The following is a 56,093-nucleotide window of genomic DNA, read 5'->3' as shown; positions in this document are numbered from 1 at the left end:
GTATCATGAAAGTGGCCTGCGAGATGATTTGTTGGAATTTTTTTTAAGAGGACCTCTAAGAGTGCTTCTACTTCTTTGGGAACAGCCACTCCGATGGTTTCGCCCAATGAAATCTCATAAACACCAGCCTCTAGCAGGCGTTCTGCGATCTCTAAGGTTTGTTCTGGTTTAATTTTTCCTTCGTATGGACAGGCAATGACTGTCGAGATATACCCTCGCACTTTGATTCCATCCGCCTTCGCTGCAGTAAAGATGGGTTTAAAAAAATCCAAACTCTCTTGAATTGTCATATTGATATTTTTTTTGGTAAATGTCTCTGAGGTGGCGGTGAAGACAGCAACTTCAGAAAAACCGGACTCTTTGGCTCCTTCATAACCTTTGGTATTGGGAGTCAGACAAGAAAATTGAACTTGGTTTTGGAACTTAGGAAGGACAAGGCCAGCAAGTTCTATGGCATCACCCATTTGAGGAATTCGATCTTTACGTACAAAGGAAGTGAGTTCGATATTTTTGATTCCGGTTTCTACTAGACGAGATACGAATTCGAATTTATCCTGAGTCGAGAGAATGGTTTTTTCGTTTTGCAGTCCATCTCTTGGTCCCACTTCTGTGATTTTAATTTGTTCCAATGCCCAAATCTCCTTCTCTTTAGACTCACCTTTGGAAATGAGAAACGCAATGATTTTATGGTGGGAGTTTTATGTTTACTCTTAAAAATATTTCCGTTCGTGCGGCGGACCGTTCCTTATTACGAAATATCAACTTAATCGCTAAACCAAAGGAAATCACAGGACTTGTAGGAAAGTCAGGCTCAGGGAAATCAACTTTGTTTCGATTGGCTCTTGGGCTCCTTACAAAAACGGGCGGATATGAATGGGAAGGATCCATATCTTGGAATGGAGAATACCTTTCCTCAGGACAAAACCCGAAACTCCAACCTGTATTCCAAGACCCTCATGGCAGTTTTTCTCCCTTTGGCTCAATGCGAGAATTATTACTCGAACCGGCCCGAATCAAAAATCATTTTTTTTTAAAAACACATCAAAAATCTAAGGAATGGGATCGAATTGAATCCTACTGTAAAAGGTTTGATCTCCCTAAAGAATTGTTGAATAAAACAAAACAAGAGTTAAGTGGTGGGCAATTACAAAGATTTGCCATCCTTCGAGCTTTACTCACGGGCCCAGAATATCTGCTTTTGGATGAGCCTGTCACTGCCCTTGATGTGCTGGTTCAAAAAAAGATTGCCGAAGAACTAAAGGAAATCAATACAAAGGAAAATTTGGGAATGTTTCTTGTTTCCCATGATTTAGGATTTTTGTCTTATATGTGTGATGCTATTTTTGTTTTGGATGGAGGGGAAATTGTAGAATCGGGCCGAGCAAAGGAAATTCTCGCTAATCCAAAATCGAAACTTTTGCAGAGTTTACTTCAGGCAAAAAATCATTCATTTGCCGGAACTGCTTCCTCTTCTGAATCATCCAATTGAGTTCGTTTCGCCTCGGCAAATTTTTTGGCAATATCACGCCTTCTTGCAATCACTTTGGAAGATACGGTCGCAAAAAAAGGATCATTGGTAAAACTTAACATCTTTGTATATTCTTCTTCTGCCGTTTCATAATCGGTTACTTTCGATGCGGTTTCTGCAAAATAATAATGAAATTTTTTATCGTAAGGTTTTGGCTTTCCTTCCGCCGTTGTGAGAGTGGTGCGACTAAAAATTTTATACGCGATATGAAAATTTCCTTTTTCCATTTCCAAACGAGCAAATCCTAATTTTACATTGGGACTTTCTTCTTCAATGGTGAGGGCTTTGTTTAGATAGAGAAGGGCTCGGTTTTTCAGTCCTGTGGCTAGGTAATGATCGGCCAAACGAATGAGGGCTTCTGTATCATAAGGATTTTTTGCAACAGCCAGTTTGTAATTGAGGATGGCGTAATAAACTTGTCTTGTGATTTCAGATAGGATAGCGATATGAAGATAGGTTTTGAAATACTCTGGCATTTCTGCTTTGGCATATTCAAATTCCACTAATGCTTTTTCATAATTCATCTCCAATGAATACAGTCGTCCCAAATTGTATCGGAAAGGAAAAAATTGGGGATCAAAACGAACACCTGCCTCCAATCGTTTGATCACTTCTAAGCGTGTATTTGGTTTTCCATTGAACAAAAGTTCCATTGTATCATTATTCCACTTGCCGGAATTGGTAATGGTCTCCGTTCCATAGGTAAAACTTCCGTTGGATTTCGGTGGTTCGTCTCGGAAGAGTTTCCCTCGTGCGAGAATGAAGTCGTCTTTGTGGTAGATAAAGGATCCATTCGGCAAATCAGAGGTATCGAACTCTTGGTCCTTACCCCAAAGAAGCTCAGGGTATTCCTGGTTCCCTATGAGTTTTTGTCCCCAAATCAATGTAGGGAATAAAAACAGAAGTGCGAGACTAAAGCTACGGAAGAACATGGTGTAGAATGAACCAAACCCTTTTGGAAACAAAAGCGCTTACTATTACTGTCGGCGAAAAGGTCTTACTGAGAGAGATCAATCTCTCTTTTTTTAAGACAGGGATTGTGGCAGTCCTTGGCGAGAACGGGGCAGGAAAGTCCACTCTCTTAAAAGAGATCTACCACCACTCGCTTTCCTCTCCGAAATGGCAATGGAACCAAGGCAAAAAGAAAATCACATATCTAAGTCATGAACTCGGGTTTTATTCCTCTCTCAGTTTAGAAGAAAATTTAGATTATTTTTCCAAGTTAGATGGGAGTATATCCGATCTTTCGAAACGAAACCGACTTTTAGAGGCCTTTCGTTTGCAGAAACGAATTTGGGATCCCATACATACCTTTTCTCGTGGAATGAAACAGAAAGTAGCAATTCTTAGAGCCTTACTTTCTTCAGCAGAAGTGGTTTTGTTTGATGAGCCTTTTACGGGTTTGGATGCCGATTCCTCAAAAGTTTTGAGTGACCTTTTAAATGAAGAATCAAAATCAAGACTCATTCTAATAGTTCTCCATTCCATTCCCAAAGAATTAGAATGCAGCTCCCAATTACAAATTGAGAAGGGAGGTGTGTTTGTTACTCACCTTACTTAAAAAAGAATTTTATCTGATAGGTCGGTCGCTTGGGGGAGTGGTTTCTCTTTTTACCTTAAGTGTATCGGTTGTGTTTATTTTTTATACCTCGATTGAAGTGAATGAAATGTTGTCCGAACGTAGTATTCGCGGGATCAAATGGGCCATTATTTTTTTACTCAACTTTGTGATTGTGAGCCAAAGCCTTTGGGAAGAAAGAGAATCAATGGGTTGGGAGGCTAGCCTCTCCTTTGTGAGTCCTATTTCTTTGTATCTGGCTAAGTCCCTTGCGATATGGTTTTGCACCATTTTAGTCAATGGAGCCCTTGTCCTTGTACTTTCTGTTTTTTTTCAAAACATGAGTATCGAACGGTATTGGGGAGAGTGGTTATTTGCCAATTTGGGGAGTGGGTGTTTGGTGTTTCTTGGAGTTTCTCTTGGCCTCATTGCCTTTGAAAGTCGTTTGAAAGAAATCATCATTCCTCTTTTGCAACTTCCCTTTTCCATTCCCCTCTTTCTTTTTGGATTGGAAGCAGAACATCGGTATTGGTTGGAGCCAGGGTTTTACCTCCCTTCCGTGGGACTTCTTTTGTTTTTTATGTTATTTTATGCAACTCTTGGTTCGGTGATGATAGAGATTCTACGGAATGAGCATTAAGACCTTGTTTTATCCTAGAATTTCTTTCCATCTCTGAAAATCTGGAAAAAAATGGAACGTAAGATTCGGATATTTCACCCAGCTTTCGACATTGGTTTTTTTCTCGTTGTATGTACGTCACTGGTTTTTGCCGTTTTTACATCTTTAGTGTATCCAAACGTCATTTTAGAACAGGGATTAAGTCACCGAATTTTTTACTTTCACGTTCCGGTCGCCTGGGTTGCGTTATATGGCCCCATTCTTTCCTTTCTTTTTTCTTTGATTTATCTTTTTACAAGAAATATGCTTTGGGATAGACTCGCATTTACCGCAAACCAACTTTCTTTTTTGTTTGCGGTAGGGGTTTTGTTCTCTGGTCCCATTTGGGCCTATAGTGCTTGGGGTGTTCCTTGGGATAAAACAGATGCTAGGTTACAGTCGTTTTTTATTCTTTGTATTTCTCTGTTGAGTTATTTTATCTTTCGTTATTTAGTTCCTGCAAAAACGAAAAAAGCCATCCTTTCGGCTTACCTTTCAGTCCTTTGTGCGGTCAGTGCCATCTTAACTTGGGGGGCCATTCGTTGGATCGAAAATCCAGGAAACCATCCGAGCAGCGTCCTTGGCAAGGGGGGGATGGATTCTGATATGAAACAAAGTATGTGGCTCGGGGTAATTGCCTTCCACTTCCTATTTCTTTTCCTTTTTCTTGTTTCCAACCGAAGTGAAAAAATCCATGATATCAGATCCAAACTGAAATCGGAACTGGAATAAAACCATGGGAAAAGAAGAATCGGCTCATACCATCCTCATTGTAGATGATGTTCCAGAAAATGTGGAACTTTTGAAATACCTTTTGCAACAAGAGGGTTTCAAAACCTATACTGCCTTTTCTGCTGAGGAAGCACGCCTTGTTCTATTAAATACTGCTATCGATACACTTCTGTTAGATGTGAATATGCCTGTCCAGGACGGGTTTTCGTTTTGTCGGGAACTACGCACCATGGATCAGTTCAAACTCCTTCCGATTCTTTTTATCACATCCATTGAAAGAGAAGTGGGATTCCAGGAAGCGATGAAAAATGGTGGGGATGATTTTATCAACAAACCATTTAACAAAAGAGAGTTGGTTGCCAAAATCCACTCAGTGATTCGTTTGAAAGACTTACAAGACGAGTTGTACAGACAGAAAAGTAAATACGAAAAAGAATTGCAGGCCGCAAGACGGGTCCAGGACCAACTAATACCAGAAAAAAGTTTTATCTGGAATGGAATCAAAGCCCAAACATTATTTCATCCTTATTTACAAATTGGTGGGGATTTTGTAGATTCTTGGATCGAAGAAAAAAAACTCCATATCGTCATTGCCGATTGTTCTGGGCATGGACCAAGTGCGGCTCTCATTGGTGCCATGTTTAAGATGCAACTTTTTAACTTGGTGTCGAGTATGGGACTCAGTGAACGAGTGGCACACCTGCGAAAAAATATGGAGTTAGTCCTTCCAGAAGATTATGCCATTACGTTTTGTTATGCAATCCTTGACCAAGACCTAAAACTTTCTTATATCAATGGGGGGCATCCCGCACCCATCGTCTATATCGACGGGGAAACAAAATTCCTAAAAGGAATGAGTCCCATGATTATGGGAATCAACTTTAGCGCCACCGATGAAGTACAATCAGTCCAGTTAAAGACAGGATCATTGTTTTTTATGTATACGGATGGGGCAAGTGAAGCGATGAACCCAAAATCGGAATACATTTCAGAAGACGGAATGAAAGATATCTTTCATGAGTCAGTGAAGTCAGGAACAGATATTTTACAAACAGTTCAGACAAAAATTTTAGAATTCTGCGGGTCTTCCACTCCGAGTGATGATATGGCGATGGTGTGTATACAATTATGATTCCAACTCCCAGTTATAAGGGTAAAGTAAGAGATGTTTATGATTTAGGGGATTTTCTCCTTCTTGTGGCCACTGACCGAATCTCTGCCTTTGATGTTGTTTTTCAGGAACCTGTTTTGGACAAAGGAAAAATCCTGACACGGATCTCCACTGCTTGGTTTGGCCAGTTTCCGAGTATTGCCAACCATTTGGTAACCGATGATGTTTCCCAGTTTCCGCCTCCTTTCCAAAAAGAAGAGTCGCTTCAAGGTCGGTCGGTCCTAGTCAAAAAAGCAAAACGAATTGATTTCGAATGTGTGGTTCGCGGGTATTTGACTGGGTCTGCTTGGAAGGAATACAAAGCAGAAGGGACCATTGCCCATGTTCCTTATCCCAAGGGACTTCTTGAATCCCATCAATTTGAAACTCCTATTTTCACACCGGCACGGAAAAATGATTCCGGCCATGATGAGAATGTAAGTGAATCCACAATGGAAAAGGAAGTAGGGGAAAAACTTTTTAGCGAACTAAAAGAACTCTCTTTGTATTTATATAACACGGCTCATGTTTTAATGGCAAAACAAGGAATCCTTCTTTGTGATACCAAATTTGAATTTGGACTCATCGATGGAAAACCGATCCTGATTGATGAAATCCTGACACCGGATTCTTCCAGGTATTGGGACGCATCCACTTATGAACTCGGGAAAACTCCGGCCAGTTTTGATAAACAAATCCTAAGAAATTGGCTAGAATCCACCGATTGGGACAAAAATCCACCGGCCCCCCATTTGCCCGAATCCTTGATCCTGGAACTACGTAAAAAATACTTGGAATTGGAAGATAAAATCACGCTATGTTTGTCGCAAAAATAAATGTTACCCTCAAAGAATCGGTTCTTGACCCACAAGGACAAACGGTTCTCCGCACCCTGCACGACCAAGGGAAAAATTCAGTCGCTGACCTAAGAGTAGGAAAATACATCGAAATGAAAATCGATGCGGGCTCGCAGCGAGAAGCAGAAACACTTGCAAAAGAAATTTGTGAATCGGTGCTCGTCAACCAAGTGATTGAGACATACCGTTTGGTTGTGGAAAAGATATGAAGGTTCGAGTTGTCACCTTTCCGGGTTCCAATTGTGATAAGGATGTGGGGACAGTCCTCGCATCCGAATTTGGTGCTACGGTAGATTACACTTGGTATAAGGATTCTTTTACTGACCTTCCTGATCTTGTGGTCCTTCCCGGTGGATTTTCTTTTGGAGATTATTTGCGATGCGGGGCCATGGCCAAATTTTCCAATGCCATGGAATCAGTAGTCGCCTATTCCAAAAAAGGCGGAAAGGTTTTGGGAGTTTGTAATGGATTCCAAATTTTGACAGAATCGGGACTCCTTCCGGGAGCTCTCCTTCATAACCGAACTCTCAAATACATTTGTAAAGATGTAGATCTCATTCCTGTTCCAGAAAACAAATTCACCAAGGGACTACAGGAAAATCTAAGTATCCCCATTGCTCATGGAGAAGGGGCCTACTTTGCAGATTCGGATACTTTAGAACGATTAGAAAAAAACGGACAAGTTGTCTTTCGTTATAAAGAAAATCCGAATGGATCCCTACATGATATCGCAGGGATTTGTAATGAAGCGGGAAATGTTTTGGGAATGATGCCTCATCCAGAACGAGCTGTGAACCCCTATACCGGTAAGATGGACGGGAAACAAATCCTAGAAGCTCTATTAAAAAAATAAAAATCTTTTAACCTTTTCTTGCTTTTTCGTCTGATTAGATTACAAGGGAAGGTATGCGATTTCAGGAAGACTCTATTGATTGCGTGGACTTCATCCTAAAGAAGGATGAAGTTTTGACCATCATCTTAGGTGGAGGGAAAGGAACTCGTTTATTACCACTTACCGAAAAAAGATCCAAACCCGCTGTGAGTTTCGGAGGAAAATACCGACTCATTGACATTCCCATTTCTAACTCACTTAACAGTGGTTTCGAAAAGATATTCATCCTGACTCAGTTCAATTCTTATTCCTTAAACCGCCATATCAATAGAACCTATGCTACCAATAACATCCACCAAAAGAGTTTTGTCGAAATCATCGCTGCTGAACAAACTGTATCCAGTGCCAATTGGTTTGAAGGAACTGCCGATGCGGTAAGAAAAGTCCTTCCTTACATTAGAGAACAAAAACCCAAATACGTCCTTATTTTATCCGGTGATCAATTGTATAATATGGACCTTTCTGATTTTATGCAGAGCCATTTGATGGATCCAGAAACAGAAATTTCTGTTGCTACCAATGCCATTCCTGAAGACCAAATTTACGGTCTTGGAATTGTGAAATCAGGTGTGGGTGGGTTTATCCAAGAGTTTATAGAAAAACCACAAGACGTTACCCAAGTCGAATCTTGCCGCACCAAAAATGGATCCTTCCTTGCCAATATGGGAATTTATATATTCAATACATCTACCCTCATTGATGTATTGGAAGATCGGAATATGGCTGATTTTGGAAAGGAAATTCTTCCGAGAGCCATCCGAGAAAGAAAGGTAAAGGCATATACTTACGACGGTTACTGGGAAGATATAGGAACCATCAAAGCTTTTTATGAAGCCAACTTGATGTTAACCGACCACATCCCTAAGTTCAATCTTTACTTGGAAAAAACACCGATCTACACTAGGGCCCGGGCTCTTCCTCCTTCTAAGATCATCCAAGCGGTTGTGAACCAAGCCCTAATTTCCGAAGGGACGATCCTAAACCAGTGTGAGGTGCACCGTTCCATTATTGGTGTGCGTCAGCTCATCGCTTCGGGAACCAAAATCTACGACTCCATCATTATGGGTCTGGACCACTATGGATACTTTGATCGTAAGTCAGGAAAAATCCCGATTGGGATTGGACCTAACTGCGAAATACGACGGACAATTGTCGATAAAGACTGCGCCATCGGAGCCAACGTTCGGCTGTTAAACGAACAAAATCTCCAAGAATATGAAGACGAATATGTGCGGATTCGGGAGGGAATCATCGTGGTTCCCCGCCATACCGCAGTCCCCGATGGTTATTCCATCTGAGTCAAATTGACATATTTTAGGCATTTCTGAGTCAAAATTCCTTGGGATTGTCTCAGATCTAGGGATTTTGACTTGTCAGTTTTGAACTTAGTTCTAACCTGGACGAAAGGGAACCATGTTCACAACGGAATCAACGGAAGGAAACCAGTTTTGGAACGAGACATATTTTGTCCCTCATTTCCAACCCATCGTCAATGCGATCAATCGCTCCATTTCCGCTTACGAGGTGCTCGGGCGGCAGTTCAATCCTGAGAAAAACTCCTACCATTCTTTAGGTGAGCTTTTCCACAATCGGGACCAGGATCCGGTTCCGGTCTATAATATCGATCGGATTCTTAGAGAAAAGGCAGTTCAGACCTTAAAAGAAAGTTCCCTACGCACCAAACTCTTTTTCAATATGATGCCGAACTTCCTGTCTCGGGTCCATCATACGGATTTATTTGCAGAAAACTTCCATATCATCCAACTCATCGAAAAATACGGAATTGATCGCAACCAAGTGGTCATCGAAATCACAGAGGACGAATTTGATGGTTCGATTGACCGCCTCATCCAAATTGTGCAGATTTTTCGGGACTATGGACTCAAAATTGCCATCGATGATTTGGGAACTGGATTTTCCAATTTGGAGAGGATTGGTTATTTACACCCCGATATCATGAAGGTCGACATTCGCATTATGAGAGAAAGTTTGAATAAAAATTCTTTCAAACAAGTCCTTGGTGCGATTTCGGAAATGTCTCAGAAACTCGGAAGCCAACTTCTTTTTGAAGGAATTGAAACCGAAGAAGAGGTGAACCTGGCCCTATCTATGGGAGCCAATCTTTTGCAAGGGTACTATTTTTCTACCCCGAACCCACATTTTCTGAACCGCAATACTTTCTCCGATAAAATGAAAACAGTTTTAGAAAACTTTTCTAGCGTTCGTTCTAGGGAACTTCGGGAAAAGGGAATGCGGGAACAAAGGATCATTGACCAACTCCAAGACCTTTTCTACGAACTTTCGGATACCAAAGAAGATGATTTTTCTTACCGGTTTGGACAAATCCTTGGTTCTTTACCAAGAGAAATCCTCAAGGTCTTTGTTTGTGATCAGGAAGGTTACCAAATCACTCCCACTTACGATTTGGATCGTATGAATGGTGGGTATTTGGAACGTTCCCGCCAAATTGGAAACAACTATGCTTGGAAACCTTACTTTCTCAAACATAAAGAGGAATCGGATCGGTTCCGGAAAAAATGGGGTGTGACCTATCCACTCTATGATATTACGAACCAAAACCAGTATGTGATTTTTACCTTCTCTCTTAGGGATGGAAAGATCCTGATTGCCCAGGTAGGTTGGTCGGAATAGAATCTTGTTTTTTTTGAGTGGTGCTTTTTCCTGGTAGAAGGGATTCGTCTAAAATATAGAATCATTCTAAATATATACAAAACAGGATACCACCTTGTCCGCTATTCTCGAAATCAAATCTCTACACGCCAATGTAGGGGACAAAACGATCCTCCGAGGGGTTAATCTCACCATCGGCCCCGGCGAAGTCCATGCCATTATGGGACCCAATGGATCTGGAAAGAGTACTCTTTCCAACGTCATTCTCGGCCATCCAAAATACACGATTACTTCGGGAGATATCCTCTTTCGGGGAGAATCCATTTTAAACAAATCGACGGATGAAAGGGCAAGGCTCGGAATTTTTTTATCCTTCCAATACCCAACGGCTCTTCCGGGAGTTACCATTGGAAATTTTTTAAGGTCCATTCTGAAAGCCCATAGGGGAAAGGACGTTCCTGTCAAAGAATTCAAACAAGAACTAAAACAATCCATGGACCTTCTTGAAGTGCCTCAGTCGTTTATCGGTCGTTATGTGAACGATGGGTTTTCCGGTGGGGAAAAAAAACGGGCAGAAATTTTACAAATGAGTTTACTCAAACCGGTTCTCTCCATTTTGGATGAGACCGATTCTGGACTCGACATTGATGCTTTACGAATTGTTTCGGAAGGAATTAATTCCAACAGAAATCCGGAACGTTCTATTTTACTCATCACTCATTACCAACGTATGTTGAATTATATTGTTCCTGATTTTGTACACGTGTTTGCTGATGGTAGAATTTTAGAGACTGGTGGCAAAGACCTCTCCTTAAAATTAGAAGAAGTGGGTTACGACTGGATTTTGGAGAGAGAAGGAGTCAAATGAATTCCTCACTCACGAGAAATCGATTGGTTCTCTCGAAAGAACGAACAAAAGAATTTCGTAAATCCATCTTAGAAATTTGGAAAAAGTTAGAAATTCCTACAGACTCTCATGAGTCTTGGAGAAAATTTCCCTTGGCTTCCGTGGATTGGAAGGAATTACAATTTGATCCCAAAGAAATTTCTATAAATACTAACGACGAAGTTTCAGACGAACCTTCGTTACCTGAAGAGATAGTCGATGGGATTCTTTCTGATATTTTAAAATACATTCCTAAGGATTATTTTGCTTATTTAAGTTTGATGGCCGCAGAAAGTTATGAACTCATTCTTGTAGAGGAAGGGGAAAGTGATTTTCTATTTCAGGAAATGGGAGATGCTCCTAAATTTTCTGTTCGCATCTTCTATTTAAAGTCGGGTAAAACTGCAAAAATCCAAAATCGATTGGAACACATTCACGAAACAGATGCCCTTCATATGTCATCCTCTTTGGATTTTTATATTACAGAAGAGGCTTCTTTTTTAGAAGTTTTGGATAGAGAGTCCAGTGATTTCGATTTATATAGGTTTCGTAGTGTAGCCATTCTTTCTCGATCTGAGTCCCAAGTAAAATTTCACCATTTTCCTATAGGTGGATTTCGTTCGAAATTGTTTTTACATAGCCACTTACTTGGGAAAGGTGCAGAAGTGATTGTGGATGGGGTTTCTGCTCTCGGGGGAAGGAACCTAAAAGATCTAGAGATGGAGATGTACCACCATGCTGACCATACCACTAGTAAAATCAGTTATAAAGCGATTGTTACAGATAAATCCCACCATATTTTTACTGGGAATTTAATCATCCCACCAAACTTAAAAAAGGTGATTGCCCACCAAGAGTCTTTTAACCTTTCTTTAAATAAAAAAGCAAGAGCAGAAGCAAATCCCAAATTGGAAGTGCTTGCTGAAGATGTATCATGCACTCACGGAGCCACTGTGGGGGATATTGATGAAGAACAGTATTTTTATCTTCTTTCCCGCGGTCTAACACCTGCAGAGTCCAAGTCTTTACTTGTGACTGCTTTTTACGGAGAGACCATCCACTCGATTGGTTTTTCTGAAGAAGTGAAACTGTCTTTGGAATCTCAAATCAGAGAGATTCTAGTAGGAGGCAAATAGTGGCCTTTAAAAAGTTAATCTCTGTTTTAGAAGTGGGCGAAGGCAGTTTGGTTGTTGTCAAAACCCGCCATTTTAATGTTGTCGTGACACAAGTGGAAGGAAAGTATTACGCCTTTGAAGATTCTTGTACGCATGACGGGGAAGAAATCTCTTGTGGAAAATTGGAAGGTTGTGTCATCACTTGCCCGAGACATTTCGCAAAATTTGATGTTCGTAGTGGTGAGGTTTTGGCCCTTCCGGCAACAGAACCTCTTGTGATCTTTCCCGTTCGTGTGGTGGGTGATGATTTGGAAGTGGATTTGGAGGCGGTATGAGTTTAGATCCCTACCAAACTAGAAAAGACTTCCCAATCCTTTCTCGGATTTTACCCAACGGAAAACCATTGGTTTATTTGGATAATGGGGCATCCTCCCAAAAACCGAAATCGGTGATTGATGCCACGAACGACTATTATACTAACGATAATGCCAATATCCATAGAGGGGTGTATTACCTCTCCCAACATGCCACTGAACTTTTTGAACGAACCAGGATCAAAACTTCGCATTTTTTCCAGGCGCAATGTGCTAAGGCAATTATTTTCACCCGTGGTACAACAGATTCCATAAACCTTGTGGCGCAAGCCTGGGGGAGAACCAATATTGGGGAAGGGGATGAGATTGTTTTATCGGTTCAAGAACACCACTCCAATTTAGTGCCTTGGCAGATGTTGGCCTTAGAGAAAAAAGCCTTTTTAAAATTCATTCCGATTCAAGAAGACACCACTTACGACTTATCGAACTTAAATCAAATCATCACCAAACGAACAAAACTTGTGGCCTTAAGCCAGATGTCGAATGTGACGGGGACTATCCATGACCTAACAAAGATTATAGATCGTGTTCGCCAAGTCGGAGCCAAAATTTTGGTCGATGGAGCACAAGCTGCTTGTCATATGCCCATCCATTTGGTGGATATGGATGTAGATTTTTATGCATTTTCTGCGCATAAGATGCTTGGACCCACAGGGGTCGGAGTTCTTTTTGGAAAAGAAGAAATTTTAGAAGCAATGCCTCCTTGGCTTGGGGGTGGGGATATGATTGAATCTGTGGAACTAGAAAGTTCTACTTATGCCGCTCTCCCAGCGAAACTCGAAGCCGGCACTCCCAATATTGCAGGAGTCATAGGATTTAGTCATGCTTTGGATTATTTGCAAAAAGTAGGAATGAAAAATATCAAAGAACACGAACGGATGTTAACCGAATATGCATTGGAAAGGTTGAACCGGATTGGTGGACTTCAGATTTATGGAACTGAGGACTTAGACAAAAGGGGAGGTGTTGTATCCTTTACTATGGACGGAATCCATCCCCATGATGTTGGTTCCATCTTAGATGAAGAAGGTGTGGCGATTCGAGTGGGTCACCACTGTTGCCAACCACTGATGAAACAATTGTCCATTCCGGGAACTTGTCGTGCCTCCTTCTATCTTTATAATACCAAAGAAGATATCGATGCCTTGGTTCATTCGATTGATAAAGTAAAATCAATATTCGGTCGTGTCGCAAGAAAGTAATTTAGAAGATTTCCTGCGTTGGAAGTCCTTTGCCGTTTGGGAAAAACCAAAGGTAGACCATAGAGTGGTTAAGGGACTGAACCCACTTTGCGGGGATGAAATTTTTATCTACTACCAATTGGAAAAAGACCATTCCATTCAGATTTTAGGACTCGGTGGTGAGTCTTGTTCTATTTGTTCTGCAGCAGCAGGACTTCTCTTTAAAAATAAATCACTGCTACACTGGAAGGCTCTTCCGTCTTACTTGCAAGAGAGAAAAAATTTTTTAGATGGGGTGGATTCTCGCTTGTTTGAAGATCCAGAAGAGATATCCTTTTTTAAAACCCTAAGAACACATCCTGGTCGTTATCGTTGTGGGCTTTTGCCCTGGCAAACCCTAGTAAAATTGAGTGAGGAAATGATATGATACGTGATCCTGAAACAGAGAAAGAATGGGAAGTATTCCATAGTGTTCGTATGGTAGAAGATCCAGAGATTGGAATTTCTCTCATTGAGTTGGGTTTGATTTATGATATCAAAGTGGAAGGGGAGAAAGCGGAGGTCACCATGACCTATACTTCCCTTGCTTGTCCGGCAGGTCCACAAATGAAACAAGATATTGAAAACCATGCCCTTCGTGTGGATGGGATCAGTGAAGTTGTGGTTCATGTAGTTTGGAACCCGAAATGGGAACCTAGGGCCATGGCCAGTGAAGAAGCCAAAATGCAAATGGGGATCTTCGATTGAATTTGATCATCCGAACTAACTATTGGTTGGTTCTCCTTTTATTCTTTAACGGTTGTGAGTCGATCCCCTTCCTTCAAGACTCATTTCCATCTAAACCACAAGCAAACTTAACTGTACCTCAAATCGAAGGTGCTTCTGAGAAACGGGACAGGTATGAATTTACTGGAAAAGAAATCATCATATCCTCTGACCATCCACTGGCATCTCAAGCGGGGATGGAGGTTTGGAAACAAGGAGGAAATGTGGTGGATGTATTTGCCGCTGCCAGTTTTGCCATCTCTGTCCTTCGTCCCCATTCCACAGGTCTTTTTGGTGGTGGCTTTGCAGTTGTGTATTTGCCAGCGAAGGGTAAGTGGGCTTACGACTTTCGAGAACGTTCTCCCAAAAAAGGAGTAGCCTCTTTTTATCTAAAAGAAGACGGCTCTGTCATTTTGGAGAAAACTCTAAAAGGGCCTTACAGTGCTGGTGTTCCGGGAACAGTCCAAGGGATTTTACAAATCCAAAAACAACATGGAAAATTACCGCTCGGTGACATCCTTGCACCTGCGATTCGTTATGCGAGAAATGGTTTTTCTGTTTATGGGGATTTAGCGGCCGCGATTGTAAAAACTTGGCCACAGATGAATCCGGCTATGCAAAAAGTATTTGGGATCGATAACCGGGCCATTCGAGAAGGAGAGCTTCTCCTCCAAGAGGATCTTGCTAAAACCTTAGAGCGAATCATTGAGAATCCGGAAAAAGAATTTTCGGATGGGGAAACGATTCAGTTGGTGTCTAATTACTATTCCGAATTTCAGGAATTTATCACTCCAGATGATTTTAAAAATTACCAAGTGAAGGTAAGCGAACCTTTGGTGAGTTCTGTTTGGGGTCATACCATTCTTACCATGCCTCCCCCAAGTTCTGGGGTTCATCTTGTGACAATGATGCATTTGTATTCTGAAATGCAAAATCGTAATACATTTCCGAAAGGGGATGTGGGTGAAATGATTCGTATTACGGAAGCTATGCGAGTAGCTTACCGAGACCGAGCAGAGATTGGCGGCGATCCTCTATTTACAAACATTCCCGTTTCGAAACTTTTATCGCAAGGTTATGCAAAAGAAGAAACAAACGAAATTGAAAGGAAAGTGGTTTCTGGAAGTTGGCCAACACCCAAAGAAGAAGTCAAAAAACCAGAATCTTACAATACCACGCATATCTCCATTCTTGATCGAGAAGGAAACGCTGTTTCGACTACCCAGTCAGTGAATGGGATTTTTGGGGCAGGTCATATGGTTCCCGGAACGGGTCTTGTACTCAACAATACCATGGACGACTTTGCCGTTGCGCCAGGAGTGCCAAACCTATATGGTTTAGTGGGCTCGAAGGCCAATGCCATTGAACCTGGCAAAACTCCGCTTTCTAGTATGAGCCCAAGCATCCTTCTTGATGCTTCGGGAAAAACAAAGATGGTGATCGGTGCCCCCGGTGGTTCCCAGATTCCCACTTCCATCTTTAATACTCTCTACCGGTATTTGATCCAAAAGAGAGATCTTTATGAAAGTGTATCCTATCCACGAATCCACCACCAATTTATGCCTGATCGGATTTTTTTGGATCCAGAAATAAAAGACAGTTATCCTCAGTCAGAATTACCCTTTTATCAAGTCCAATATAGTAGACATCGTGCTAAAGTATTTGCCGTGACAAGAGAGGGAGACCGCCTAATTGGTGTGTCTGATCCCAAAGGGGAAGGAGTCCCTTTAGGTTTTTAATCCATGAAATCAAAGTTATTAACATCAACAAAAAAGAATTCCACAAATAGTTTATTATCAGAAGAATATAGGGCATGTTTACTCAGCGCCAAACATGGGTTAGAAAGAGAAAGTGTAAGAGTTGATGGAAAGTCGCAAATTTCTTCAAAACCTCACCCAAAAGCTTTGGGATCAAGTCTCACCCATCCATTGATTAAAACGGACTTTGCCGAAGCTCAAATTGAATATGCTACCAATATTCACAAATCCATCCCGGATGCCTTAAAAGAACTCACCGAGTTACATGCATTTACAGCACACAACTTAGATTCGGAATATTTATGGCCTTTTAGTATGCCACCGATTTTACCTTCTGAGAATAAAATTGAAGTGGGAAATTACGGAACCTCCACAGAGGGAAGAAAAAAGACCATCTATCGCAATGGCCTTGGGTATCGTTATGGAAAGAAGATGCAAACCATCTCAGGTGTTCATTACAATATCTCTTTTGATACATGTCTTTTGTCCATCGTCTCGGAAAAAAGATTCAAAAAACCATTAACTCACGAAACGAAATCACAAATCTATTTTGATACCATTCGAAATTTCTATAGAATTTCTCCTGCTCTTTTGTATTTATTCGGATCTTCTAGTTTAACAGACATTACTTTTACAGAGGAAACTAAACATATCAAAAAACTTGATTCCAAAACTCTGAAAGCACCTTATGCGACAACACTTCGTTTGTCGAGTATAGGTTATACGAGTAAAGTGCAAGGCAAATATCCAATTTCTGTCAATTCCTTGGAAGAATATGCTAATGGAATGTGTAATGTCGTATCTAAGTCTTATACAGCTTACAAACAGTTTAATGGGAAAGCCACAAACCAGTTGAATGATCATATCTTACAATTGGAGAACGAATACTACTCGCTTGTTCGCCCTAAACAAGTGCCGAAAGGCGAGGAAAGGGTGGTGGATGCTCTTGTGGAAAGAGGTGTGGAGTATTTAGAAATCCGACTTTTGGATTTGGATCCTTTTTCTCCCATTGGTGTGGAAGAAAACCGTCTTTATTTTTTGCATATGGTTCTACTCTATTGTATGTTGAACGAGTCACCTAAGTCTGATTTGGCGGAGATGGCCGATTGGAGAAAAAACCAAGAGGTCACTACTTGGTTTGGAAGAAAGGAAGATACAAAAATTCAATTTTTGGGGGAAGAGATGCCTCTTCGCGAGTTGGTCTACCAACTTTTTGTAGAAATCCAACCCATAGCGGATCTTTTAGATGCAAATGATGCCAGTGGTCCTTTTAGTAAAGCTTGGGAAGCCCAGTGGGAAAAATGGGATGATCCAAGCCATTTAGGATCTGAAATGTCTGAGTTGGATTTAGAAATTCATAAATCGAGTTATCGTGAGTTCGGTCTTACTCTTGCCAAAGCCCATAAGGAAGAATTACAGCAATATCCACTTCCTCCAAACAAAATCAAATACTTCGAAGACCTAAGTGTCCAATCGATATACGAACAACAAAAGATCGAAACCTTGGAAGGAAGTCATTTAAAGAAAAATCAAAAACCCATCCAAATCAAACCCTTAAAACTTTGTAGTGGGGTTTGAGTAAGTGGCGGATACAAAACCTTTACCTTTAGGTTACGAAGATTTAGAAATCTCTACGCAAATCATCATTCGGGATGCGCTTGCTCGGGGAATACAGATCGAAATGGTGGATAGAAAGGAAAACTTCCTTCGTCTAAAACAAGGCAATCATATCGAATTTGTCAAAGAGGCAAGTAAAACCCGTCTAGATAGTCTTATGACTTATTTGGTTATGGAGAATAAAATTGCCTCCAAATTGGTGTTAGACGAGAATGGAATTCGTGTTCCTATTGGTAGAAATTATTCTTCTTTAGAAGACGCTCTAGAAGATTATCAATTTTTTTTAGACAAAAAAAAGGTAATCAAACCAGTAACCACAAACTTTGGACTTGGAATTGGAATTTCTAATCCAGGAGACTCCCTTGAGAAGTTTACAAACTTTGTTCAAATTGCCTTGGGACTTTCTAGTTCCATCATCATTGAAGAATTTATCGAAGGGCCGGAGTATCGGTTTTTGGTATTAGGTGATGCGGTGGTTGCCGTTTGTAATCGGGTACCTGCCAATGTGTTGGGTGATGGCAAAAGTTCCATCAGGCAGTTGATTGCAAAAAAAAACGAAGACCCGAGGCGCGGAGAAGGTCATAAAACAGCTCTGGAAAAGATCCAAAAGTCTGAGGTAGAGCTAAACATTCTCAAAGACCAGGGTTTGGATTTTGATTCGATCCCAGAGTTTGGAAAACAAATTTTCCTTCGAAAGAACTCCAATATATCTACTGGTGGGGATTCACTCGATGTAACCGATTTAGTGCATCCAGAATTCAAATCCATTGCGATTGCTGCGGCGAAGGCTGCCGGTGCTGTGATTTGTGGGATTGATATCATCTCGTCAAAGATAGAATCCAAACCAGATCCAAAAACGTATGCCATTTTAGAAATCAATTTCAATCCAGTATTGTACATCCATGAATTTCCTTATTCCGGCAAACCAAGGTTTGTGGGGGATAAAATTTTGGATTTACTTGGATTTGATTGATGACTAAATTACGACTTATCGTCTTTAAGGCTGTATGTTCTTAAGATGGAACGATATGAAAGAGAATTTGAGTCTAGGGTCCGTTAGTCGGCAGAGTCCTGTAGTAGAATCTAGTTATAAATTTAACTATATTTGGATCTTAGATAAGCAATGATGTCGGCAGATTCATACATCTGCACAGTCCCATCCACAAGGAAGGGGACTTGGGATTGACCTCCAAGCCTCACCACTTCGGCTCGACCAGGAGTCCCGTAAGATGCCTCTACAAATTCAACGTCCTTACCCAAAACAAGGCCGAGGGATTCAAAGGTACGAATCACTCGTTGGCAGTAGGGGCAGGTGTCATACTGGTAGAGGCGAATCATAGAAATTAACCCGCTTTTTTGGTTAGTTCACCGGACTGGGCCATTTGGATCGTGATGTCATGGCCACCCACAAATTCACCTTTAATATAAAGTTGAGGAATGGTCGGCCAGTTGGTAAATTCTTTGATTCCTTCTCTGATTTTCATATCAGAGAGAACATTAAACGAACCGAAAGGAATTCCTAGTTGTTTGAGAGTGGTCACAACACCTGCAGAGAACCCGCACTGCGGCATCTCCGGCGTTCCTTTCATAAAAAGAAATACGTTCTCTGATTTGATTAAGGATTCAATTTTATCCTTTAACTCTTGTTCCATGGTTATTCGCTCCTAGTTTCCAATGCCAATGCATGGATTTCTTCTTTTAATTCATCTTTCAAAGTGGCATAGACCATACGATGTTGTTCGATAAGACCTTTACCTGAGAAACCGGGAAAGGTTACCACCGCTTTGATATGCACTCCGTCCCGGTACGGATCTAATATTTCCACTTTGCAGCCGGGAAGGCCATCTTCAATTTTCTTTTGGATTTCAGGGATTGTCATCCTATAGTATTCCTCCCATCCAGGAATGGTGGGCTTTGATAAATTCAAGATATTCTGTTGGCACTTCCGGTAAAACAGAATTCTTTACCGAGGGGAGTGAAAGTAGAGTTTCACTCCATTTTTGGATCTTTGGAAAATCTCCGAGCAAATAGAATTCTGGGTTATGGTCACTTAAAAATTGCATACGCATAAAGAAAGGGGCAAAGGCAGTATCCACCAAATGCATTTGGGAACCTGCAAAGAAGAGTGTCGATCCGGTAGGTGACGGAAGGCCTGCTTCTAAAATTTTAAATTTGGATAAGATCTCTTCTCTTTTTTTATCGGAGTCTGATTTTTCTTTGGACATCGTCCATCCGTATTGGTCCGCAAGGAGGGCACTGGCAAACTCTGTCCAGGAACGATGTTTGGCTTTTTGGATGGGGTCTTTCGGATGGAGAGTTGGTTCATTTGTTTCATCTAAGTATTCGTTGATGACCGCCGATTCAAAAATCACATCGTCTCCTATCTGTAAGACGGGAACTCTTCCAAAAGGAGAAATTTTCAAAAACCAATCCGGCTTTTTTGCGAGGTCAATGTATTTGATATCGTAATCTACTTTTTTTTCTAGAAGATTGATTACGGACCTTTGGACATAAGGACAAAGTTTAAAACTGACAAGTAAAGGTTTGGTCATAATGATTAGACGGTGTTAAGGGGCAGAAAGGTCCATTTCCAAAGCATGGAGGCCTTTTTTGAATTCCGGCGCAAGTTCTGCGTAGACTGCTCGGTGGTTTTCCACAGTTGTCTTACCTGCAAATTTTGAGGAAACCATTTGCAAACGGAAGTGGGTTTCTTTGGAACCTTTTGTCATTCCCGGATGGCCTGCGTGTTCCAGGGAGACATCGGTAAGCGTAAACATCTTTGGAGCAAACTGATTCCTTAGAATGGTTTCCATCCGAGTTTGTCTTGATTCTTTAGTTTCTGATTCCATAACCAATTTTCATTAACCTCACATTGATATAAAAGAGAAGAGCCGAAAGGAGTATGATAAATCCAAAAGAGAAATATAAATTCACATCGCTCACTCCAATAAAACCATAACGAAATAAGTTTACCATATAAAGAATGGGATTACAATAGGAGACCGTTTGCCAAAATCCGGGAAGGTTTTTTACGGAATAAAATACACCACCGAGGTAAGTTAAAGGAGTGAGGATAAAGGTGGGGATGATGGTGACATCATCAAATTTTTTGGCAAAAAGAGCATTAAAAAATCCACCGAGTGAAAAGAGAATCGATGTCATGATGACTGTAAAGACAATCACCAAGGGATTGTGGAACCTAAGATTGGTAAAAAATAGAGACGTAAGAGTGACAAGGATTCCCACAAAAAGTCCACGAACCACTCCACCAAACGTATAACCAATAACAATGGTATAAGGAGAGGTGGGAGATACGAGTAATTCTTCAATGTTTCTTTGGAACTTACTGGAGAAAAAGGAAGAGACCACATTGTTATAAGAATTGGTGATGACACTCATCATAATGAGGCCCGGAACAATGAACTCAATATAAGTAAATTCTCCCACTTTTCCAATTTGGCGTCCCACAAGTTCACCAAAGATTAAAAAATACAAAGCCATCGTGATGACTGGTGGGATCAGAGTTTGGACCCAAATGCGTATGATGCGAATCCATTCCCTTCTAACAATAGTTTGTAAGGCAGTAAAATTACGTTTCCACATATTTAGTTTTTTCCTGTAAGAGACAAAAAAAGTTCTTCTAATCGATTGGATTTGTTTCTAAGACTAAGTACTTCTAGATTTAGTTTGGTAAGTTCGGTAAAGAGTTGGTTCACAGAATCTTTTTTATCTAATTGCACCTCTAATGTATGGTCATCCAACCACTCCCAATGAAATTTTTTGGATACTGGTTTTGTTTTGAAAGATTTTTTTAAGTCGATGATTAAGGTTTCCTTATCCAAACGATGTAATAACTTTTTCATCGAGGTGTTTTCTACAATTTCCCCTTTGTCGATGATGGCTATATTTTTACAGAGAGATTCTGCTTCTTCTAAATAGTGAGTTGTAAGGATGATGGTTTTTCCAGCTTGGTTGAGTTCTTTTAGAAATTCCCACATAGACCTTCTGATTTCAATGTCTACGCCGGCTGTTGGTTCATCTAAGATCAAAAGTTTGGGATCATGCACTAAAGCTCTTGCAATCATAAGTCTCCGTTTCATTCCCCCGCTGAGTTGGCCCGCAGCAGACTTTCTTTTATCATAGAGTGATAGTTTTTCTAAGTAATATTCCACTTTGTCTTTAGCTTCTTTGTAGGGCATTCCATAGAAACCTGCTTGGTTGATGAGGATTTGTTCCACAGCTTCAAAGATTCCAAAGTTAAATTCTTGCGGAACAATACCTAAAAAGGTTTTGGCAAGATCGGGATGGGAATCAATATCCACTCCAAAGATTTTTGCTCTTCCGCCGGTTTTGTTGATGAGGGAACTTAAGATTCCAATGGTGGTTGATTTTCCGGCACCGTTGGGACCGAGGAGGGCAAAAAAATCCCCCGATTCTACTTTTAAATTGATGGAACGAAGGGCCTTCACTCCATTCGGATAGGTTTTTTCTAAACCCTCCAATTCGATTGCGTATTCTGACATTTATTTTCCTACTAGTTTTCTTGTTAGGTGGTGTGTGGGATATTTTTTATTTACCCTGTTTTCTTTTCTTAAGAGTTTTTGTTCCTCTTCTGGTAATAAGACTATTTTTTTACATTCTTCGGAGCAACAATTGAGGAGTTCTTTCGCACAATCCTCACATTGGATAAGGAGAACATGACAACCGAGATTGGCACAATTGGTATGGCGGTCACTGGGTTTTCCGCAAACATAACAAACGGTCAAAACATCTTCTGTGATTCTTTCCCCGAGCCTATCATCAAAAACAAAATTTTTCCCTTTGAATTTAGAAGGAATGCCTGCGTCTAGAATCGCTTTTGCGTAATTGATGATTCCCCCTTGGAGCTGGTGGACTTTGGAAAAACCTTTGTATTTCAAGTAGGCACTTGCTTTTTCACAACGAATGCCACCGGTGCAGTAGAGTAGGATTTTTTTATCTTTAGCATCATTTAAGATACCTTCGACAAGTGGCAATTCCTCTCGGAAGGTTCCTACATCAGGAAGGATGGCATTTTCAAAATGGCCTACTTCTGATTCGTAATTATTGCGAAGGTCCACAACAATCACTCCGGGTTCTGCGAGAGCTTCGTGAAATTCCATTGGAGTTAGGTGGGTTCCGACGTCTGAGGGATCAAACTTTGAATCATCCAAACCATCAGCCACAATTTTTTTGCGAACTTTGATGGCCAGTTTGATAAAACTTTCCTTTTTGTCTTCTACCGCATCATTAAAATATATTTTCTTAAGTTCTGGAATAGAGTCCACAACCGATCTAAGTTTCTCATAGTTTTCCACAGGAATCGAAAACTGGGCATTAATTCCTTCTTTTGCTAGATAAATTCTTCCAAGAATTCCCAGGTCTTCAAAAACATCATAGAGTTTGTCTCTGAACACAATTGGGTCTTCGATTTTTACATAACGATAAAAGGAGATAACTCTTCTTTCTCTTGGATCCGTGGATACTTTTTTTAGTAGGGTATCTTTGTCATAACGGTTGAATAAAAACTTTTTCATTTTTTTATCCTTTTTAGTTTTTCGTCTCTAACTTTTCGAAATGCATTCCTTGTAATCTCCGAAATGGCGGGATGGATATAGATCATTCCTAAATACTGATCTAATTTTGCTTTTAGATACATTCCGAGGACAATTTGGTGGAGAAGGTTTGCTGCTTCTTCCCCAATGATATGGGCACCTAACACTTCTTCTGTTTCTTCCGAAACAAGCACTTTTACAAATCCAGAGTTTGACATTCTTGCCATTCCCGTTGCACTTGAGGAATAAGGGTTAATTCCTTTGTAATACGGAATCTTTTTCTTTATCAAATCTTCTTCGGTAAAACCGACGCTTGCAATTTGAGGGTGAGTGAAGACTGCTTCCGGCATCGGTGGATATTGGATAGGGGTATCGGATTTAGCACCATACAGATGTTCGAAGAGATATTCCCCTTCGAAGTTGGCACTATGTCTAAAAAAGTACCTGCCAATCACATCTCCAAAGGCATAGATCCCAGGTTCCGTTGTTTCTAGGTGATCGTTTACAAGAATGTAGCCGGCTTCATTTGTTCTGATATTTGTTTTTTCCAAACCTAAGTCATCAGTATTGGGACGAATTCCTGTTGCCACAAGCAAACGTTCGGCGGTATGAATGGTTTTTTTTCCTTCTTTTGTTTGGCCTGTGACTCGAAACTCTCCGTTTTCAAATTCTACCTTTTCAATTTGGTAATGAGATTCAATCAGAAAGGGAAGATGAAGGTTTAGTTCTTTTTTGATATCTCCATCGGCGGCTCGTAAAATGTCTGTTCGAGTGAGGCCTGTGACTTTGCATCCGTAAGCCTGGTAAGCGGCACCAAGTTCTAGAGAGATAAAACCGGCTCCAATGATAAGAAGAGATTTTGGAAATTGGTTTGGTGAAAGGGCTTCTCTAGAAGTCCAAAATGGTGTATTTTTTAATCCAGGGATGTCTGGGATTTGGGGTCTTGTGCCTGTGACAACAAATATATGTTTGGCGGTGTAAGTATCTGTTCCATCGGATAAAACTCGTTCACTGACAAACCGGACTTGTTTTGGGTAAAAGTCAATATTGGGATTTTTTTCATAGGCAAGGGGAATGGAATCGGAATCTTGTTTTACGGTTTCGTTCACACGCCGAAAGATTTTGTCCACATCGGCCAATGGTCTATCTTTGAAATGCACCGGAAACTTCTCTGTATCTTCTGTCATACGAATGAGCTCGGATGGATAGATCACCATTTTGGAAGGAATGCAACCACGGTTGAGGCAGGTTCCACCAGGGCTTTCCTTTTCGAAGACAGCTACGCGTTTGCCAAGGTGCGAGGGAGGAGTGACGAGTTTGGTTCCGGCACCGGCGCCAATGACAATGATGTCATATTCTTTCATACCAATTCCAGCTTGAAAATTCGGCAGTTTTCTGTAAATGAAGCAAAATCTCTTTTGCCAAATTTAGAAAAAACTGCGTAACTCTTTTTCCACTTCAAATGGATTTGAAAACCCCTCCATCGGCTCGGACCGAGGCTCCATTGATCATGGAAGATTGGTCACTGGCGAGAAAGAGAATGACGTTTGCTATTTCTTCTGGTCTGGCGAACCTTTGGGCAAGGGAGGTGGGACGATTTTCTATAATGAAATCTTTTGCCATTGTTTCCTTTGTTTTTCCCTGTGCGATTGCTAAACTTTGGATGAAGTCCTCAACACCTTCCGAAAGAGTGGGGCCCGGTAAAACCGAATTGACTCTGACTTGGGATCCTTTTGTGATTTCGGCACTGCCTCGGGAGATCGAAAGTTGGGCCGTTTTACTCATCCCATAATGCACCATCTCGATAGGAATGTTTAGGGCCGATTCACTGGAGACAAATACAATCCGACCATAGTCTCTTTCCAACATTCCTTTTAAATAATGTTGTGTGAGCTCGGCACCACTGAGGACATTGGTGTCATATATTTTTTTCCAGTCCTCTCTTGTGATTTCAAAAAACGGTTTAGGTTCAAAATAACCTGCGTTATTGATAAGAACATCGACCCTGGGAACTTCTTTGACAAGCTTTTGAATACCTTCTTCTAAAGCCAAATCTGCCGACACTCCACCGAGCTTTGAATTTGGTTGGATGGCTTGGATTTCCGCAATTGCCTTTGCGACTGCAGCATCCGTTCTGCCATGGACAAAAACTTCGGCCCCTTCTCTTGCAAACTGGACAGCTGTTTGAAAACCGATGCCTTTGGTAGATCCTGTCACTAAAACTTTTTTCTCTTTAAGTCCTGTATTCATTTTGTAAATCCTCCGAGTATAATTTTACCGATTGTTTTTCACGCTCGAACATTGTGATCTCCTAGGAAAAGTAGCTTGGCATCTAATGTTTGTAAAACGGCTTTGTTTTGTTTGGAATCAAAGATGGCAAAAATGGTCTTCATATTTTCTCCCGATAGCTATATTTGTTTCGATTGCATTCATAGGAGCCGGTCTCTGATTCCCTGAGTATTTGTAAACTAAAAAGAGTCGATATGAAGTCTAGTTGACAGATTGTATCTTATTGGTATTCAATTATGGTATGGAATCTCTCATTCGGGACTTAGAAGATCTTAAAACCTTCGCATTCGTGGTGCAGGAGCGTAGTTTTACGCAAGTGGCAAGTAAAATGGGTGTGACTAAAGCCGCAGTCGCCAAAAGGATTTCGGGACTCGAAAAGATTTGGAAAACGCAACTTTTTTACCGCAATACAAGAAAGGTAGTTCCTACAAGAGAAGCGGAATTAATTTTCCAAAAGGTGAATTCCGTTTTAGAAAGTGTTAAGGAACTTGAGAATTCTTTAGCCAACAAAGATGAGTTAGAGGGAACCCTTCGGATCACATGTGTAAGTTCGATGGCAAATCATTTTGTATCGGAAATCATTGAAGGTTTTTTAGAACAAAACCCAAAAATTAAAATCCAACTGATCGTAACAGATAGTATTTTGGATCTTATGGAAGAGTCGATTGATATAGGAATTCGTGTGGCAATGGAAATTCCAGTAAACTTTGTGGGAACTTATCTCTTTCAGAATCGAATCTTAGCGGTTGTTAGTCCAGAATATTTGAAATCGAACAAACCCATCCTATCCCCAAATGAATTAGAAACACATAATCTTTTGTATTTGGATTTACATAAGGATTTAGGCTTTTCTGGAACGGAACTAAAGCTCGCAGAGGTAACTAGAAAAAGAAATTTTTTATCCAATGATGCTGCGAGTCTTGTGCAAATGGGTTTAAAGGGAAAAGCAGTTCTCATTCGTTCGTTCTGGGATATAGAAGCTCACATCCAATCGGGGAAACTCATTCCTATACTAACAGATTTCCCTCTGGAAAATTTTGGAAGTGTTTGGGTGGTTCATCCCAACAACCGTACACCATCTCTTCGGATGATGGAGTTTCGCAATTTTTTAGAGTCCGAATGTAAACGTCGGTTCAATTTATGAAAGGATTTTTAACGGACTGGATCCTTTCTATGATTCCATTTTTTCGGATTTCGAAAGTATCAGGTGGATCGAGTTTGTTCCAAGATTCATAGAGTTTCCTTCTTCCCTCGGGAATTGCGATCCCATACTTCCACTCCATATAGAGATAGGTGCGCGCAATGTCTCCGCGAATCTTTGGTTGTGGTTCTGCTGTTTGTTCTTTGAAATTCACTTCAAAATCGCAAAGTCCATAATTTCTTTCTTCGCCTTCAATCTCCCCATAGGAAAAAATCCCCCGATCTGCGTTGATTTCTCCTGGAACAGGAACTATATTATGTAAATCGGCTTCGATTTGATTGAATTCGGGATCGGTTGCTTGGCAACATTTTCGCCCTCGCACAAACTTTCCGTTCAGTTCGCAGTCTTTTTTGGTCCAACACTCTCGGTCTTTTCCAAAACTATGAGCAGGAACAATATGTTCCCACTCAATCCATGTTTGGCGGTGATTGTCTTTACGGCTGTTAAGCCCACAGGATTCAAAATCAATTTTAAGTCGGCCTGGAACTTCAGTGTCTTCGGTAAATTGACAACCACAATAAAAATCAACGCCTACTTTTTTATAAAAGCGTTTTAAGATTCGTTTGGCTTTTTGAAAGTCCATCACCCTTTGTTTTTTTTCATTTGGTTGATTTTTGTCTTCTGCTTGAGAATAAACAAAGAAACTCACCAAACATAAAGAGACAAAGAGAAGACTATAAAATCTAAAGTGTTTCAAGGGAGGAGAGGCAGGAGATACATCGCCATAGTGCAAAGAAAACCAAGAGTCCAGATGGTAGATCGAGCTTTCGGCAGATCAGCAATGTAAAGATAAATATACAAAAATCGTAAACCAACAAAACTTAAGGAAAGAATTTCTAACCAATAAAAATCAACTTCAAGAAGGAGATTGAATAAAACGGCGATGGAGAAAATGGAAAATGCTTCAAAACCATTTTGGTGGGCGGCATTGGCTCTTGCTCCCCAACCGGTGAGTTTGGCTTGTTGCATTCTTGGGTGGTGGTTGTCGTAACCCTTGCCTTCTTTTGCCATGGCAATGGCGACAATTCCTTTTGCTAAGTAAATTTGGCCTATAGCGACTAGTAAACAGATGGTAATGATGGTCATTGACTCAACTGTAAACCCTTTTTGGATATTGTAAATTCAAATTACCAATGATCTCGCATCTTTCGTAAAACTAAAAATACGGAACGATCATCCGTGTATGTTTCTTTTAACTCCATTAATCGGTCCTTGACTGACTTTGTTTTCCTTCTAAAAAATGGATTTAATTTTTTTTCTGCACCCATTTCGGAGACTTGAAAGGGGATTAACTTGGATTTGTATTCTTCTCTGAAATCATTCTCAGGATCTACATGTTCAGCAAACTTTAGATTGTTTTCCCAGTAGTCATGACCTGGATACAACAAACAACTGTCAGGTAGGGTTTCGAAACGAGCCTGGATGGTGTCATAGAGTACATTGGGATCCCCCCCGCGAAAGCAATTCCCGACTCCAACATTAAAAAGAGTATCCCCCGAAAAAATTCCAAGAATGGTCTTTGGGTTTTTATGAACAAAACTTAAGTGAGAAAATGTATGTCCTGGTGTGTTCCAAACAACCAGGGATTCTTCTTCCACAGAAAAGGTTATATCACCTTCTCTTAGAGTTTGATCGAGTCCAGGAATTTTGTCTTTGGCATTGGAATGACCATAGATGATTGCTCTCGTTTCCTCTTTTAGTTCCAAATTTCCTTGGGTATGGTCTCCATGTTCATGGGTGTTCAGAATCCCTTTTATTTTCACACCCAATTGTTTTGTTTGAGTGAGAATGGATTTTGCGTCGTATGGATCAATCACATAGGCATCGCCAGTTCGGTTGGAATATACAAGATAACTAAAGTTTCTAAGGGGTGAGCTTGTAAAGATGGGAAGGATTTCTATCATTTGGATATTTTCCTTCCCATTGATTTCTAATAGAGAATTCGAGTCCGAATGGAATGTTTATGGGCTTTGATTTTATCTTTCAATTCATCACCCAAGTTTTTGTCAATTTCCATACTCAGATAGCCAATGTTAGACGAAGTGCTTAAGTTTTGTGTGAGGATATTTCCCCCCATATCGGAGATAATGGAGTTGATATCTCTTAAGAACCCTGGTTGATTTTGGTGGATATTGAGAATTCTATGGTATCCTGATTTCAAACTTCCTAGTTCAATGTTTGGAAAATTCACAGAGAAGGTTGTAGATCCGTTATTTACATACTTCAAAAGTTTTTCTGCGACTTCAGATCCAATATTCCTTTGTGCTTCTTCCGTGGATCCACCGACATGCGGAGTGAGAATGACATTCGGTAGACCTTGGAGTGGACTCGTGAAAGGATCATCATTTGATTTTGGTTCTTCTGGGAACACATCCACGCCAGCACCAGCCAGTTTCCCAGATTTTAATCCTTCTACAAGAGCATCGATTTCCAATACTTTTCCACGCGATAGGTTTAAGAGATAAGCACCTTGTTTTACAATAGGCAAATGTTCTTTGCGGAATAGATTTTTTGTTTCTTCGGTTTCCGGTACATGGAAGGTAATAAAATCAGATTGATTGAGTAGTTCTTCATACGTATGGACGGAAGAAGCATTTCCAAGGGGAAGTTTGGAAATGATATCAAAAAAGACTACCTTCATTCCCATAGATTCCGCAAGTACAGAGACTTGGGATCCAATATGTCCGTAACCAATGATTCCTAAAGTTTTGCCACGGACTTCAAAACAACCTTTGGCGATTTTATTCCACTTACCTAGGTGGACATCGCGGGACTGGTCGGTTGCTTTTCTTGCCAACATAATGATCTCAGCGATCACAAGTTCTGCCACAGACCTGGTATTGCTGTAAGGAGCGTTAAAGACGGGGATGGCTCGTTTTTCGGCTTCCTCTAATTCTACTTGGTTGGTTCCAATACAAAAACAGCCAACGGTCATTAATTTTTTAGCATTCTGGAGGGCTTTCATTGTAACATTTGTTTTGCTACGAATGCCCAAAACATGTACATCAGAAATTCTTTCTATGAGTTCTGCTTCTTCCATCGCATCTTTGACGAGGGTGACGTCAAAACCGTCTCGGTGGAAAAGTTCGTAAGCATCCTTGTGGATGTTTTCCAGAAGTAGGACTTTTATTTTTCCTTTGGGATAAGATACCATAGGAACAGGATTTTTTCCTTTGCTAAACCTTGCACCTCGAAAAAGGTTGAGCTTACCATGGAAAGAATCTTCTCCTTCACCCGAATTTCCTTCATTTTCCTCACTTTTCTGGTTTTTGTTTCCTGCTCTGGGACCAAGGCCTTTGTTGTCACACCGGAACCAACCTTAGAGCAACAAACTGCCATTTCCAAAGAGATTTGTTTACGGAAATTTTTACTGGTTTTCGGAAAACGTCCTTGTGTTTACTTTAAAGCGGAACGGGATAACAGCACGGGCCTTGTGCAATACTACTTACTTTATGAAATTGGCACCTTTGACGTGGACCTTCCGATTGGAGTCTCCTTAAAGTTGGGTGATACTTGGCACAACCTGAAACGCACCAATACTGATTATTCTGATACCATCGTGATTAGCTCCGCCATTTCTGCAGAGCTCATTCCGAAAGTGGGTGAAAGCCAAAACATTGGAATCAGTTATACCAACCGAAAGGAAACGATCAATTACTACTTGAGTTCGGGCCAAACGGCTTCTTTTCAAACGAATCTATCCAAATTGATCCGTACTATCGAATCAGAGCCAAAACTCAATATAGGCAAAAAGTAATATTCTTCGTCTGCTAAAACAAAAAAGCCTCCAGGAACTAATCCAGGGAGGCTTTTTTTATGTTTGGGGCTGGTCTCTAAACTGATTTAGCGATCAGTCCTTTTATTGGTTTTGGGATCCGCTTCTAATTCTATTCTGGCCTCATTAGTGGAAACAGAATAGTGTCTCGAATGGAGTGAGAGTCTGTCAGTAACATCACAAGCCGGTCGATTCCAATTCCAAGACCACCTGTGGGTGGGAGTCCATATTCCAAAGCGCGGATATAGTCATCGTCCATCATAAAGGCTTCATCATCACCAGCTTCTCTTTGTTTCACTTGTTCTTCAAATCGTTCTCTTTGGTCGAACGGATCGTTTAACTCCGTGAAGGCGTTCCCAATCTCACGACCGGCCACATAGGGTTCAAATCGTTCTACATAATTTGGATCATCTTCACGTGACTTAGCAAGGGGAGAGAGTTCTTTGGGAAAATCGGTGATAAAGATAGGTTGGATGAGGTGAGGTTCCACGAGGGAACTAAATACATCATCACAAACTTTCCAAATGGAAACGGAATCAGAAGAGTCTACACCTTTGGCTTTTGCCTTAGCGATTGCATCTTTCAAATCTTTGATTTGACTAAAATCAATTCCGGAATAGTCTTTTATGATATCAATGTATTTTGCTCGTTTCCATGGAGGAGAAAGATCAATTTGGTCTTTCCCATAAGCAAATTTTAATCCTTTGCCAATAGACTGTGCTACAGAGACAATCATTCGTTCAGTGAGAGACAACATGGCTTCCATATCACCAAACGCCATATAGGCTTCCATCATTGTAAATTCGGGATTGTGTTTTGTGGAAACTCCTTCATTACGAAAGTTTCTGTTCAGTTCAAACACTCGGTCAAGGCCACCCACAATCAGTCGTTTTAAATAAAGTTCTGGAGCAATGCGAAGAAAAAGTTCCATGTCCAATGTATTGTGGTGAGTGACAAAAGGACGAGCCGCCGCACCACCAGCAATGGGTTGCATCATGGGAGTTTCTACTTCTAAAAATCCTTCATTGGTTAAAAAATTTCGAATTTCAGAAATGATGCGGGAACGCATTTTGAAAGTTTCTCTTACGTTTTCATTTACAACAAGATCCACATAACGCATGCGGTAACGTTGTTCCACATCCGAAAAAGCATCATAAACAACACCATCTTTTTCTTTGACAACAGGAAGTGGTCGGATACATTTTGCAAGCAGTTGAACGCTAGTTAAATGGAGGGTGGTTTCTCCTTTTTGAGTTTGAAAAAGCCATCCTTCGATACCAATCCAATCTCCTAAATCTAAAGATTTAAAAATAGAATAGGTTTCTTCTCCTAAATCATCCCGAGTGGCATACAATTGGATAAGACCTTCTGCATCCTTTAGGTGAGCAAAACTCGCCTTACCCATCACACGTTTTGCATGCAATCGGCCTCCCAATTTAAAGGATTTTTTTTCTGTTTGGTTCGGATCAAATCCTGAAAGCAGAGATTTGGAATCTGCATTGGGAAAAAAACGAAGTGGGTAGGGGTTGATTCCTTTTGATTTTAGATCGTTAATTTTTTGAATGCGTTGTTGGGTAAGTTCGTTGGAATCTTTAATTTCATCCATTTATAGGACACCTCTAATATAAGAATACAGATAACGTACAAATTCGCCGGTAATTTCTCTGACCCCATCTTCCGACAAAAACCAATTGGAACCAGAAACTTCAGATGGAAATCCATAAGCTGTCACCTGGATAGGCAAACTGGCTAAGGTTTTGCGATAGGTTCCTAAAACTCGTTTGGCTTCATACTCCCGACAAAGGAGTAAAATGTTCCTTAAGTTATCCGAAACAGCTATTTTTAATAGGTTTTTGGATGCCTCGTCTGTGTCACCCATTTTGGTTCCGGCGATTACTAAAGAGGATACAAGCCCGGGTCCAATTCCTAAGGAACTCAAATGTTCTTTGATTTTTGTCTCTTTTTCTTGTGGTGAATCGAGTAAATTTTGTGATTTGTCCTCTCGTATAACAAGGATCAGTTTTTTAAAATCGGAACGTTGTGATAATGCCGCCACCGCTTTTAGAATCTTTTTGGATGGCAAAGAGTTTGATACTTCTAAAACTGCCACATCTGATTTTTGGTAAGTTTCAGAGGATTTTAACCAATACGGAGCTGACAGGAGAAGACCAACTAGAACAAACAAAGGAGAAAGAAAACCTATAAGCAGGAGTTTGAGGCGAAAGGTAAGATCGGATACTTGCATACTTGACCCCTACAACCTACCCATTGGTGAGTGCAAGTGACAAGAGAAAATTCATCTCCTTGACGAAAGAACCCGTTTTCCTAACCTGACCTACATACACACCTGCTCGGATGGTGGAATTGGTAGACACGCTACTTTGAGGTGGTAGTGCCGCAAGGTGTGGGGGTTCGAGTCCCCCTTCGAGCAGAAGATATTCCCTTACCCCACAAATCCCATTTTTCCCCACCTGCCAAAAGATTCCTTAACGGCTCGCAAAATCTCATATTACCTAGTAAACTAATTTCATCCAAATACAATTGTGACCACTTAGGACTTACATAACCATAGCTTCTAAATGATTGTTTTAATAAATTATTCCTAGATTCTGCTCCATTACTTGAGACACCTTCCTTAGTTACCCACCTTTCCCTGGACAAATTGTACCTAGGATCATTACTTTTCTTAGAGTGATTAACCATTTTATGATTCACTCTATCCCATAGAAACGTATAACCCTCATCTGTGTATAAAGTGGCATTTTTTGGAATCTTATCATCTAAGTCCTTCTCTAGATACTCCTGGTTATTAAGTGGAATAGACTTATAAAATGTCATACCTCCATTAATGCCTACTGTATGTACTAACGTTCCACATTGACCACCACCTAGACTATTAGATAGATATATAGAAGCGGTTCCTGTTTTATACCTTCTACTTCTATGTTTATTGGCTCGTAATGATGCAGAAAATAATACTACACTATCAGCTACTGCAATAGGTTTTTTGTCTGTATTTACAGGGTTTTTAAGCTCCTCGTATAATTTATTTTTTAGAGTATCGTTTAACTGTGAGAATATGACCTGTAATCTTTTCTTTAGATAGAAGCTCGTTTTATAAGATAGATTTAGTTTTCTAGAAATTTCCTTTGAAGTCATTATCTTTGGATACTGGTTAATCATATCCCAAATTATAAAACTAATGTAAGATAAATTTGATCTATAATTTTCAAAGGGTGTTTTTGCAGTGATACTTACCATCTTATGACAGTTAGAACATCTAGCGATTGAATCTCTTTTTTTTACTTTTAGAAATAGTAGGTTAGGATTATTACAATCACAAGTCTTAGGATATATAGAACTTAAAATCTTTAAGGTTTTAATTTTGAAAAAGTGGTTAATTTCTGAATCTTTTAATAATGAATAGTCATTACATTTATAATTTTTACTTTTTAAGGTGAAGGTTTGGGAGTAGTTACTTTCGTTGTTAGGTGAAGGGGTGGAGGAATGGGAATTTGTTTTAGAAGTAGGAGGAGAGGAAGTAGCGTCTTTTGGTGGTGGGGAAAAATCGGAGTTTGTGGGGTGAAGTGATAGTTCCCCTTCGAGCAAAATCAAACTAATCACAACTCAAGCATTCAAATACATATAGATCGACTCGAACAGTTTTGTGAGCCGAATCGTTGCGCTATAGGAAGCAATGATTTGGAAAAGCCGACCCGGAAGGGAGACAGGCGAACAAAACCGTGCCTCGGAGCGTTGATCGGACAGGAAGTCCGAGCAGCGGAGAGGTCGAGTCCCCCTTCGAGCAAATCAAACTAATCACAAACCAAACATTCAAATACAACTAGATCGACTCGAACAGTTTTGTGAGCCGAATTGTTGCGACCCATTGGGAGCAATGATTTGGGTAAGCCGACCCGGAAGGGAGACAGGCGAACAAAGCCGTGTTATTTCAAATACTTTTGAAAAAATCCAACTGCCCTTGATTCCGCTTCCTTCGAATCAAAATTCCAAAGACGTTCATGTCGTTTGCATTCTGGTGACCAAAGAGATTTGGGCTCTCCCGCCTTGGCAAATAGGTCCAAAGCATGGTGGTAGTCTACGTAATCGTCCATTTTACAATGAAAGAGAGCAATGGGCCTCGGGCTAATGGAGGCAATTTTATCAATAGGCCTTACCGAATCAATGTCCATATCTCCCCGTAAGTTGAGTGCCAATTTGACTACGGGAATGAGAGGATAATACGGGATTCCAAAATCACGTTTAGCAGATTCAACAAGAACATCAATTGCGCTCCCATAACCGCTGCTAAAGAGACCGGCTTCGATTTCTGGATGGTCGGCCATGGCGATGATACTTGTCGCAGAACCCATAGAAAATCCAAAGATACCAATTTTGTTGTAACCTTTTTCTTTTAAATAGGAAATAGCAGCTGTTACATCCTTTTGTTCATGAAATCCCATGGATGCAAATCCACCATGGTTTCTTCGTAAACTTAAGAGGAGTAAGTTGTATCCTGCTTGGTGTAGGCTTTTAGCAAATCGAATCCCTTCGTTTCTTTGTCCTCCGTGGCCGTGTACTAATATAATTGAGGCTTTGGATTGTTTGGCGGGAATCCAGTAACTAACAAGGTTAAGTTTGTCTTCTGTCGTGATTTCCACTTCTTCAAACTGCAAACCCACTTCCGAAGGACCATTACAGAACACATGGTGCTCCAAGCTGCAATTGACTTTTGGATATAGTACCAAACTAGAAAAATAATAGGCAGCAATGATAAGTAAGATGATACTAAAAATCAATGCAGAAATGGAATATTTTTTGATTCGTTTCATGAGCCGATAAAAATAAGAAAATTTATAAAATCTGCAAGTAAAAAACAGCAAGTTTTCGAATTTAGGAGATATGGAAGCTGCTTTAGGTGTTTTCTTTATTTGTTGTATGAGTGTATTAAGTCCTCTTTCCGGGGTCAGTGATGGGGAACTCCGCGGTTGCCCACCGTCACCTAACTGCGTTTCTAGTCAAAGCATGCAATATAACATTGTTCATAAAGTGGATCCCATTGTTTATACTACCACTCGTCAAGTTGCCTTTGAACGAATGGCCAAATACTTTCATGAATCCGAAAACATTTGGATCATTGAAGAGAAAGAGGGAGAATACATCCGAGTGATTTTTTTCACAAAAGTATTTCGATTTCCCGATCGGGTGGAGATTTATTTTCCAGAAGATAAACAGGAAGCCCAAGTGCGTTCCCAATCGATACTTGGGTTATGGGATATTTTTGCCAACAGAAGGCGAGTGAATCAATTTCGAGAATTACTCGCAAAAGAATAAACTTACAATAGATCATTGTGAGAGAGAAAATAAACTCCTCCAATGATCCTTTCAATTTTGGCACCAAAAAGCCAATCTCCGAGAATTGTGATCCCAGTATCTCTGCAAAGTTGTTTCCACTTCTCAAAGGCTTCGGAGTCTAGGTTTAATGTTCCTTCTCTTCCTAAAAGGGGCATCTGCGCTTGCGCATATTTCCACCTATGGTTCCAAATTAAGTTAGGTTTCGGGGCATTCAATATTTCTTTTAAACTTTGTATGAGATAGTCTTTATATTTTGCAGTGGGATTTTTTTTCTCATCCATCCAATCTTCAAAGTGGCTTTCGGAAAATAAGGCACCAAATTGGACAAGAAGGGCAGAACCTGAATGAAATTCTTGGGGGTATTTGAGACTTTCCCAACTTTGGTATTCCCAATCTGTTCCAGGTTGTAGAGTTGTAGTGATTGGAATGTTAGCATCTGGATCCAAGGAAAGTTTCTTCCAATTAGGTTTCCATTTGTCCCAATAAAAGTAACTAACAATAGTTTTACGGTAATCATTGTATTGATTTAAAAAATCAATCCATTGTTTGAGTTGGGGATTTTCTTTTGAACGATGAAAAATTTCCAAAATTTGAGGAATGGGGAGGGTTAGGATGACAGAATGCGTACAAATCGTATCTTTTTGTTTAGTGGCAGAGTTATGAAATTCTAAATTCCATGTTTTTTCATCTAACGATTCTATCTTTTTTAAAGTATGGCTTTGGATTGGTTTTACACTCCCAAACATGGCAGAAACTAAATTGGCCATACCTAAAGCTGGATAAAAATGTGCTTCACTATAGATAGGTTTGATTGGCAAAGAAACCGACTGCGACTTCAAAATTTCTAAAATGGAATATTTAGTTTCTTGTCCAAGCCAACTCACTTCCATAAAATCTCGAAACATTGTGGCCCCAAAGTCGTAAGAAGAAGAATCATTTCCTGATTTACTTGATACCCTTCCTCCAGAGGATCTGCCTTTATCGTAGACTACCACACTTGGATCGAGCATAGCAATGGTCGCACCAGAAATTCCAGCGCCGATGACCACAGGGACTTGGTAACAAAAATTTGGTTCCATAATTTGAATCGCTTTTAGTCAAAGCGAATTCAAATTATAATTGTTTGATGAGAGCTTTCAAATCATTAATTAGGGAAAAGGGGACTGGTTTGATTTCTTCGGCAAGTTGGATTGTTTCTTGGATTGTGCGTGTGAGCACTTGTTTTTCGGCAGTGTAAGCTGCTTGTGGTAATTTGGACTTGTTTTTTTAAAAATGGTAACTTTGTTATCAATGATTTCGATCATTTGGTTCAAATACTGAATCTTTTGGTCCATAAACAAAAGGTGTAACATAACATAAAGAAATGAGAAACCAATTTTTCAATAAAGGAAAGAAATTGAGCGTAGGGGATCCAATGACAGATGCCTTATGGGATTCCTGCCTTTCCCAAAAATTCCAAATTCTTTCTGCATACCAATGGACGCCAATTTCCGTCATTGAAAGGACTTGGAAGTACCTGTCTCTGGATAGAGTGACATCACTTGTCGATTTAGGTTCTGGCGTCGGAAAGTTTTGCATCCATCTTTCCCTTCTTTCTAATCATTCGATCGATATCTTAGGGTTGGAAGATAGAGAAGAGTTGGTAGATGTTTCTGAATCTTTAAAAAAACACTGGGATGTTTCTAAGGTGCAGTTCCGAAAGGAAAACTTTTTAAAACAATTTCCCGAAGGCCATTCTCATTATTATTGCTTTAATCCTTTGTATGAAACCATGAAAGGAAGCCATTCTATCGATCTGCAAAAACAAAAATCGGCAAATCAATTTTTGAAAGATTTACAGACCTTAAAACAGAATTTATTGTTACTAAAACCAAAAACAAAACTCATCACATTTCACGGGTTTGGTGGAAATTCTTTGTCAGGTTTTCGGATTGTATTAAAAGAAGAAATCGCAGGTGGTGAGTATCTGATTTGGGAAAGAGAATAGCCTTTTCCCAAATCAATGATACTAAGTTTTTTGTAGTCTAAATTTCTTTCGCCTTAAGAAGACTTTCTTTGTAAATGTGGTTTCGCTAGTAAAAGATAGAGAATCCCAGATGAAATGACAATAAACGTAGTAAAGATCATACCATAATTGATATACCAGGGTTCTTCAGGAGTTCTCGGCCAAACCATATTGGCAACCGCTGTGACTCCATAAAAGAGAGCGATCGCATTGATCCAAACGCCCAGTTTTCCTAAAGTAAAGGAACCTTTTGGTTTCCAACCGTGGTAACGAGCATACAAGGCCGCAAGGACCACCATTTGAAACGCGATATAAATTCCCGCAGAAGCAAAACTGATAATGGTCGTGACTGCATCTTGCAACCAATGTCCAATACTTGCGATAAAAATAGGAATGAGACCGGTGATGATAAGAGCATTGACTGGAACCTTCCCAGATTTTGAGAGATGGTTTAGGTGTTTACTTCCAAAGATCATTCCATCACGAGCAAAGGAAAATAGAAGACGACTTGCTGCCGCTTGTAAGCTGAGTAAACAGGATAAAAAAGAAACCATAACCACCACAATGACCATACGGTATCCTACAATTCCCATTGCAGAAACAAGAGTTGTGGTGACCGGATCACTGTCTTCTCCTGAGATGGCTTTGTCCACATTTGGGAGCGCAAGTAAGAGCGCTAAACAAACAAAGGTTGCTGCTCCTCCTCCGATATAGACTGTCATACGCATTGACTTTGGAATCGCAGAACTAGCATTTGGTGTTTCTTCTGCGACATCTCCACAAGCTTCAAACCCATAATAACAAAACATCGCTGCCACAGATGAGGCTAAAAATGCAGGGAAATAACTAGTTCCTTCACCAAAGGAGAAGGTATTCCATAAGATCGATATAGAATTTACTTTGGCAAAAAGTAATAGATATCCTCCAACAACCACAGCTCCAATTAGTTCACATAAAAAACCAAAAAAGGCAACTTGAGCAAGCAGCCTTGTTCCACTCAAATTGAGAATGGTAGAGATAAGAATCATAATGATGGCAATCCAAATGAAACCTGTGTTTCCAAATTCCACCCCAAGGAGTTGGCTAAGAAAAGGAGCACCACCAACAGCAACAGCAGCAACCGTTGTAAAGAGTGCCCAAGCATAAACCCACGCAGAGATCCATGCCCAACGTTCTCCTACCAATCGGAGTGCCCAGGGATAAATTCCACCAGAGATGGGAGACTGCGAAACAATTTCCCCAAATACCAAACAGACAAGAAATTGTCCAAAACCCACGAGAAGGTAATTCCAAATCATGGGAGGACCACCGGCCTGGATGGCTAGGGCGAATACGGAATAAACCCCCACAACAGGCGAGAGGTAAGTGAAACCAAGGGAAAAGTTTTCCCAAAAACTCATACTGCGTTCAAATTCGGATTTGAGTCCGAGAGCTTCTAGTTGTGCCGAATCCCGATCCATAGATTTTTGATTCATGAAACTTCCTTGTGTATAACTTTTCTTTTTTGATTCCAGGATTGGTTTTAGAAGAGGCCTTGTTTTCTACAAACGATTTTGTTTTTCCATTGACGAATGAATTTCATGAAACTAACTTCTTTTCTGTTACGGAAATTAGATATGAAACAAACAATAATATTAACAATGCTGTTATCACTTACGCTTAGTTGCGCCAGTTCGGAGTCCAGAGATGGTGCTTCCGATGAACCCGGTCTTATGAATAAAATCATAGAAAAGGCCAATTCAGAGGAAGGCCAAAAGGCAATCCAAATGGGAAAGGAAAAACTCCAAGACCCAGCTACACAAGAAAAACTAAAAGGTTTGCTCTCTAAGGAAAAAAAGAAAAAAGAAGTCCCCGGCGTTCCAGCGCAATAGATTTTTTGCAATGATTTATTTCCCTATCTTTTCTATAGAGATAGATAGGGTTTTTATTTTTAATTGCTTGAAACCTTCAAAATCTTCCAAATTCTTCACTCGTTCCCGATTTTTTCCCAATTTCCTTTTGAATCCAATTTCGTACTTGGATAGAATCACTCGTTTCACAAAAGAAATGTAAAGGATAGGTTTCCGTGGAATGATCATTCACAAGATAAAGTGTATTTTGTTTTAGTAAAATTTCTTCCCAATTGGCAAACGGATAGGCTTTTCCATTCCAATACATTACATCCTCTGAGATTTGAATTTCTTTTTTTTTGGTTTTATTCCACCAAACATACGCTAAAGGTAGAAAGCCGAATCCAAAAGACAGAATGAAAAAAGTCATTTGGTAAGTATTGGGAGGGAATGTTTCCCAAGCTGTAACGGAAAGGTCAAAGGCAGAACCAATAGAAAAATGAATCATTAGTGTAAAAGCAAAACTGACACTAACCGCAACCACAGTATACAATTTAGGATTGTAGTTGGATTTGAGTAGGTTATCCTGACCGACCTTCTCAATAGAAAGTTGGGAGCTCGGACTGAAAGTAATCTCTGAGTCCCAAACTTCTTTTGGAATTTTTCTTTTATGGATGGGTAGGTCAAGTTCTGTATAAGGGATTAAGACACCAGATTCATCTTTGATGGAAAACTTTAAGAATTTTGCAATTTTTTCACCTATCAAACGTAATTCGGGAAAGTTTGTCGATTCTGCAAGTGCAATCGTATCCCCATCTGCGGCACCAAGCACAGTAAATACCGTAATTGTTTTTGATCCATTTTTTGTTTTCACAGTATATGTATATTCCGAGTAAGTTAGGAATTGGAGGGAATCCCAGGAAATGGTGCGGACCTGTTTGTTGGCTTCAATCAAACGAATGGATCTAGTGATTGAATCAATCTCGGTCCATTTAGGTTTTTGCAACAGTTTCAGAAGGATATGTGGCATTAGAAAAAAGGAAAAAACCATTCCACCGACCACCACAAGAGTTACGGGATCTTCATTGAAAATCCCTGAGCCGTAAAAAGTAGGGACAAGAATTCCTAGAACGACTATATCCATAGCGACGAGAATCCAATGGATCGTGGTATTATTCTTTGAACGGTGGTCTCTAAAACGCAAAGTCGATTCCATATTGGTTCCTTCTGGGAAATTTCTGTTGTCATTAGGGACTCTAAATGAACTCTTGTCTCAAAATCAAATTATATATATGAAAATAAAACCAATTCTCAACAAATCTCTATTTTTCGTTTTGGTTCTTTGCCTAGTGGGAGGCAATGCGTTCGCACAAGAACCTGGATCAAAGGCAAATCCCGAAGAAACTCTACCCGCAAATCCGAATGTCGACAATACAAGTCCAGAAGAGAATCCTGAAGATCCGAAATGGAAGAAAGCAGAAATTCGGGTGATCGGAGATAAAAAGGACTTAAAACGGATTCCCGGTTCTGCTACCATCATTACCAAGAAATTTTTAGAAGAAACTCGTCCGACGGACAATATGGAAGTTTTGCGTCGTGTTCCGGGAGCTAACATTCGTTATCAGGATCCGGCAGGTCTCACTATGAATTTGGGATTTCGGGGTGTGAGTGGCGAAGTTTCGAGAAAAGTTCTTATCCTCGAAGATGGTCTATTTACTTCTTTAAACCCTTATGGGGAACCCGAAATGTATTATACACCATCTATCGAAAGAATGGAACGCATTGAAGTGGTGAAGGGTTCAGGTTCCATTCTTTTTGGGCCATCCACGATTGGGGGAGTTGTCAATTTTATCACAAGACGTCCTCCGAAAGATCCCACGCTGAGTATCCAGACCGTTGGGGGAGAAAATGCTTACTTCAGCCAAATGGTAAACTACGGTGGGACTTTTGGAAACACTGGATTTGATGTTAATGTCCTCAGGAAACAAGGTGATGGTTTTCGGGCCAACCAAGGTTACTTTGTGAATGAAGCGAATGTGAAAACCATACACCAGTTAAATGATAAACATAATATTACTACTAAGGTAGGTTTCCACCAACAAGAATCCAGGGCCACTTATGTGGGTCTTACCACTGGGATGTTTCAAAATAATCCTAAGGACAACCCGGCACAGAATGACAAACGAAGTATAGAACGTTATAGTTTTTCGATAGGACATGAGTGGACCATCTCCGAAAAAACAAAACTCATCACACGGGTGTATTCGGCATATACTGAGCGTAATTGGGCACGCCAAAACTATTCACGAAATGCAAGAGGTAGCACAATTCCCACGGATGCCATTGCCACCTATGATGGGGAACCTTACACCTCTAGAAATAGTGATACCATTTGGATGCGAGGCACCAACGCTCATAGAGACAGAACCTATAAGTTTGCTGGTATCGAAACCAAATTACAAACCGAAATTGAAACAGGTCCCATCAAACATGAAATTGATTTGGGTACACGTTACCATATTGATATGGCAAAAGTTCAACTTCTGAATGGTCCCACAACACCAGACTTTGTTGTCTATCCCAATGGAGTTGGATCGACACCGGCTGTCCTTTTACAATCACAAACCAGTTTGGCTAATAGTGGGGAACTGAGAGATGACGAAAGACGTTCTGCAAAAGCAGTTTCTGTTTACTTACAAGATAGAATCCGCCTAACAGAAAAATTTTCGATCATTCCTGGGGTTCGTTATGAATCCTTTACCCAAACACGTTCTATCAATCGGGCCAGAAGAGATTTTGATTCCGCAACATTTGATTATTTTTCAGGAACCAATCCAACGGTTCAATTGGATAAAACAGCGACCACAAAAAACCAAATTGTTCTCCCTGGTTTTGGAACTACTTTGGACTTTGCAAAAAATATGACCTGGTTTACAGGAGTTCACCGGGGTTTTTCTCCACCAAGATATGAATCTGCAATTTCACCGACAGCCGAGGATTTAGTATTAAAACCTGAAAGGTCTTGGAACTATGAAACGGGTGTTAGGGGAGATTTGACCGAATACTTAAGTGGTCAATTAGTTGGTTATTTATTAAACTTTGAGGACCAAATCATCAACAGTTCTGCCGCTGGTGGGAACTTTGGTTCAAGACCTGTAAATGCGGGAAGGTCCATTCATAGAGGTGTGGAGTCCAATATGACTTTTGATTTTGGTCAATTTTGGAAACTGAACTATTCAATCCCTCTCGACATTATTTATACTAGAACGGAAGCAAAATCAAACCAATACACTTACAATCTTAATGCATGGACTAGAGGAGATTCCAATCCTCTTGCACATATTGACACCAATGGGAACCGACTCCCCTATGTATCAAGAGACATTCTCACACTTTCTATCGGGATTTCTAGTCGTAGTACGGGATTTTATGCTAGAGTGGAGTGGCAGTATTTTTCCAAACAATTTCATGATTTAGAAAACTCAAAAACTGTGAGTTGGTATGATACTGCTGGATCTACTGCAGCAAATAGAACCATTCTTAGTTATGCAGGAATTAAATCAGATGTTTCGGGACTTGATGGAGAAATTCCCGCTTATGAACTTCTAAATGCAAACATTGGTTACAAAAAAGACAACTGGTCCGTGTTTCTTTCGGGAAAAAACTTACAAGATAGAAAATACATTTCGTCCCGTTTGCCCGAAGGAATCCAACCCGGCCCTTTTCGTCAGATCAATTTTGGTGTCACCTTACAACTATAAATTGGCTTCGGCTGGGATGGCAGGGGAAGGTTTCATAAATAAATATCCTTGGGAATATTCGATGCCCAAGGTTTCAATCATGTCTTGAATGGCAGGTCGATCTACAAACTCTGCCACCACTTTGGCACCAATTCCCCGAGCCAGTTCCACAATCCCTTGCACAAGAAGGTAAGCGGTTTTATTCTCTGGCAGGTTCTTGATAAACTGACCATCAATTTTTAGATAGTCAGGATCAAATTCTAATAACCTTGCTAGGTTTGAATATTGGACTCCGAAATCATCAATTGCAATTTCACAACCAATACTTTTCAAATCACGGATGGTAGATAAACTATTTTTGTTTTCGGAAAAACTAATATCTTCTAAGATTTCAAATGTGACTCGACTGGGATCAATTTTGTAATGCGCTAATCTTGATTCTACCCACTTACTAAAACTTTTATATTCCAATTCGGATTCGGTAAGGTTGATGGAAAAGTCAAAGGGTTTGTCTGAGAAATAGTTCATGGATTCATCGATCATCTGTAAACCAATCATCCTGATACTTCCAGTTACTTTTGCTAGTTTTAGAAAGACATCGGGTGTAAGGATGGCATCTCTATCTTTGATTCTGGCTAAACATTCAAACTTTCGAATTTGTTTGGTTTGGTTGTCAACTATCCCTTGGAAGTAGGGAACAATTTGTTTGTTTGTGATGGCAGATTGGATTTTTTGACTGAGTTGAAAGTTTTGAAGATGATGGTCTGTAGAAAGATCATCTGTATAAGATACAAAATCGGAGGAACCTTGTGCTTCTGCACGAAATAACGCGAGTTTGGCTTTATAATAACAATCCTCTTGTCCCGAGGCAGAAGAATAACGACAATCCAAATGGAATCCCACTCCATCTAAGATCAGATCATCTGATTTTAGAATCATACGAAAACTTCTGATTTTTTCGACTAATGCCTGTTCGGATAGATTTGATAATACTGCAATTTCATCGGAATAGATATGAAACACTTTTTCTTCATTTTGTAAGTGAACAGAAAGCAGTTGTAGTAATTTTTTAAAGAGTTTTCTATACACCTCAATCCCATAGGTTTTGATGATGATGGGAAAACTCACAATTTTAATGAGTAAAATGGATTGGTTGGTATTTTGGTTTCCCTCTCCCTTTAGTTGTTTTACTAAGGATTCAAAATTAGGGTATTTGGAATCTCTGTGAAAATAGAGAGAGTCAGCCAGTTCCTTGTTTTTTTCTTCTAAGGATTTTTCTTGAAAATAAGCGTCAATGGCCTGTTTGATGGTCAGTTCTAAATCGTGTGCGTCCCAAGGTTTTGAAAGATACCGGTACAAACAACCATGGTTGAGTGCATTCCCTATGGCTTGCGCCGGAGCTTGTCCGGTAAGCATAATCTTTTTGGTGCGTGGATGGGTTTCCTGCATTTCAATCAGGAATTCGTCTCCTTTTTGACCAGGCATTACGCGATCACAGATCACAACAGCCAAGTCTCCGGAGGATCCCGCAATTTCTTTCATGATTTCTTTCGCTGTTTCTGCACTTTCCGCTGTTTCGATGGTAAAACTAGAACCAAAAACTTTTTTTAATTGTTCCTTTAGATTCCAAAGAATGAAGAATTCATCATCAATACATAAGATATAGGGTTTTTCGTTCAATGGGGTACCTGGAGAGCGATTCAAATAAATGGTCATCTTACAGAATATGCAAGAAATATTTGATGTTGACATTTTCTTTGCATTGTGTCTAATCGACCCCGTTCCCAGGACATTGGGACATGCATTGTGTTTTACGAGGATAGGAATGGTTTCTAACAAAATATATGTGGGAAATTTAAAATTTTCCCTTAAGGAAGAAAATATACGCCAGATTTTCTCCGTTTACGGAGTAATTCAAGATCTGAAAATGATTCATGACCGGGAAACTGGAAATTTTCGAGGGTTTGCTTTCATTACCTATGCAAATCCAGAGGAAGCGGAAGAGGCTGTGACCCAGATGAACGGACAACCTGTCGATGGTAGGAATCTCAAAGTTACCTTTGCCGAGGATAAAAGAAAAGAGAAACAGAACTAAAATTCACTTTTCTGGGATGGCCTATCCCATAAAGAAGGAGGATGACATCATCCTCCTCCTCCTCTTCTCCTGTCCACAAACTGGAAGACTACAGACCAAGCCCTTGGCTTACACCCTCATTAGCTTTACGATTTGACCTGGATTTGCACCTCACAGTTGTCAGAGCAGATTATGAAGTGGTTCTCCATTCAGAAAAAATAGAACCGCTATTTTTAAACGGAGAATCTTTAGAGTTTTTATCTCTTCGGATTGATGGTGCCATCGTGGATCCCGAGGACTACCAAGTATCTCCAACGGGAATTCTCATTCTAAATCCTCCTAAAGAATCCTTCCGCATTACTGTAGAAAATCGAATTTGTCCTGCTGAGAATACAACGCTTGAAGGTTTGTATAAATCGGGATCCATGTTGTGTACCCAAAACGAACCGGAAGGATTTCGTAAGATTGTTTATTCCATTGACAGACCAGACAATATGATGAGGTTTTGTGTGACCATTTCAGGAGAGGAGTCACTTTTTCCTGTTATGTTGTCCAACGGGAATTTGGTAGGCGAAAAACAATTAGAAGGTGGAAAACGGGAAGTGGTTTGGGAAGATCCGTATCCAAAACCATCCTATCTTTTTGCTCTTGTGGCCGGAGAACTTTTGGAGACCAGGGACACTTTTCGAACTAAGTCTGGTCGGGAGATCACTCTCAAAATCTTTGTGGAAAAAGGAAATGAGGAAAAGGTAAGTTTTGCCTTTGATTCCTTAAAAAAAGCAATGAAGTGGGATGAGGATACTTTTGGATTAGAATATGATTTAGATCTTTTTATGATTGTTGCCGTGGAAGACTTCAATATGGGTGCCATGGAAAATAAAGGGTTGAATTTATTTAACGCAAAACTGGTGCTTGCTGATAAAAAGTCGGCAACCGATGAAAGTTTTGAATCCATCCTTGCTGTGATTGCTCATGAATACTTTCACAACTGGACCGGGAACCGGGTAACACTTCGCAATTGGTTTAACTTAACATTAAAAGAAGGACTTACTGTTTTTCGCGACCAATGGTTTACAGAGGATATGACAGACCCTGCGGTCAAACGAATCAAGGATGTTTTGTTTTTAAAAGAATTTCAGTTTCCAGAAGACCAAGGCCCCATGTCTCATCCCATCCTTCCCAAATCCTACCGGGAGATGAATAATTTTTATACGGTCACTGTTTATGAAAAAGGTGCGGAAGTCATTCGTTTGGTTTCAGAGCTTATCGGACGTGAAACATTTAAAAAAGGGCTAAAACTTTATCTTACGAAATATGACGGTCAAGGAGTGACTTTTGAAGAATTTGTTTCTTCGATGGAAGAGGTAGCCGGCCATTCCATCCCTTACCTTAGGAATTGGTATCACAGGGGCGGAACTCCCTTACTGTCAGTTCAGGAAAATTATTCTAAGGAATCAAACGAATGGATTTTGGATTTAGTGGATATTGGTGCCAGTGAATATCCCTTAGTGTATTCGAATTCGATTGCTGTTTTTGATAGAGAAGGAAAACTCCTTACCGAAGAAAAACGAATCATGTCTGGGACCCATGACCAAATTCGTATTTCTGCTTTAGATCCCAACGGAACAAAACCCATAGTCTCTTTATTTCGTTCTCTTTCGAGTCCAGTGCGTTTGGATTACAACCAATCGGAAGAAGATATCAAAGTTTTGGCAAAAGTGGAAACCGATGGAGTCTCTCGTTTTTTTGCCTTCCAAAATTTGATTTTTGATTGGTTTCGTAAATCACTCGCATCAAACTGCGAAGAAAACTTTTCCGCCATTTTAGAAACGATTGCTGATTCTTTTGGAAGAGGATGGGATAAAACCTATCATAGTTTTTATCTTTCTTTTCCTGGGTTAACTCAAATCAGTGAAAACATCAGTTGTTATGAATTTACGAAAATTCAAAAATTACGTGTTTGGGCCATCCAAACTATCTCAACTACCTTTACTAAAAACTTTCAAATTCTTTTGGAAGAAAATAGAAAAACCATTCCCGTCCAAACAAAAGAAGAAATTGGAAAACGAAAACTAAAGAATATTGCACTCTATTATTTGTTATACGATCCATCTAAAAAGTTTGAACGATTGGCGGTTATGGAACAAAGGGAAGCCAAACATATGAGTGAAGAGGTTTCTGCGATGAAGTTTCTTTTGGAAGTGGATTCCAAAGAAAAAGAAAGTGCGGTGAATCTCTTTTTTGAAAAATGGAAAAAGGATAGTTTGGTTTTGGATGTTTGGTTTGCTGCACAAGTAAACACAGGCGAAGATCGATGTAAAATTGCCGAAAACTTAGAAAAACATCCTCAGTTTAATATCCGAAACCCAAATAAGGTTCGGTCATTGTACTTTAGTTTGGCAAGAAATCCATTAACCTTCCATAAAGAAGATGGAAGTGGTTATGTTTTTCTTGCAGAACGGATCAAACGTTTGAATGAAATCAATCCACAAATGGCAGCAGCCTTAACAAAGTTATATTCCCCTGTTTCCAAACAGAGGGGAGAACTTCCCAAAATTGCCAAAAGGGAATTGGAAGGTTTAGCGGCTCTCCCGAATCTTTCTAAGGAATTGGGAGAGGTTCTGGGTACGATCTTAAAGTCGCTTTAGTTGTACATCGATTTGATGAGGTCTTTGTATTTATCATGGATGACGTTTCGTTTCATTTTGAAAAGATTCGTCAGTTCATCGCCCACTTCCATGGCTTTTGGCAGAAATCGAAAGTCAGAAAGTTTTTCAAAAGATTTGAATCCGTTTTCTGAGGAGATTTGTTTTTTGATAATATTTTGGAAATAGAGCCTGACTTCTTTGTTTTGGTTTAGGTCTTCGCCTTCCTTTATAGTGAGACCTACTTCTTTCATCCGGTCTTTATCTGGCCAAACAAGAGCTGTGAGGGATTTTTGATCCTGGCCAACCACAATCACTTGGTTCATCAGAGCATTTTCCAAAAGCAAATTTTCAATAGGGACGGGTTCTACGTTTTCTCCACCTAATAATACAATGGTATCTTTGACACGCCCACGGACCGAAAGTGTATCATTAAAAGATATAAATCCTAAATCTCCTGTATTCATCCAACCGTCAACAATGGCTTTGGAAGTGGCTTCTTCATTTTTATAGTAACCCTTCATTACTTGTGGGCCTTTGATATGAATGATTCCCATTTTTCCTTTGGGAACCGATTCCCCTTGTTCATTGACAATTTTGACTGCCGTTCCCTCTGGCCATTTTCCTACAGAACCCTGGACCACATTCCCAACAGAGCGAACGGAAATAATAGGTGCACATTCCGTCATCCCGTATCCTTCATACACAGGAATTCCAATGACGTTAAAAAATTCATCTACGTGAGCCGGAAGGGCTCCGCCACCTGATATCGTTCCTGTTAGGTGGCCACCCAACACATCCCGAATTTTGGAAAATACCAATCCATCTAAAACTTTCGCAAGTAAATATAAATTTAAAACATAACCTAGGGACATTGCTGTATTTTTGGCCCTTTCGAAAGGGGACTCTTCTTTCGCGAGGAGTCTGTTGCCTGCTAAATAGTCTTGTCCATCTTTAAATTTTTTACAGATATCATAAGCAAAATCAAAAAGTTTCCGTTTGTTTTCTGGTGCTTTCTCTAACTTCTGTTTGATGCCAAGGTAAAGATTTTCCCAGAGTCTTGGAGCAGAAGCCATAAAACTTGGTTTGATTTTTTGGAAATCATCTCGCAAGTCCCGGATGTTGGTATAAGCGATGGAGGCTCCTTCGGCAATGATTGCATAGTCAATAGCCCGTTCAAAGATATGCCAAACCGGAAGGATGGAAAGTGTCTTATCTGAATTTTTTAATCCCACTCGCGGTGGAACTTTAAGCACATTGTATACCATATTTTGATGTGTGAGCATCACTCCCTTTGGCATTCCAGTAGTTCCAGATGTGTAAATGATGGTAAAAAGATCATCAGGTTTTACTTGTTTGGATCTGAGCTCCAAAGAAGGCAGATTTTTACGATGTGTTTCCCCATCCTGAATCAAAGTTTCCATGGGAACGGCGAGTGTATCTTTGGAACGAAATCCTGGATCTAAGATAATGACTTTTTCCACTTTCGTATTGGAAAGGATGGGTTTTAACAAATCATATAACTTCTCGTGTTCTACAAAGCAGTATTTACTTTCGGAGTGGCTCAGTATATATTCAATTTCTTGTGGGGTAGAATCCGAACCCCGAGGGACATTAATAGCACCATTTAACAGGGTGGCAATGTCCGCAATCGCCCATTCAGTTCTATTGTCTGCCATAAGACCAATTCGATCTCCCGGTTGGATTCCCATTTGCAATAGGGAGAGGGCAAGATTTTCTGCCTTATGAAAGATATCTGAAAACGTACGACCTATAAAGTTTTTTCCCGCATCCTTTCCAAAGAACATTTCTTTGGAGCCATAGGCTCGATTGGCATAATAAAAAACATCATTCAGCGTCGTAAAATTTTTCATTGATCTTGTTAGTCTCCGTAGGAGCTGACTATCATTGTTTTTTTTGTTTATTCAAGTAATATTTTCTTTTGTGTGATTTCCCATTAGAAGATTCAAAGAAAGTTTCAAAGAGAGGGTCTGAATCCATTTGATCCATCAAATCGAAATCATAAAGTAGTGCTTGGTGAGTCCAAAGATTTCCTTCCTGATCTCTCTTTGTTGCAAAAGAGGCTCTTGCTAACTTGTAATACACTACGGGAAGAAATTCGCGTTCCCCTCCTAAAATTTGTGCGCGTTTTAAGTTGGTGTAGGCATCATCCCAGCGACCAAGGCTCAGTTCACAGGAACCACGATAGTAAAATAGGAAAAAACGTGGATAGGCTGTGAGTCTACGGCTATTGAGTTTGTCTAAACTTGCCAAACAGGAAATGGGATCTTTGACCATAAAATGTGCATAGGCCAAGTTGAGTAAAATTTCGGGACTGAGTTCTCCATGAGTTTTCCGATAGATTTCGGCCGTTTTTTGATAACTATCCCTAGCTGTTTTATAATCACCAAGGACATATAAATAATAGTAGGATTTATAAATGAGTACATCCAAAGAATCGGATTCACAAGCGCGGTAGGAAAAAAATTCATCTAATGTTTTTGTAAAAGATACAAAGTCTCTTTCATTGTATTCAATGTTTGCTATTTTTTTTAAAAGGGTACAAGTTCTGGAAGTCCCATTGGAAACTTCTTTTTTGTATTCTTTCAAAGACTTTCGATACGCCTTGAGTGCCTCTTGGAATTTTTGATTGTTTTCTAATTGAACAGCTTCTCTCTCTTCTTTTTCACCAACTCCTTCACAATAAGATTCTTTCCCATTTTCATAATGACAAATCCGTTCCCGAAATCCGTTTTCATTTGCATCGTGTTCGATCCGAACAAGCTGACAGTTTTTAAAATACCACCATTCATCCATGGCACCAAAGTCATTCTTGTCTTTTGTGATTTCTTTGGGACAACCCGAGTGTGAATAATATGTGAAACTATCTTTTTTTCCATTTTTAGTTTCATCTTCTTCGGTTAAAAAAAGTTGGCCTTTGTTGTCATAATAATCCCATCGATACGGAAAAAATTCTTCTTCATTCAAAAAGAAGGATAGTTTTAAAAGGGAGGAGTTCCCTTCCTTCCAGGCAGAAAAACAAGAAAATGACAGTTTCCCACTCAGGAAATTTTGTGCAGGGTCACCATAAAGTTCTGTTAGGTGAGATCTTATCTCCTCTTTAAATCGGGGATAAGGATAGTTTGTATGGTATTTGTCTACGTACTTTTGGCAAAACCAAAAAACTTCATGATTCAGAGATTCTTTAAAAAGAACCGTCGGAATTTCACCACCCAACCGAAAGCTGAAACGTTTGGGGCTATGATCTGCTATTTCAAATTTTTCTTTTGTTTTTTGGACAGCATTCCAATAGTCCTCCAAAAGATTTGCCCTTAGAGGAAGGGACAGCAAAAATAGGGAGGTCAGGAATATAAATAGAAATCTCAAGATTTACTTTTTAAATACAAATCATAAAGAATCGGATTTTCGTATGGGTTTCCCACTTTCCGAATGGAGAACAATTGGAGTAATGGGGGACCATTTTCCAAATAAAAGGCACCATGTTCATTGTTGTAACGTATGACACCTGTATGTTGGGTGAGATTTCCACCTTTAGCCACTGTATGTTCAATGATATCTTCTTCAAATAAGTCTTTGTCGTATTTGTCTTTGAGTCCGGTAAAACTATTAACAATATAATTGTCTTCGTTTGGGATGGGTTGACCAAACTTTAAGAGTTTCCCATCGAGGGTTAAACTAAAGCCTTTCTGAGTGAATTCTTTTTCTTGTTTGTCCCAAACTCGGAACCGGATTGTGAATGCCATAACTGGAACCAAATTAAGCTTTGCTTAGTCCTTTCCAAGGAAAATTCAAAAAAAAATCAGTGGTCAACGAAAGAATTGGAAGGATTCTATGCCCCATGAAGGTCATCTCCGTTTCCAATATTAAGGGAGGAAGTGGGAAATCCACTACTGCTGCCCACTTGGCTTGTGCCCTTGCCAGACGAGGAAAAACATTGGTTGTTGATATGGACATGCAAGGCGATTTAACAGACTATTGTTTGCCTGATTTGGATTTGGCGCAGCTGGATGAATCCAATGTAATGAGTGTCCTTCTCGGGATGAAACGAATGACAGACTGCATTCGAGAAACCAAACAATTTGATGTTTTACCATCGACACTTAGTTTGGCTAAACTTACCAAATACAATCCCGATTCGACTAGCCTTTGTTTACAATTCAAACGAGCCTTGGATGAAGTGCGAAATAAATATAAATTTGTGATTATCGATACACCAGGTTCTGCCAAACATGAACTCACAACAGCTATCTATAATTCCGAACTAATTTTAATCCCTGTAACGCCGAGTAAATGGACGATTCGGGCGGTTAATTTACTTCTAGATGAAATCACACAAACCGAAACCATCTTTAGCCAAAAGAAAAAAATTGCCTTTGTGCCTTCTTGGTTTGGGCCTTCTAAAAAACATAGAGAGCTATTAGAAAAATTAAAACAAATCGAAGAGATTCCCTGTTTGGCGGAAATTCCTAAATCGGAATCCATTAAAACCAAAACTGAAAAACAAGAACCTCTAAAAAAGGACAGCAATGCATGGCATGCGTTTGATTTGTTAGCTGATGAAGCCATTACCCTTGTCGATCCAGAGAATTCAATTCTTTCAATGAAGCCTTAGTTTCGAAAAAAAACGAATACTAAGTTCAGACTGAAATCTTAAATCATTCTGTTTTTGTGGTTTTTGATGTTTGATTTTTTTTCCGTTCTTCAGGGATGACTTGTATATGTTTGGCAAACCCTGGATGGTGTTTTAAAATTTCTGCAAACCTGTCCTTTCCTAAAGTATATACATCACAATAAGAACCTGCTTTGATGGTTGCAGTTCTTAAGGAGTCATCAATCAAACTCATTTCCCCAAAAAAAGACCCAGAATTTAATGTGGCAAGTAACTCACCTGTTTTTTCTTTGATCACTTCGACATGACCTTTGGATAAAAAATACATATTGTGGGGAACATCACCTTCTTTAAAAATGATGTCACCCTTCATATAAAAGGCAGGTTTTAATTCTAAGACTACTTCTCTTTTTAATTCCTCGGGTGCATTTTTGAAAAAGGGAACCACGGAAATCAAATGGCTATGCAAAAACATGGACACATCAATTTTGATTCCCGATGGGAGTTGGTCCCATATTTCCGATTCGTCTATCCCGTGTTTGTTTTCCCAAAGATTCACATAGTAAGACCGAATCCGATTGGCAAGTTGTGGAGGTAATTTTTTGTATTTAATAAAACTATCAATTGTGTTTAGTTTTTCTTGAAAATGGACTCGAGAAATATCTAAGTTAGATAGTAGAGTTGCAATGTTACCAATGACGTAACCATAAATACCTACACCTAAGATCATCACTCCCATGGTATAAATGGTTTGCCTATTTGTTACAGGAGTGATGTCCCCATACCCAATGGTAGTTAGGGTTGTGACTGACCAATAAAGAGCCCGGATGTAGCGTGTATTTATATCTTTATCTGCTAAAAATTCAGGTCCAAGATGAATCCATCCGCAAGCCACCCAATGTGCAAAGAGGCTAGTCCAATACACAAAAAAAATCAAACGAAAGGTCATGGGGTTGATCACTTCTACAAGTTTAAACCTTTCATCCGAATCGGCACCAAGGGCAAGAAGTCGGAGTGATTTAAAAAGTTCAAAAACTCGCACAGACCTTAATAGTCGTAATATCTTTAAGCTATCCGTAACCCCAAAGTATTGGAAGAAAAATCCTCCAAAAAGATCAAAAGGAAAAGCGGATAAAAAATCGATCAGAAACCAGGAACGCAAATAAGTTTTGGTCACTATTTTTCTATTACGAATGAGAAGACGATCTTTTAGAATCGCAGTGTTGAAATTCAGGATCACATCCAGACCAAAAACGATTTGGATGGCCCGTTCCAACCAAGAAACTCCCACAGAAAGTTTATACTGAAAGACTAATCGGAAGGGTACTTCTAGGGCAAAATATGTGATACAAATAAAAACGAAAAGATCCCAGATTCGTTTGTACGGAGAATTTGGATGGATCATAGTTATAGTATCGACAAAGCAACGTTTTATATTTGCCTTCTTTTCAAGAAAAATAATCCTGAAAGGAAAAGAGGTGCTTATGTTCGGTGGAGCAGGCGGAAACAAGTTTGATATGCTCAAACAAATGAAAAAGATGAGATCCCAGGTGAAAACCATGGAAAAGGAACTTGCCGGTCTTAATTTTGTAGGTATTTCCAAAAACAAACTACTCTCTGTGACTTTGGATGGAAAATTCCAAATGAAATCCATTCAGATCGAGGATGAACTGATTGACAAAAAAGATAAAAACCTTCTAGAAAAGTCAATCCAAGAAGCGTATACAAAAGCTTTGCAGGATGCGCAGGCAGGCGCCGCAAAACAGATGCAAGCCATGGGTGGATTCCCAGGCCTAGGAATGTAATCGAGAATTCCTGGATCTGGAAATAGAAAAGCCTACAAAAATGTAGGCTTACTTGAAAAAACGAAAGGGACCAATTGGTCCCTTTTTTTATGTCGTTTGACTCTTAGCTTGCCGGAACGATTTCTACTTCGACTCGCCTGTTCGATCCGTCTTTTGGATCAACATTTTTGATAGGAGTTGAGGAACCTAATCCTTGGACTGTTCCAATTCGTTTTCCTTCCACACCATTTTCAATGATCGCATTTTTTGCAGTCACGGCGCGGTCTTGAGATAGGCGAAGGTTCAGATCTTCGGCACCTGTTTTGTTTGCGTGTCCTGAGATATTGATTTTGGTTTCTGGGTAAGCCGCAAGTGCTTCAGCCAATTTGTCGATATTCTCCTTTCCTTTTCCTTTTAGGTCCGCTTTTCCATCTTCAAAAGCAATTCCCCCGTCCATAGAAGCAGTGAGGCTAACAGTTTCTCCACCTTCCATGTTTTTCTCAAGTTTGATTCCTTGTTTTTTCATTTCTTCTTCCATGTTGTCATACATGGTGTTGAGATAAAAACCAGTTCCAAGTCCTGCCAAACAACCTGCACCAAGGCCAACAATCTTACCTTTGTTCTGCGGTTTCTTTTTTTCCATTGCCAAAGAGGATTTAATTTGTCTTTGGAAATCGTTCTTTTTGTTTTTTGTATCTTTCTTTCGTTGTGCTTCGTCATAAACGGCACCGAGTGCAAGACCAACTCCACATCCAATGGATGTACTAAGAATGAGTCTTTTGGTGTTGTCCGATAGACCACAAGAGATTGTGGATAGTAATGATAGGGAAAGAATTCCTGAGATGATTTGTTTCAACGGTAATGTCCTCGCTTATACTCTGTATAAGTATAAGGACAAAGTTTAAAGAAATCCTCCCTGTTTGCAAGGAGGATTTCCGTTTCTTTTTCGATCGGATTAGTATCTGTCCGTGAGGAGTTTTACTACGGATTCCGGTCGGAGGTTCGCTTGTGCAAGCATCGCCACACCTGATTTGGTTAGGATTTGGTTTTTGGAATATTCTACCATTTCCGTTGCCATATCAGCATCCCTTACTTGCGATTCAGCTGAAACAATGTTCACATAGTTGTTACTTAGTGATTTCAAAGTTAAATCTAATCGGTTGTAATAGGCACCTAGGTCAGACCGCAGGCGGTTGACTTTGGTAATGGCGTCGTCTAAAACTTGGAGTGAATCGGAAGCCTTGTTCGGAGTTGATAGTGTCAACTTGTTTCCGGCTTGTTTCAGTTTGAGGGAAGAACTTGTCATCGTATTGATGTAGAGTTCTATTTTCTCTGTACCGTTTGCACCCACTTGCAAAGTCATTGGATTTTTGGAAGAACGAGAAAACCTTCCATCCAATGGTTTGACTTTATTAAACTCTGCAGAAGTTCCGATCCTTTCCACTTCTTCCACTAATTGAGATACTTCTAACTGGACAAGTTTTCTGTCTTC

Annotated in this window: 58 protein-coding genes, 1 tRNA gene and 1 pseudogene (2 of these 60 cut by a window edge); 30 read left to right on the top strand and 30 right to left on the bottom strand. The window is 40.0% G+C overall.

What is annotated here, in order from left to right; translation table 11 throughout:
- Positions 1–629, bottom strand: partial view of a hydroxymethylglutaryl-CoA lyase gene (locus tag LEP1GSC199_RS11470; protein WP_002982455.1) — the 5' portion only. The gene continues 271 nt to the left of window position 1, outside the view; the window shows 629 of its 900 coding nt (coding positions 1–629); it begins with the start codon at positions 627–629; its stop codon lies off the left edge, out of view.
- Positions 630–700: 71 nt separating this feature from the next.
- Here LEP1GSC199_RS11470 and LEP1GSC199_RS11465 point away from each other — a divergent pair, with 71 nt between their 5' ends.
- On the top strand, positions 701–1,489 hold the full coding sequence (locus LEP1GSC199_RS11465) for an ABC transporter ATP-binding protein (RefSeq protein ID WP_002982576.1): 789 nt from the start codon (positions 701–703) through the stop codon (positions 1,487–1,489).
- Here the strand turns inward: LEP1GSC199_RS11465 and LEP1GSC199_RS11460 are convergent.
- A complete protein-coding gene (locus LEP1GSC199_RS11460) occupies positions 1,444–2,460 on the bottom strand; it encodes a tetratricopeptide repeat protein (protein ID WP_002982532.1) in 1,017 nt (338 codons plus the stop codon). The two genes, LEP1GSC199_RS11465 and LEP1GSC199_RS11460, sit on opposite strands and share 46 nt — an antisense overlap.
- 8 nt (positions 2,461–2,468) lie before the next feature.
- Here LEP1GSC199_RS11460 and LEP1GSC199_RS11455 point away from each other — a divergent pair, with 8 nt between their 5' ends.
- From LEP1GSC199_RS11455 to gshAB, 18 genes are all read left to right on the top strand, one after another.
- Positions 2,469–3,089 carry an ABC transporter ATP-binding protein gene (locus tag LEP1GSC199_RS11455; RefSeq protein ID WP_002982539.1) on the top strand — a complete coding sequence of 207 codons (621 nt, stop codon included), beginning with the start codon at positions 2,469–2,471 and terminating at the stop codon, positions 3,087–3,089.
- Positions 3,070–3,726 (top strand): heme exporter protein CcmB, encoded by a 657-nt coding sequence (locus LEP1GSC199_RS11450; RefSeq protein WP_002982324.1) that lies wholly within the window; start codon positions 3,070–3,072, stop codon positions 3,724–3,726. Before LEP1GSC199_RS11455 ends, LEP1GSC199_RS11450 begins: the two co-directional genes overlap by 20 nt.
- Positions 3,727–3,777: 51 nt before the next feature.
- Complete coding sequence (gene ccsA / locus LEP1GSC199_RS11445; RefSeq protein ID WP_002983111.1) at positions 3,778–4,476, top strand: cytochrome c biogenesis protein CcsA; 699 nt, start codon at positions 3,778–3,780, stop codon at positions 4,474–4,476.
- A gap of 4 nt (positions 4,477–4,480) precedes the next feature.
- Positions 4,481–5,608 (top strand): PP2C family protein-serine/threonine phosphatase, encoded by a 1,128-nt coding sequence (locus tag LEP1GSC199_RS11440; RefSeq protein ID WP_002982879.1) that lies wholly within the window; start codon positions 4,481–4,483, stop codon positions 5,606–5,608.
- Positions 5,605–6,462 (top strand): phosphoribosylaminoimidazolesuccinocarboxamide synthase, encoded by an 858-nt coding sequence (locus LEP1GSC199_RS11435; protein ID WP_002982423.1) that lies wholly within the window; start codon positions 5,605–5,607, stop codon positions 6,460–6,462. The genes LEP1GSC199_RS11440 and LEP1GSC199_RS11435 overlap by 4 nt, the downstream gene beginning before the upstream one ends.
- The gene (purS, locus tag LEP1GSC199_RS11430; protein ID WP_002982940.1) at positions 6,444–6,692 is read left to right on the top strand and encodes a phosphoribosylformylglycinamidine synthase subunit PurS; all 249 of its coding nucleotides are present in this window, start codon (positions 6,444–6,446) and stop codon (positions 6,690–6,692) included. Before LEP1GSC199_RS11435 ends, purS begins: the two co-directional genes overlap by 19 nt.
- On the top strand, positions 6,689–7,336 hold the full coding sequence (gene purQ / locus LEP1GSC199_RS11425; protein WP_002983082.1) for a phosphoribosylformylglycinamidine synthase subunit PurQ: 648 nt from the start codon (positions 6,689–6,691) through the stop codon (positions 7,334–7,336). Before purS ends, purQ begins: the two co-directional genes overlap by 4 nt.
- A 53-nt stretch (positions 7,337–7,389) precedes the next feature.
- Complete coding sequence (locus LEP1GSC199_RS11420) at positions 7,390–8,673, top strand: sugar phosphate nucleotidyltransferase (RefSeq protein ID WP_002982282.1); 1,284 nt, start codon at positions 7,390–7,392, stop codon at positions 8,671–8,673.
- 115 nt (positions 8,674–8,788) lie between these two features.
- Positions 8,789–10,027, top strand: a complete 1,239-nt coding sequence (locus LEP1GSC199_RS11415; RefSeq protein ID WP_002982471.1) for an EAL domain-containing protein — start codon at positions 8,789–8,791, stop codon at positions 10,025–10,027.
- A 94-nt stretch (positions 10,028–10,121) separates the two neighbouring features.
- The gene (gene sufC / locus LEP1GSC199_RS11410; RefSeq protein WP_002983200.1) at positions 10,122–10,874 is read left to right on the top strand and encodes a Fe-S cluster assembly ATPase SufC; all 753 of its coding nucleotides are present in this window, start codon (positions 10,122–10,124) and stop codon (positions 10,872–10,874) included.
- A complete protein-coding gene (locus LEP1GSC199_RS11405) occupies positions 10,871–12,028 on the top strand; it encodes a SufD family Fe-S cluster assembly protein (protein WP_002983096.1) in 1,158 nt (385 codons plus the stop codon). Before sufC ends, LEP1GSC199_RS11405 begins: the two co-directional genes overlap by 4 nt.
- Positions 12,028–12,342 (top strand): Rieske (2Fe-2S) protein, encoded by a 315-nt coding sequence (locus LEP1GSC199_RS11400; RefSeq protein WP_002982853.1) that lies wholly within the window; start codon positions 12,028–12,030, stop codon positions 12,340–12,342. The genes LEP1GSC199_RS11405 and LEP1GSC199_RS11400 overlap by 1 nt, the downstream gene beginning before the upstream one ends.
- Positions 12,339–13,583 carry a cysteine desulfurase gene (locus LEP1GSC199_RS11395; protein ID WP_002982406.1) on the top strand — a complete coding sequence of 415 codons (1,245 nt, stop codon included), beginning with the start codon at positions 12,339–12,341 and terminating at the stop codon, positions 13,581–13,583. Before LEP1GSC199_RS11400 ends, LEP1GSC199_RS11395 begins: the two co-directional genes overlap by 4 nt.
- On the top strand, positions 13,567–13,989 hold the full coding sequence (locus LEP1GSC199_RS11390; RefSeq protein ID WP_002982717.1) for an iron-sulfur cluster assembly scaffold protein: 423 nt from the start codon (positions 13,567–13,569) through the stop codon (positions 13,987–13,989). Before LEP1GSC199_RS11395 ends, LEP1GSC199_RS11390 begins: the two co-directional genes overlap by 17 nt.
- Positions 13,986–14,309: a metal-sulfur cluster assembly factor gene (locus LEP1GSC199_RS11385; protein ID WP_002983052.1), complete on the top strand. Its 324-nt coding sequence runs from the start codon at positions 13,986–13,988 to the stop codon at positions 14,307–14,309. Before LEP1GSC199_RS11390 ends, LEP1GSC199_RS11385 begins: the two co-directional genes overlap by 4 nt.
- Before the next feature lie 2 nt (positions 14,310–14,311).
- Positions 14,312–16,066, top strand: a complete 1,755-nt coding sequence (gene ggt / locus LEP1GSC199_RS11380; protein ID WP_002982663.1) for a gamma-glutamyltransferase — start codon at positions 14,312–14,314, stop codon at positions 16,064–16,066.
- A 3-nt stretch (positions 16,067–16,069) separates the two neighbouring features.
- A complete protein-coding gene (gene gshA / locus LEP1GSC199_RS11375) occupies positions 16,070–17,662 on the top strand; it encodes a glutamate--cysteine ligase (RefSeq protein ID WP_002982592.1) in 1,593 nt (530 codons plus the stop codon).
- A gap of 4 nt (positions 17,663–17,666) precedes the next feature.
- Entirely contained in the window at positions 17,667–18,674 is a 1,008-nt protein-coding gene (gshAB, locus tag LEP1GSC199_RS11370) for a bifunctional glutamate--cysteine ligase GshA/glutathione synthetase GshB (protein WP_002982256.1), read from the top strand.
- A gap of 122 nt (positions 18,675–18,796) precedes the next feature.
- On the opposite strand, the gene LEP1GSC199_RS11365 is transcribed toward gshAB, so the two are convergent.
- The 10 genes from LEP1GSC199_RS11365 to LEP1GSC199_RS11320 form a co-directional block, all read right to left on the bottom strand.
- Positions 18,797–19,039 carry a glutathione S-transferase N-terminal domain-containing protein gene (locus tag LEP1GSC199_RS11365; protein ID WP_002983072.1) on the bottom strand — a complete coding sequence of 81 codons (243 nt, stop codon included), beginning with the start codon at positions 19,037–19,039 and terminating at the stop codon, positions 18,797–18,799.
- A gap of 5 nt (positions 19,040–19,044) precedes the next feature.
- Positions 19,045–19,353: a Grx4 family monothiol glutaredoxin gene (gene grxD / locus LEP1GSC199_RS11360; protein WP_002982746.1), complete on the bottom strand. Its 309-nt coding sequence runs from the start codon at positions 19,351–19,353 to the stop codon at positions 19,045–19,047.
- 2 nt (positions 19,354–19,355) lie between these two features.
- Complete coding sequence (locus LEP1GSC199_RS11355; RefSeq protein ID WP_002982513.1) at positions 19,356–19,580, bottom strand: BolA/IbaG family iron-sulfur metabolism protein; 225 nt, start codon at positions 19,578–19,580, stop codon at positions 19,356–19,358.
- Position 19,581: 1 nt separating this feature from the next.
- Positions 19,582–20,253, bottom strand: a complete 672-nt coding sequence (locus tag LEP1GSC199_RS11350) for a glutathione S-transferase family protein (protein ID WP_002983232.1) — start codon at positions 20,251–20,253, stop codon at positions 19,582–19,584.
- A gap of 15 nt (positions 20,254–20,268) precedes the next feature.
- Positions 20,269–20,550, bottom strand: a complete 282-nt coding sequence (locus tag LEP1GSC199_RS11345) for a BolA family protein (RefSeq protein ID WP_002983060.1) — start codon at positions 20,548–20,550, stop codon at positions 20,269–20,271.
- Complete coding sequence (locus tag LEP1GSC199_RS11340; protein ID WP_002982740.1) at positions 20,534–21,304, bottom strand: ABC transporter permease; 771 nt, start codon at positions 21,302–21,304, stop codon at positions 20,534–20,536. The genes LEP1GSC199_RS11345 and LEP1GSC199_RS11340 overlap by 17 nt, the downstream gene beginning before the upstream one ends.
- A gap of 2 nt (positions 21,305–21,306) precedes the next feature.
- Complete coding sequence (locus LEP1GSC199_RS11335; protein WP_002982589.1) at positions 21,307–22,224, bottom strand: ABC transporter ATP-binding protein; 918 nt, start codon at positions 22,222–22,224, stop codon at positions 21,307–21,309.
- Positions 22,225–23,256: an oxygen-dependent tRNA uridine(34) hydroxylase TrhO gene (trhO, locus tag LEP1GSC199_RS11330; protein WP_002982761.1), complete on the bottom strand. Its 1,032-nt coding sequence runs from the start codon at positions 23,254–23,256 to the stop codon at positions 22,225–22,227.
- Positions 23,253–24,638 (bottom strand): dihydrolipoyl dehydrogenase, encoded by a 1,386-nt coding sequence (locus LEP1GSC199_RS11325; protein ID WP_002982986.1) that lies wholly within the window; start codon positions 24,636–24,638, stop codon positions 23,253–23,255. The genes trhO and LEP1GSC199_RS11325 overlap by 4 nt, the downstream gene beginning before the upstream one ends.
- Positions 24,639–24,732: 94 nt before the next feature.
- Positions 24,733–25,524: an SDR family NAD(P)-dependent oxidoreductase gene (locus LEP1GSC199_RS11320; RefSeq protein ID WP_002983130.1), complete on the bottom strand. Its 792-nt coding sequence runs from the start codon at positions 25,522–25,524 to the stop codon at positions 24,733–24,735.
- A 244-nt stretch (positions 25,525–25,768) separates the two neighbouring features.
- Here LEP1GSC199_RS11320 and LEP1GSC199_RS11315 point away from each other — a divergent pair, with 244 nt between their 5' ends.
- Positions 25,769–26,707 carry a LysR family transcriptional regulator gene (locus LEP1GSC199_RS11315; protein ID WP_232420763.1) on the top strand — a complete coding sequence of 313 codons (939 nt, stop codon included), beginning with the start codon at positions 25,769–25,771 and terminating at the stop codon, positions 26,705–26,707.
- Here the strand turns inward: LEP1GSC199_RS11315 and LEP1GSC199_RS11310 are convergent.
- From LEP1GSC199_RS11310 to serA, 4 genes are read right to left on the bottom strand one after another with little or no spacing between them, the layout of a single operon-like run.
- Positions 26,697–27,461: an endonuclease gene (locus tag LEP1GSC199_RS11310; RefSeq protein ID WP_039926644.1), complete on the bottom strand. Its 765-nt coding sequence runs from the start codon at positions 27,459–27,461 to the stop codon at positions 26,697–26,699. The two genes, LEP1GSC199_RS11315 and LEP1GSC199_RS11310, sit on opposite strands and share 11 nt — an antisense overlap.
- Entirely contained in the window at positions 27,458–27,850 is a 393-nt protein-coding gene (locus LEP1GSC199_RS11305; RefSeq protein WP_002982303.1) for an MAPEG family protein, read from the bottom strand. The genes LEP1GSC199_RS11310 and LEP1GSC199_RS11305 overlap by 4 nt, the downstream gene beginning before the upstream one ends.
- A 41-nt stretch (positions 27,851–27,891) precedes the next feature.
- A complete protein-coding gene (locus LEP1GSC199_RS11300) occupies positions 27,892–28,668 on the bottom strand; it encodes a hydroxyacylglutathione hydrolase (RefSeq protein ID WP_002983079.1) in 777 nt (258 codons plus the stop codon).
- A 26-nt stretch (positions 28,669–28,694) separates the two neighbouring features.
- A complete protein-coding gene (gene serA / locus LEP1GSC199_RS11295; RefSeq protein WP_002982786.1) occupies positions 28,695–29,918 on the bottom strand; it encodes a phosphoglycerate dehydrogenase in 1,224 nt (407 codons plus the stop codon).
- Between the two features lie 57 nt (positions 29,919–29,975).
- Between serA and LEP1GSC199_RS11290 the strand changes: the two genes are divergently transcribed.
- The gene (locus LEP1GSC199_RS11290) at positions 29,976–30,521 is read left to right on the top strand and encodes a hypothetical protein (protein ID WP_002982474.1); all 546 of its coding nucleotides are present in this window, start codon (positions 29,976–29,978) and stop codon (positions 30,519–30,521) included.
- 130 nt (positions 30,522–30,651) lie between these two features.
- Here the strand turns inward: LEP1GSC199_RS11290 and lysS are convergent, their stop codons facing one another.
- Both lysS and LEP1GSC199_RS11280 read right to left on the bottom strand, forming a co-directional pair.
- Positions 30,652–32,136 (bottom strand): lysine--tRNA ligase, encoded by a 1,485-nt coding sequence (gene lysS / locus LEP1GSC199_RS11285; RefSeq protein WP_198288782.1) that lies wholly within the window; start codon positions 32,134–32,136, stop codon positions 30,652–30,654.
- Positions 32,137–32,145: 9 nt separating this feature from the next.
- A complete protein-coding gene (locus LEP1GSC199_RS11280; protein ID WP_002983049.1) occupies positions 32,146–32,784 on the bottom strand; it encodes a hypothetical protein in 639 nt (212 codons plus the stop codon).
- Positions 32,785–32,888: 104 nt separating this feature from the next.
- Here LEP1GSC199_RS11280 and LEP1GSC199_RS11275 point away from each other — a divergent pair.
- Positions 32,889–32,970, top strand: a tRNA-Leu gene (locus tag LEP1GSC199_RS11275).
- 152 nt (positions 32,971–33,122) lie between these two features.
- Here the strand turns inward: LEP1GSC199_RS11275 and LEP1GSC199_RS22305 are convergent.
- Together LEP1GSC199_RS22305 and LEP1GSC199_RS11270 are read right to left on the bottom strand one after the other, a co-directional pair.
- Positions 33,123–33,377 (bottom strand): annotated as a pseudogene (locus tag LEP1GSC199_RS22305) (hypothetical protein); the annotation flags it as partial.
- A gap of 1,109 nt (positions 33,378–34,486) precedes the next feature.
- Positions 34,487–35,371: an alpha/beta hydrolase gene (locus LEP1GSC199_RS11270; protein ID WP_002982725.1), complete on the bottom strand. Its 885-nt coding sequence runs from the start codon at positions 35,369–35,371 to the stop codon at positions 34,487–34,489.
- 70 nt (positions 35,372–35,441) lie between these two features.
- On the opposite strand from LEP1GSC199_RS11270, the gene LEP1GSC199_RS11265 reads away from it, so the two are divergent.
- Complete coding sequence (locus tag LEP1GSC199_RS11265; protein WP_002982529.1) at positions 35,442–35,873, top strand: DUF1499 domain-containing protein; 432 nt, start codon at positions 35,442–35,444, stop codon at positions 35,871–35,873.
- A 2-nt stretch (positions 35,874–35,875) separates the two neighbouring features.
- Here LEP1GSC199_RS11265 and LEP1GSC199_RS11260 read toward each other — a convergent pair whose 3' ends face one another.
- On the bottom strand, positions 35,876–36,973 hold the full coding sequence (locus LEP1GSC199_RS11260; protein ID WP_002983264.1) for an NAD(P)-binding protein: 1,098 nt from the start codon (positions 36,971–36,973) through the stop codon (positions 35,876–35,878).
- A 335-nt stretch (positions 36,974–37,308) separates the two neighbouring features.
- On the opposite strand from LEP1GSC199_RS11260, the gene LEP1GSC199_RS11250 reads away from it, so the two are divergent.
- On the top strand, positions 37,309–37,881 hold the full coding sequence (locus tag LEP1GSC199_RS11250) for a methyltransferase (RefSeq protein WP_332307936.1): 573 nt from the start codon (positions 37,309–37,311) through the stop codon (positions 37,879–37,881).
- 53 nt (positions 37,882–37,934) lie between these two features.
- Here LEP1GSC199_RS11250 and LEP1GSC199_RS11245 read toward each other — a convergent pair whose 3' ends face one another.
- A complete protein-coding gene (locus tag LEP1GSC199_RS11245) occupies positions 37,935–39,374 on the bottom strand; it encodes an APC family permease (protein WP_002982778.1) in 1,440 nt (479 codons plus the stop codon).
- A 141-nt stretch (positions 39,375–39,515) separates the two neighbouring features.
- Here LEP1GSC199_RS11245 and LEP1GSC199_RS11240 point away from each other — a divergent pair, with 141 nt between their 5' ends.
- Complete coding sequence (locus LEP1GSC199_RS11240; protein WP_002983198.1) at positions 39,516–39,770, top strand: hypothetical protein; 255 nt, start codon at positions 39,516–39,518, stop codon at positions 39,768–39,770.
- A gap of 76 nt (positions 39,771–39,846) precedes the next feature.
- Here the strand turns inward: LEP1GSC199_RS11240 and LEP1GSC199_RS11235 are convergent, their stop codons facing one another.
- Positions 39,847–40,944, bottom strand: a complete 1,098-nt coding sequence (locus tag LEP1GSC199_RS11235) for a hypothetical protein (RefSeq protein WP_232420762.1) — start codon at positions 40,942–40,944, stop codon at positions 39,847–39,849.
- 76 nt (positions 40,945–41,020) lie between these two features.
- Between LEP1GSC199_RS11235 and LEP1GSC199_RS11230 the strand changes: the two genes are divergently transcribed.
- A complete protein-coding gene (locus LEP1GSC199_RS11230) occupies positions 41,021–43,489 on the top strand; it encodes a TonB-dependent receptor family protein (protein ID WP_002982215.1) in 2,469 nt (822 codons plus the stop codon).
- Here the strand turns inward: LEP1GSC199_RS11230 and LEP1GSC199_RS11225 are convergent.
- Positions 43,484–45,148 carry an EAL domain-containing response regulator gene (locus tag LEP1GSC199_RS11225; protein WP_002983103.1) on the bottom strand — a complete coding sequence of 555 codons (1,665 nt, stop codon included), beginning with the start codon at positions 45,146–45,148 and terminating at the stop codon, positions 43,484–43,486. The two genes, LEP1GSC199_RS11230 and LEP1GSC199_RS11225, sit on opposite strands and share 6 nt — an antisense overlap.
- A gap of 145 nt (positions 45,149–45,293) precedes the next feature.
- Here LEP1GSC199_RS11225 and LEP1GSC199_RS11220 point away from each other — a divergent pair, with 145 nt between their 5' ends.
- Positions 45,294–45,563: an RNA recognition motif domain-containing protein gene (locus LEP1GSC199_RS11220; protein ID WP_002974517.1), complete on the top strand. Its 270-nt coding sequence runs from the start codon at positions 45,294–45,296 to the stop codon at positions 45,561–45,563.
- A 41-nt stretch (positions 45,564–45,604) separates the two neighbouring features.
- Entirely contained in the window at positions 45,605–48,190 is a 2,586-nt protein-coding gene (pepN, locus tag LEP1GSC199_RS11215) for an aminopeptidase N (RefSeq protein WP_039926640.1), read from the top strand.
- On the opposite strand, the gene LEP1GSC199_RS11210 is transcribed toward pepN, so the two are convergent.
- The 3 genes from LEP1GSC199_RS11210 to LEP1GSC199_RS11200 all read right to left on the bottom strand — a co-directional run bounded on the left by LEP1GSC199_RS11210 (position 48,187) and on the right by LEP1GSC199_RS11200 (position 51,951).
- Positions 48,187–50,061: an AMP-dependent synthetase/ligase gene (locus LEP1GSC199_RS11210; RefSeq protein WP_002982237.1), complete on the bottom strand. Its 1,875-nt coding sequence runs from the start codon at positions 50,059–50,061 to the stop codon at positions 48,187–48,189. The two genes, pepN and LEP1GSC199_RS11210, sit on opposite strands and share 4 nt — an antisense overlap.
- A 31-nt stretch (positions 50,062–50,092) precedes the next feature.
- A complete protein-coding gene (locus LEP1GSC199_RS11205) occupies positions 50,093–51,508 on the bottom strand; it encodes a tetratricopeptide repeat protein (protein ID WP_002982866.1) in 1,416 nt (471 codons plus the stop codon).
- 62 nt (positions 51,509–51,570) lie between these two features.
- Entirely contained in the window at positions 51,571–51,951 is a 381-nt protein-coding gene (locus tag LEP1GSC199_RS11200) for a YopX family protein (protein ID WP_002982550.1), read from the bottom strand.
- A 95-nt stretch (positions 51,952–52,046) separates the two neighbouring features.
- Here LEP1GSC199_RS11200 and LEP1GSC199_RS11195 point away from each other — a divergent pair, with 95 nt between their 5' ends.
- Positions 52,047–52,820, top strand: coding sequence for a ParA family protein (locus LEP1GSC199_RS11195; RefSeq protein WP_039926749.1), 774 nt, complete (start codon positions 52,047–52,049; stop codon positions 52,818–52,820).
- A 43-nt stretch (positions 52,821–52,863) separates the two neighbouring features.
- Here LEP1GSC199_RS11195 and LEP1GSC199_RS11190 read toward each other — a convergent pair whose 3' ends face one another.
- On the bottom strand, positions 52,864–54,222 hold the full coding sequence (locus tag LEP1GSC199_RS11190; protein WP_002983151.1) for an ion transporter: 1,359 nt from the start codon (positions 54,220–54,222) through the stop codon (positions 52,864–52,866).
- Between the two features lie 79 nt (positions 54,223–54,301).
- Here LEP1GSC199_RS11190 and LEP1GSC199_RS11185 point away from each other — a divergent pair, with 79 nt between their 5' ends.
- A complete protein-coding gene (locus tag LEP1GSC199_RS11185; protein WP_002982683.1) occupies positions 54,302–54,622 on the top strand; it encodes a YbaB/EbfC family nucleoid-associated protein in 321 nt (106 codons plus the stop codon).
- A gap of 103 nt (positions 54,623–54,725) precedes the next feature.
- Here LEP1GSC199_RS11185 and LEP1GSC199_RS11180 read toward each other — a convergent pair whose 3' ends face one another.
- The gene (locus tag LEP1GSC199_RS11180) at positions 54,726–55,457 is read right to left on the bottom strand and encodes an OmpA family protein (RefSeq protein ID WP_002982600.1); all 732 of its coding nucleotides are present in this window, start codon (positions 55,455–55,457) and stop codon (positions 54,726–54,728) included.
- 99 nt (positions 55,458–55,556) lie between these two features.
- Positions 55,557–56,093 carry the 3' portion of a flagellin N-terminal helical domain-containing protein gene (locus LEP1GSC199_RS11175; protein WP_039926747.1) on the bottom strand. Its footprint extends 312 nt past the window's final position, so 537 of the gene's 849 nt are visible here — the last part of the coding sequence; its start codon lies off the right edge, out of view — the gene reads right to left on this strand; its stop codon occupies positions 55,557–55,559.

The sequence above is a fragment of the Leptospira vanthielii serovar Holland str. Waz Holland = ATCC 700522 genome, assembly GCF_000332455.1.
Lineage (GTDB): Bacteria > Spirochaetota > Leptospiria > Leptospirales > Leptospiraceae > Leptospira_A > Leptospira_A vanthielii.
The sequence above is the reverse complement of the archived record's forward strand: the minus strand, read 5'-3'. Positions and strand labels throughout refer to the sequence as shown.

Excerpts from the sequence above, each read along its gene's own strand:
- LEP1GSC199_RS11465 (WP_002982576.1), top strand. The coding sequence starts at position 701 with ATGTTTACTCTTAAAAATATTTCCGTTCGTGCGGCGGACCGTTCCTTA.
- LEP1GSC199_RS11460 (WP_002982532.1), bottom strand. The coding sequence starts at position 2,460 with ATGTTCTTCCGTAGCTTTAGTCTCGCACTTCTGTTTTTATTCCCTACA.
- LEP1GSC199_RS11455 (WP_002982539.1), top strand. The coding sequence starts at position 2,469 with ATGAACCAAACCCTTTTGGAAACAAAAGCGCTTACTATTACTGTCGGC.
- ccsA (WP_002983111.1), top strand. The coding sequence starts at position 3,778 with ATGGAACGTAAGATTCGGATATTTCACCCAGCTTTCGACATTGGTTTT.
- LEP1GSC199_RS11440 (WP_002982879.1), top strand. The coding sequence starts at position 4,481 with ATGGGAAAAGAAGAATCGGCTCATACCATCCTCATTGTAGATGATGTT.
- LEP1GSC199_RS11435 (WP_002982423.1), top strand. The coding sequence starts at position 5,605 with ATGATTCCAACTCCCAGTTATAAGGGTAAAGTAAGAGATGTTTATGAT.
- purS (WP_002982940.1), top strand. The coding sequence starts at position 6,444 with ATGTTTGTCGCAAAAATAAATGTTACCCTCAAAGAATCGGTTCTTGAC.
- purQ (WP_002983082.1), top strand. The coding sequence starts at position 6,689 with ATGAAGGTTCGAGTTGTCACCTTTCCGGGTTCCAATTGTGATAAGGAT.
- LEP1GSC199_RS11420 (WP_002982282.1), top strand. The coding sequence starts at position 7,390 with ATGCGATTTCAGGAAGACTCTATTGATTGCGTGGACTTCATCCTAAAG.
- LEP1GSC199_RS11415 (WP_002982471.1), top strand. The coding sequence starts at position 8,789 with ATGTTCACAACGGAATCAACGGAAGGAAACCAGTTTTGGAACGAGACA.
- LEP1GSC199_RS11405 (WP_002983096.1), top strand. The coding sequence starts at position 10,871 with ATGAATTCCTCACTCACGAGAAATCGATTGGTTCTCTCGAAAGAACGA.
- LEP1GSC199_RS11395 (WP_002982406.1), top strand. The coding sequence starts at position 12,339 with ATGAGTTTAGATCCCTACCAAACTAGAAAAGACTTCCCAATCCTTTCT.
- LEP1GSC199_RS11385 (WP_002983052.1), top strand. The coding sequence starts at position 13,986 with ATGATACGTGATCCTGAAACAGAGAAAGAATGGGAAGTATTCCATAGT.
- gshA (WP_002982592.1), top strand. The coding sequence starts at position 16,070 with ATGAAATCAAAGTTATTAACATCAACAAAAAAGAATTCCACAAATAGT.
- LEP1GSC199_RS11365 (WP_002983072.1), bottom strand. The coding sequence starts at position 19,039 with ATGATTCGCCTCTACCAGTATGACACCTGCCCCTACTGCCAACGAGTG.
- grxD (WP_002982746.1), bottom strand. The coding sequence starts at position 19,353 with ATGGAACAAGAGTTAAAGGATAAAATTGAATCCTTAATCAAATCAGAG.
- LEP1GSC199_RS11355 (WP_002982513.1), bottom strand. The coding sequence starts at position 19,580 with ATGACAATCCCTGAAATCCAAAAGAAAATTGAAGATGGCCTTCCCGGC.
- LEP1GSC199_RS11350 (WP_002983232.1), bottom strand. The coding sequence starts at position 20,253 with ATGACCAAACCTTTACTTGTCAGTTTTAAACTTTGTCCTTATGTCCAA.
- LEP1GSC199_RS11345 (WP_002983060.1), bottom strand. The coding sequence starts at position 20,550 with ATGGAATCAGAAACTAAAGAATCAAGACAAACTCGGATGGAAACCATT.
- LEP1GSC199_RS11340 (WP_002982740.1), bottom strand. The coding sequence starts at position 21,304 with ATGTGGAAACGTAATTTTACTGCCTTACAAACTATTGTTAGAAGGGAA.
- LEP1GSC199_RS11335 (WP_002982589.1), bottom strand. The coding sequence starts at position 22,224 with ATGTCAGAATACGCAATCGAATTGGAGGGTTTAGAAAAAACCTATCCG.
- trhO (WP_002982761.1), bottom strand. The coding sequence starts at position 23,256 with ATGAAAAAGTTTTTATTCAACCGTTATGACAAAGATACCCTACTAAAA.
- LEP1GSC199_RS11325 (WP_002982986.1), bottom strand. The coding sequence starts at position 24,638 with ATGAAAGAATATGACATCATTGTCATTGGCGCCGGTGCCGGAACCAAA.
- LEP1GSC199_RS11320 (WP_002983130.1), bottom strand. The coding sequence starts at position 25,524 with ATGAATACAGGACTTAAAGAGAAAAAAGTTTTAGTGACAGGATCTACC.
- LEP1GSC199_RS11305 (WP_002982303.1), bottom strand. The coding sequence starts at position 27,850 with ATGACCATCATTACCATCTGTTTACTAGTCGCTATAGGCCAAATTTAC.
- LEP1GSC199_RS11300 (WP_002983079.1), bottom strand. The coding sequence starts at position 28,668 with ATGATAGAAATCCTTCCCATCTTTACAAGCTCACCCCTTAGAAACTTT.
- serA (WP_002982786.1), bottom strand. The coding sequence starts at position 29,918 with ATGGTATCTTATCCCAAAGGAAAAATAAAAGTCCTACTTCTGGAAAAC.
- LEP1GSC199_RS11290 (WP_002982474.1), top strand. The coding sequence starts at position 29,976 with ATGGAAAGAATCTTCTCCTTCACCCGAATTTCCTTCATTTTCCTCACT.
- LEP1GSC199_RS11280 (WP_002983049.1), bottom strand. The coding sequence starts at position 32,784 with ATGCAAGTATCCGATCTTACCTTTCGCCTCAAACTCCTGCTTATAGGT.
- LEP1GSC199_RS11270 (WP_002982725.1), bottom strand. The coding sequence starts at position 35,371 with ATGAAACGAATCAAAAAATATTCCATTTCTGCATTGATTTTTAGTATC.
- LEP1GSC199_RS11265 (WP_002982529.1), top strand. The coding sequence starts at position 35,442 with ATGGAAGCTGCTTTAGGTGTTTTCTTTATTTGTTGTATGAGTGTATTA.
- LEP1GSC199_RS11260 (WP_002983264.1), bottom strand. The coding sequence starts at position 36,973 with ATGGAACCAAATTTTTGTTACCAAGTCCCTGTGGTCATCGGCGCTGGA.
- LEP1GSC199_RS11250 (WP_332307936.1), top strand. The coding sequence starts at position 37,309 with ATGACAGATGCCTTATGGGATTCCTGCCTTTCCCAAAAATTCCAAATT.
- LEP1GSC199_RS11245 (WP_002982778.1), bottom strand. The coding sequence starts at position 39,374 with ATGAATCAAAAATCTATGGATCGGGATTCGGCACAACTAGAAGCTCTC.
- LEP1GSC199_RS11240 (WP_002983198.1), top strand. The coding sequence starts at position 39,516 with ATGAAACAAACAATAATATTAACAATGCTGTTATCACTTACGCTTAGT.
- LEP1GSC199_RS11235 (WP_232420762.1), bottom strand. The coding sequence starts at position 40,944 with ATGGAATCGACTTTGCGTTTTAGAGACCACCGTTCAAAGAATAATACC.
- LEP1GSC199_RS11230 (WP_002982215.1), top strand. The coding sequence starts at position 41,021 with ATGAAAATAAAACCAATTCTCAACAAATCTCTATTTTTCGTTTTGGTT.
- LEP1GSC199_RS11220 (WP_002974517.1), top strand. The coding sequence starts at position 45,294 with ATGGTTTCTAACAAAATATATGTGGGAAATTTAAAATTTTCCCTTAAG.
- pepN (WP_039926640.1), top strand. The coding sequence starts at position 45,605 with ATGACATCATCCTCCTCCTCCTCTTCTCCTGTCCACAAACTGGAAGAC.
- LEP1GSC199_RS11210 (WP_002982237.1), bottom strand. The coding sequence starts at position 50,061 with ATGAAAAATTTTACGACGCTGAATGATGTTTTTTATTATGCCAATCGA.
- LEP1GSC199_RS11200 (WP_002982550.1), bottom strand. The coding sequence starts at position 51,951 with ATGGCATTCACAATCCGGTTCCGAGTTTGGGACAAACAAGAAAAAGAA.
- LEP1GSC199_RS11195 (WP_039926749.1), top strand. The coding sequence starts at position 52,047 with ATGAAGGTCATCTCCGTTTCCAATATTAAGGGAGGAAGTGGGAAATCC.
- LEP1GSC199_RS11190 (WP_002983151.1), bottom strand. The coding sequence starts at position 54,222 with ATGATCCATCCAAATTCTCCGTACAAACGAATCTGGGATCTTTTCGTT.
- LEP1GSC199_RS11185 (WP_002982683.1), top strand. The coding sequence starts at position 54,302 with ATGTTCGGTGGAGCAGGCGGAAACAAGTTTGATATGCTCAAACAAATG.